Below are 57,671 nucleotides of genomic sequence, written 5' to 3' on the forward strand. Positions count from 1 at the left end.
AGGGGCGGCTCCCCGCAACGGGGAGCCGCCCCTCTCGCATCCGTGTCAGCCCTTGAGCTCGGCGGCGACGAGCTCCGCGATCTGCACGGCGTTCAGCGCCGCGCCCTTGCGCAGGTTGTCGTTGGAGAGGAAGAGCGCGAGGCCGTTCTCGACGGTCTCGTCCACGCGGATGCGGCCCACGTACGAGGCGTCCTTGCCGGCCGCCTGGAGCGGGGTCGGGATCTCGGAGAGCTCGACGCCCTCGGCGTCCTTGAGGAGCTCGTAGGCGCGCTCGACGCTGATCGGACGCTCGAAGCGGGCGTTGACCTGGAGGGAGTGGCCGGAGAAGACCGGGACGCGCACACAGGTGCCGGAGACCTTGAGCTCCGGGATCTCCAGGATCTTGCGGGACTCGTTGCGGAGCTTCTGCTCCTCGTCGGTCTCGTGCGTGCCGTCGTCGACGAGGTTCCCGGCGAGCGGGACGACGTTGAAGGCGATGTTGCGGCGGTAGACGGCGGGCTCCGGGAAGGCCACGGCCTCGCCGTCGTGGGCCAGCTCGGCGGCGCGCTCGGCGACGGCCTTGACCTGGCCGTCCAGCTCGGCGACACCGGCCACGCCCGAGCCGGAGACGGCCTGGTACGTGGTGGCGATCAGCGCGGTGAGCCCGGCCTCCTGGTGGAGCGGCTTGAGGACCGGCATCGCGGCCATCGTGGTGCAGTTCGGGTTGGCGATGATGCCCTTGGGGCGGTCCTTGATCGCGTGCGGGTTGACCTCGGAGACCACCAGCGGGACCTCGGGGTCACGGCGCCAGGCGGAGGAGTTGTCGATCACGACGGCGCCCTGCGAGGCGACCTTCTCGGCGAGGGCCTTGGAGGTGGCGCCACCGGCGGAGAACAGCACGATGTCGAGGCCGGTGTAGTCGGCGGTGGAGGCGTCCTCGACCGTGATGCCGTCCACGACGCTGCCGGCGGAGCGCGCCGAGGCGAAGAGCCGCAGCTCGTCGACCGGGAAGTTCCGCTCGGCGAGGATCTTCCGCATGACTGTGCCGACCTGACCGGTGGCTCCGACGATTCCGACCTTCACGGGGACTCCTCCGTACGCATGTGCAGGGTGCTGCCGGTCCATGATGCGTATGTCCCCGGCCGCCTTGTCCAATCCATTGTCCAAGGGGCGGGATCGAACGTTCCGGACCGCTGCCGCGTCACAGGGGGGACGCAGAGGGAGGAGGCACGGTGGCGGTAGTGAGGAAGGCCCGGCGCGCCGGGGCGGACGATCCGCTGGACGCGGCTCTCGTGGACCGGGTGAGGGCGATCCTGGCGCTGGGCGGGGTGCCGCACGCGGACCTCCAGGACGGGGTGCAGCAGGTGCGGCTCAGGCTCCTGGAGTCGCGGGCGAAGGGGCGCGGGGCGCCCAGGTCCACCGCCGCCTGGTGCGCGGTGGTGGCCTCGAACATCGCCGTGGACTGGCACCGGGAGCGGCGCCGGCGGGAGCGGCTCGACGAGCGGCTGACGGCGCTGCGCCCCTGGGACACGGGGCAGCCGGCCGGCGAGGAGGCCAGGGTCCTGTCGCTCTCGGTCGCGGAGGGACTCGAGGAACTGCCCCTCCCGCAGCGCCAGGTCCTGGTGCTGCGCTTCTACGCCGATCTGCCGGTGGCCGACATCGCGGAGGCGCTGGAGATCCCCGAGGGAACGGTCAAGAGCCGACTGCACGCCGCCGTGCGCGCCCTGCGCGCCCGGCTGCACACGGACGAGGTGGTGTGAGGGTGGACAGGAACGAGCACGAGCAGGACCCCGTGCGACGGGTGGTGTCCGGGGAGCCGCTGCCCGAGGGGGCCGAGCGGGATCCCGGGGTGCGGGCCGCGCTGGACGACGTGGCGGTCCTGCGCGAGCAGCTGGCGTTCATCGGCGAGGCGCTGGCCGGAACCGGAACCGCCCCCGGGGCGGCGGTCGTCCGGATGCCGCAGCGCCCCCGCCGGCGGCGCGTGCCGCGCCCGCTGCTCGCCGGTGTGGCGGCCGCGGCCGTCCTGGGAACCGGAGCGGCCTATCTGGTGGCCCACAACGGCGTGCCGGAGGGGGAGGAGCGGGCCAAGCCCACCGCCGAGAGCGTGGTCGCGTGTGCCACGGACGTCGCCGAGGGGACGGTGGCGCGGGTCGAGCCGCTGAGCGGCGACGAAGGGGTCCGGGTCGTCCTGACCGTCGAGCACGCGTACAAGCCGGCGGCCGCGAAGCCCCGGCTGGTCTTCACGGCCCGGGATTCCGGGGCGTCGTACTTCCGGCCGGGCACGCGCCTGCTCGTCCTCGTCCCCGGTCCCCCGGGAGAGGGGCCGATCACCTTCCGCGAGGGCGACCGTCCGCCGGGGGATTCCGGTGAGGATGTCGGCAAGGTGCGCGATGACCTGGAATACGGACGTAAATGGGTGGAGAAGGCGCTGCCCGGATCCATCGGTATCGACTGCTCGGACCCCGGCTGATTCGTTTGTCTGTTATTTACCTCCCCTTGACGCGGAGTTGGCGAGTCCCCTACGTTCCTCCCTGCTTGATCGCGAGATGAACGTTCCATTTCCGAACCATTCTTTTCGGCTTAGGTGGGGGTTTTCGTGAGGAAAAGCAGGATGTCCGTTCCGGGGCGGATCGCGATGGCCTTCTCGGTCGTCGCGGTCGTCGGGGGGATCGCGGCGTTCGGGAGCGCGGGCGGCAGTTCCGCCGCGACGGCGCACCGTGACACGCACCCCGAGCGGATCATGTCCGGCCGGGAGGTCTTCGACTTCAAGAACCTCGGTGAACTGGTCGCCACCTCGCCGGTCATCGTCCAGGCGGAGGTCGTGGGCGTCGCGCCCGGCCGGACCATCGGCAGTGTCGAGGACGGCGGTGTCGACCAGGCCCGCGACGTCACCCTCAAGGTGACCACCTCGTTCAAGACCTATCCGGCCGTTCCCCAGACGATCGTCATGGAGGAATGGGGCTGGGACGGTTCCGGAAACGGCTATCAGGTCGAGAACGTGACCTGGAGCCAGGTCGGCGACAAGGGATTCTATTTCCTTGAGCCCAGCGACGGCGCAAGCCGCTATCAGCTGGTGAACACCCAGGGACGGGCTCTGGACAAGGGCGGCTGGCTGGAACTCTCCGCCGACCCGAAGTCCGCATTCGCCACGTCCTTCTACTGGGACCCGCTGGATCTGGTGATGGAGCTGAAGCGGCTCACGAACACCAAGAACCCGCCGGCCGACCTGCCCGCGGCGCAGTCGGAGCCGACGATCGTCACGGGTGACGCGGCGGACGCGCCGGCACCGGTGGAGGGCACGGAGGAGCCGATTCCCGGTGACTCCACGGCGGACGGTTCGGAGCCCACTCCCTACCCGTCCCCGAGCTGATGTCCCCGACCGCTCACAGCAACCGAAGCGCCCTCCCCGACTCCTGGAAGAGACCGCTCATGCAGTTTTCGTTCCCCCGGATTCCGTCCGTGCTCGCCGTCGCGGCCGCCCTCGTCCTCACCATCCCCTCGTCGGCCCAGGCCAGCCACGACGACAACGGAACCGACCCCGACAACCGGAACCAGGCGGTGAAGGGCTTCAGCCTCACCTCCAACGGCTCCACCGCGATGGGCTACGGCAAGGCCGAGCTGGAGCGCAGCGTCATCACCACCTCGTGGGGCGGCGGCGATATCGAGGTGTACGACGGTGCCTACGGCGACACCAAGTGGCACGGGCGGACCGACTGCACGAACTGGAACGCCCTCTGGACCTCGTGCGACATCATCCGGGTGCGCTTCAACACCTCGTACTCCAAGTCCCTGAACCAGTGGAAGAGCCTCGGCTGCCACGAGTTCGGCCACACGGGCGACCTGGGGCACCGGTACGCGTCCACCGACACCGACAACAACTCGTGCATGCGGATCGAGATCTGGCCGATGCACTACGACCAGCACGACCTGAACGCGATCGCGGCGGGGACGTGATCGCCGTGCGGAGGAGATTCGTCGCAGCGACCGTCGCGGTGACCTCGGTGACCCTCGCCCTCACGGGGTTCCTGCTGACCAGGGACTCGGAGGAGGAGGCCTTCAAGAAGTCCGCCGCCGGCGCCGCGTTCTGCCGGGAGGCGGCACCGCTCGACCTGAGGAAGACCGAGGAACTGACCCCGCACAAGCGGCAGCACGTCATCGAGGACCTCGGCAAGCAGGCCCCCGAGGGCGTCGCCCCCGACTTCGAACGGCTCAGCGCCTGGTACGACCACGCGGAGCCGGAGCGCGAGGAGGCGGCGCGGAAGTCGAGCTACGCCGTGGGCGAGTTCATCGAGCGGGTCTGCCCCGAGATCAACATCGGCGGCATCCGCTCCTGAGGGCACGGGCACGGGCACGGACACGGAAGGGGCGGGCACCGGTCTCGGTGCCCGCCCCCTGTCGTGCTCCGGGTGTTACGGGGTGACCGCGCCGATCAGGACGCTGCCGGTGCCCGCGATGGTGCCGCGGGCGTTGAGGAGCTGGACCTCGCCGAAGAACTGGCGGCCCTCGGGGGCCGCGCCGGCGACGAGGACCTCGGCCGAGACCGGGGCGGAGGCGCCGTTGGCCAGGGTGACCGGCTTCGAGGCGTCGACCTTCACGGTGCCGAGCGAGGGCGAGTAGTACACGTCCTTGTAGTCGTACGTGGTGCCGCCCGCGGCCTGGACCGAGTAGCCGTCGATGGTGACGGTGTACGTGCCCGCGGCCGGGTTCAGCAGGGAGACGGACTCCTCCGAGTCGCCGTCCGCCGACTGGGCCACGGTCGCGCCGTCCAGCGTGACCGTGAGGTCGAGGTCGGCGGCCCGGTCGGAGGTGTTGCCGATCCCGATGTCGAGCCGCTCCACGCCCTCGCCGATGGTGATGGTCCGGGTCTGCTTCTCGTGGTTCTGGATGGTCGGCGTCTCGGTCTTCTGCGAGCCGAGGGAGCCGCCCTTGAGCGTGCCCGTGATGCCCGCGAAGCGGTTGGTGACCTGCCACTGGACGGCGGCCGGGGTGCCGACCTTCGCCTCGGCGACCGTCTGGACGGCCGGGTCGAAGTCGGCGCCGAGGGCGGTGACGTTCAGGGTGTACGGGTTGTCCAGGTCCGGCGACGTGCGGCGGGCCTCGACCTCGATCTCCCAGACGCCCGGCGTCGGGTTCGCGTAGGACCGCAGGTCCGGGCGGCAGGTGTTGGCCGGGTTGTAGTGCGGGTAGCACGTCGTCGAGCCGCTGGACTCCATGCCGACGCCGAACGGGTGGATGGAGATGAACCGGGTCTGGCTCTTCTCCTTCAGACCGCCGAGCGCGACCTCCAGCGTCTTGGCGCCCTTCGGCACGGTGACGAAGTAGGACTTGCTGCTGTTGCGCTGCACCGAGCCGGAGGCGGAGAAGCCGTAGCCCGGGGCGACCAGGTCGTCCGCGACGACCGTGGTGGCGAGGATCTGCTTGTCGACGCCCTCGGTGCGCTCGTCGTCGGCCTCCAGGATGACGCTGTGCACACCGGCGGTGGCGGGGCGGGCCTGGAGCTTGACGGTGACCGGCTTGTTCAGCGGCAGGGAGATCTCGTCGTCGCCGAGGATGCGGAAGGTGCCGTCGTTGTACTTGAGGTCCAGCTCGTGCTCGATCGGCCGGTCCGGGCCGCTCGTGCGCGTGATGGTGACGTCGTAGACCTTCTTCTGGCCGACCTCGAGGCCGCCCTCGCGGTCGTACACACCGGTGCCGGTGTGCGGGGCCGGGAAGATCACGGTGTCGACCGGGGCCTGGACCTTGTAGTCGTGGGCGGTGGCACCGTCCTTGATCGACTCCCAGGCCTCGTCGATGTCGATGAGGCCGGCGCCCTGCTCGTGCGCGGCGACACCGGGGATGCGCTTCGCGGTCGAGGTCAGCGCGGTCCGCAGGGTGAGCGGGGAGAGCGCGATGCCCTTCTGCTTCGCGGCCGAGATCAGCAGCGCGCTCGCGCCCGCCGCCTGCGGCGAGGACATCGAGGTGCCGTTGAACATGCCGTAGCCGGCGGGCAGGGTGTAGCCGGCCTCGGCGACGCCGGCGCCCGGCTGCCAGGTCGGGGTGGAGCTGATGGCCGAGCCGGGGGCGGTGATGGTCGGGGTGAAGCCGCCGTCCTCACGCGGACCGCGCGAGGAGAAGGGGAACATGGCGTACTTCTTCTCGACGGCCGAGCCGTAGTTGGCCGCCCAGGTCGACTGGGAGACGGCCGCGCCGACCGAGAGGACCTTGTCGGCCAGGCCGGGGTCGCCGATCGTGTTGATGCCGGGGCCCTCGTTGCCGGCCGAGATGACCAGCTGGACGCCGTACTGGTCGATCAGGCGGGTGTAGAGGCGCGAGCGGACGTTGTCGCCGTCGTTCTGCTGCGGCAGGCCGCCGATCGACATGTTGACGATGTCGACGCCGCGGTTGACGACGAGGTCCGTCATGCCCTCGGTCAGGGCGGTGTTGGTGCAGCCGCCGGACCAGGTGCACGCGCGCGAGGAGACGATCTTCGCGCCGGGGGCGGCGCCGTTCATCTTCCCGCCGAAGAAGCTGTTGCCGGCGGTGATGCCGGCGACGTGGGTGCCGTGCGCGGACTCGACGAGACCGATGTTGACGAAGTCGTACGTGCCGCCGACCCAGGAGCCGCCCCACGCGTCCGTCGGGACGTTCTTGCGGATCTCGACGACGAACGGGGTGCGCTCGGCGACCTCGGTGGACGGGTCGTCCGTGCCGAAGTAGCCGATCTGGTAGCCGTCCTTGTACGGCTTCATCGGCGCGTCGTCCGTGAAGTCGTTGTTCTGGTTCGTGTCCACGCGGACGGTTCCGGCGGCCGGGTCGTACAGCATGCCGAAGATGTCGGTGGTGTCGCCGTCCCGGTTGACGTCGCCCTTCGGGTCGCCGCCGGCGGTGAAGCTCTCCCGGAAGCGGCTGAACTGGTACGAGCCCTCCGGGGCCTTCCAGCTCTGCGAGGCGGCGGAGAAGACCGGGCCGGAGACCGGGGCGGCCTGGACGCGCCAGGTGTTGTCGCCCTCGGTCACCGGGTCGGTGGCGGTGACCCAGTCGACGATCTTGCGCTCGCCGGTGGTGGTCTTCTGCAGGGCGGGGTGGGCCAGGTCGACACCCGAGTCCAGGATGCCGATGGTCACGCCGCGGCCGTCGGCCTTCGGGTGCTCCTTGACGAAGTCGACCGCGCCCGTCTCGTACGAGGGGTTGTACGGGTTCTTCGCCGGGGTGTCCTTGCCCGGGCCCGGGTACGTCGTCGTGACGGTGGTGCCCTCGACGGCACCCTTCACGGCGTCCGCGCCGGGCGTCGGGTCGTCCTGCGCGACCTCCGCCTGGAGGTCGATGGACTGGACGGAGGAGAGCCGGGTGGCGGCCTTGATGGCGGCCGCGGCCTTGCCGGTCGGCAGGGTGGCGCGGACGTAGCCGAGCGCGTCCTGCTGCTTGCCGACCGAGGCGCCGGCGACGGCGTCGAGCTGGGCCGCGACCTGCTCGGTGGCGCCGGGGACGGTGGCGACGAGGACGGTGACGTTCTTCTCGCCGCTCGCCTCCGCCTCGGTGAGCCGCTGCGCGTCGATGGCACCGAGCTTGTCGGCCGGGTCCGAGGACTTGACCGGGGGAGTGGCGGCCGGGCCCTCGGCGGCGATCACGGGCGCGGCACCGGCCGCGACGAGCGCCGCGACGAGTCCCGCGGCGGCCGCGATGCGCGCCGCGCGTCTGGGCCCGTGCGTCGCGCTTCCGGGTATGGAGCTCCGAGTTTCGGGGGTGGTCATTTACATCCCTGTTTGTGAAAGGAGGGTGTCCGGATGCTGATGCCGGATGACCGCTCAGCCTTTCGCAAGGGGCAGGGTTTTGGGGAGAGTTGCCCGTCGTCGGATTACCGCCGCGGCGTAAACCCGCCAGCGCCGTGGACCCGCCAGGCGGGACGAAACCGTCTGGACGGGGCGAGTCGGCGTGCCGCGCGGCTCAACTCTCCTTCGTGCGGGCGTAATGGCGGGAGGCCTTGGCGCGGTTGCCGCAGACCGCCATCGAGCACCAGCGGCGGGTGCCGTTCCGCGAGGTGTCGAAGAAGTGCAGGATGCAGGCCTCGTGGGCGCAGGCGCGGATCCGGTCGGGGGCCGTGCGCAGCAGGTCGAGGTAGTCGCGGGCGGCGGTCCAGCCGGGGCCCCAGGCGGGATCCGCGAACTCGGCCTGCTCGCCGGGGCCTTCGGCGGTGAGGGTGGCGCGGATGCGGCCGTGGTCGAGGACGGCGTCCACGCGCGCGGTGGCGGCGGGGTCGCCGGGGCGGTCGACGAGCGCGGCGAGCGCGTCCCGGGCGGTGAGGGTGTGCCGCAGGGTGGTCGCGTCGGCGGCGAACCGCTCCTCCAGGTCGTTGGCGGCGAGCCAGACGGCGAGCCCCTCGACGTCCGTCAGCAGGTCCTGGCGGACGCCTTCCAGGTTCCAGCGGGTGTTCAGCAGGTCCAGGGAGACGGGCTCGCCGGTGAGCGGCCGGGGGTCGATGGCGGTCATGGCGGGCACCCTCCTCGATGAACTAACCCCTCAAGGGTACGTGAGCGGTTGACTCTCTCCACCTCTAACCCCTAAAGTCGAATTAAGAGGTTAGCCCGAGGGGGCCGGCCGCACCGGAGAGGGGACCGCCATGTCCGCGATCGGCACGCTCACCACCCACCACGTCGGCATCAACGTCACCGACCTGACCCGCTCGCTCGGCTTCTACGCCGACGTCCTCGGCTTCGACGTCCTCGGCGAGGGCGCGGAGAAGGACAGCCGCTACGCCTTCCTCGGCCAGGACGGCCGCCTGGTCCTCACCCTCTGGCAGCAGTCCGAGGGCACCTACGACTCCGCCCGGCCCGGCCTCCACCACCTCGCCTTCGAGGCCGAGTCCATCGAGCACGTCCGCGCCGCCGAAGCCGCGCTCACCGCCCGCGGCGCCACCTTCGCCTACGAGGGCGTCGTCGCCCACCGCGAGGGCGCGGCCTCCGGCGGCATCTTCTTCCACGACCCCGACGGCACCCGCCTGGAGATCTCGGTCCCCAAGGGCGCGGAGGAAGCCCCGGCCCCCTCGGAGGCGGCCCCGACCTGCGGCTTCTTCTAGAGCGCCCAGGTCTCCCGACCCGCACCCGCCGACCCCGCACCCATGGAGGCCCTCGTGAGCACCGCCTACAGCCCCGGCTCCCGAGCCGTACAGGACCGCGTCGGCGTCCGGCGGCTCGCCGACCACGTGGGCCGCTCCATCACCCCCGCCATCCGCCCCGTCGCCGCCGCCTTCCTGGAGGCCCAGCCGATGCTGATGATCGGCGCGGCGGACGCCGGGGGCCGCGTCTGGTCCACGCTGCTCACCGGTGCCCCGGGCTTCGTCCGGGCCACCGGCCCGCACACGGTCTCCGTCGCCGCCGCCCTCCCCGAGGGCACGCCCGACGGCGCCCCCGTCGGCACCCTCGCCCTCGACCCCCGCACCCGCCGCCGCATGCGCCTCAACGGCACCGCCCGCACCAGCGCGCGCGGCTTCACGATCGAGGCCGAGCAGGTCTTCTCCAACTGCCCGAAATACCTCCAGAAACGGGAGTGGTACGGCTCCGAGCCCGCGGGCCCCGAGGCCGGCGCCGTGCGGCACGGCGAGGAGCTCACCCCCGGCCAGATGCGCCGCATCCGGGCCGCCGACACCTTCTTCATCGCCACCGCCGCCCCCGACGGCGTCGACACGAGCCACCGCGGCGGCAACCCCGGCTTCGTCGGGGTCGACGCCCCCGGCGAGCTCAGCTGGCGCGACTACCCGGGCAACTCGATGTTCCTGACCCTCGGCAACCTGGAGTCGGACGGCCGCGCGGGACTGCTCTTCCTCGACTGGGAGACGGGACTGACCCTCCAGCTCAGCGGCCGCGCCCGCACCGAGTACGGCCCCGAGGAACGGGTGACCCGCTTCCTCGTCGACCGCACGATCGAAACCCCGTCCGGCAGCCCCCTGCGCTGGTCACCGCCGGAGTACTCCCCGGCGAACCCGCCCGTGGACTGACCCCGCACCCCTGGAGGCCCGGTTGACGACCGCCACCGCCCCGCCCCGCCCCCGCCCCGGAACCGTCCTCGCCTCCACGGCCGCCGCCGTCACCGCCCTCCTCCTCCTGGTCTCGGCGGGCACGGTCCTCCGCCAACCCCTGCTCATCCCGCCCCTCGCCGCCAGCATGGCCCTCGTGGCCGGCGCCCCCGACCTGCCGCTCTCCCAGCCCCGCTCGGTCGTCGGCGGCCAACTGCTCTCCGCCCTCACCGGCTTCGCGGTCCTGGCCGTGGCGGGCCCGGGTCCGTGGGGCGCGGCCGTCGCGGGCGGCCTGGCGCTCGGCGTGATGACGACGGCCCGCACCCCGCACTCGCCCGCCGCGGCGACGGCCGTCATCGTGGCTCTCCAGGCCCCGCCGTTCTGGTCGTTTCTCGGCCTTCTCGTCCTCGCCTCCGTGCTCCTGGTCGCGGCCGGGCCGGTGGCCGCGCGCGCCACGGGGCGGACGTATCCCGCGTACTGGCTCTAACCTCGTTTCATGCAGCAGGAGTTGAGGGTGGCGGCCTACGCCGTGTGCGTCCGGGGCGACGAGATGCTCCTCGCCCGCTGGGTCGCGAAGGACGGAGTCAAGCGGTGGACCCTGCCGGGCGGCGGCATGGAGCACGGCGAGGACCCCGTCCGTACCGTCGTCCGCGAGGTCGAGGAGGAGACCGGGTACCTGGCCGAGCCCACCGCCCTCCTCGGCATCGACTCCATCCGGCGCCCCTGGCGCCGACTCGGTGTGCCCGGCGACTGGCAGGGCCTGCGGATCATCTACGAGGCCCAGGTCACCGGGGGTGCGCTGCGCCACGAGACCGGCGGCTCCACGGACCTCGCCGCCTGGCATCCGCTCGACACCGTGCCCTCCCTCACCCGGGTCGAACTCGTCGACATCGGACTCGACCTGTGGCGGGAGAGGCCCCCGGTGGGCCGCTCCCGCCTCACGGACCCGGCAAACGGCTGAAAAAAGCTCAACCGTCAAGATCGCTCTCAACCCGCTCCCCGGATCCCGCGGTCCCCTCCCCTGACCGAGCACGACCGATCACGTCCGTACGTCAGGGGAGCTCCGCATGTCAGCCGTACGCACCGCCCGCACCGTCCTCGCCGCCACCCTCGTCGCGGGCCTCGCGGCCACCGCCCTCGCCACCCCCGCCCTCGCGGCACCGGCGAACCACGAGGACCACAAGGGCCACGCGGCCACCCGGCAGGCCCTGGACGCGGCCGTCGCCGACGGTGTCCCCGGCGCCGTCGCCCAGGCCCGTGACGGGCGCGACCGCTGGACCGGCACCGCCGGTGAGCGCGGGGGCGAGGACCGCTTCCGCGTCGGCTCCATCACCAAGACGTTCACGGCCACCGTCCTCCTCCAGCTCCAGGCGGAGGGCCGCATCGACCTCGACGACCCGGTCGAGAAGTGGCTGCCCGGCGTCGTCCGGGGCAACGGCCACGACGGCTCGAAGATCACCGTCCGCCAGCTGCTCAACCACACCAGCGGCATCTACAGCTACACCGAGGACCCCGCCTTCCAGGAGAAGGTCTTCGGCCCCGGCTTCCTGGAGCACCGCTACGACACCTGGACCCCGCAGCAGCTGGTCTCCGTCGCCATGGCCCACAAGCCCGACTTCGAGCCCGGCACCTCCTGGAACTACTCCAACACCAACTTCGTCCTCGCCGGCATGGTGATCGAGAAGGTCACCGGACGCCCGTACGGCAAGGCCGTCGAGAACCGGATCATCAAGCCGCTCAAGCTCCGCGCCACCACCGTCCCCGGGACCCGCTCGGCCATGCCGGAGCCCAGCAGCCCGGCGTACTCCAAGCTCTCCCGGGACCCGAGCGCCCCCGTCCACGAGGTCTCCGCGCTCAACCCGAGCATCGCGGGCTCGGCGGGCGAGATCATCTCCGACTCCCGCGACCTCCAGACCTTCTACCGGGCCCTGCTCAAGGGCCGGCTCCTCACGAAGGAGGGGCTGAACGAGATGACGACCACCGTCCAGATCTCCCCCGACTACCCGAACGTCGGCTACGGCCTCGGGCTCATGAGGGACAAGCTGAGCTGCGGGGTGGAGGTCTGGGGCCACGGCGGCGGCATCCACGGCTCCTCCTCGTTCGCCCAGGCGACCCGCGACGGCGAGCACTCCCTCGCCGGCAACTTCAACGCCGACTGGACGGGCGACACCCAGAAGGTCGTCGAGGCCGAGTTCTGCGGGACCGCCCCGAAGGAGTAGGCCCTCACCGGGGCAGGACGACGACGTACGCGGCGGGGTGCCGGTCCGGCGCGGCCATCAGGGCCGTACGGACCACGGTGGCCTGCTGGTCCATCGCCTCGCGCAGCTTGCGCGGGGTGAGGTGGACGACCGTGATGCCGAGCCGCTCCAGGTGCTCCCGCTTGCGGGTGTACTCGGTCCACAGCTCGTCGTCGTCCTGCCGGGGCGCCCGGGTGTCCAGCTCCACGGCCACCGCCTGCTCCGGCCAGTAGGCGTCCACCCCGCCCAGGTGCGGGCCGCCCGGCAGCCGCAGGTCCACGTTCCACAGCGGGTCCGGCAGCGCGAACTCCCGCACCATCTCGTGGAGGCGCTGCTCGGAGCGCGCGCGCCCCTCGGTGAGCAGCGCGTCCACCGCGTCCACCACGTGCGGCCGGGAGAGCAGCCGGGCCCGGCTCAACTCCCGTACCACCACGCCCGGTTCGCAGTGGCCGCCGCGCACGGCCTCGGTGAGCAGCCGGCGTACCGTCTCCGCGTCCGAGAGGCCCGACACCGCGTCGGCGACGGCGCGGGCGACCGGGGCGACGGGGAGGCCCGTGAGCTCCACCGGCTCCGGCGGCTCGGGGGCGCGCACCACCCGCACCCCGCCGGTCGAGCGCAGCCGCCGGGTGCGCGGCACCAGTACGTCGATGCGCTCCAGGGCGGTCAGCGGGGGAGCGGAGGAGAAGCGGTGGAGGGTCAGCGCCGCGAGACCGGTGATCATCGCGTCCGGGCCCTGTGGGGGCACGGCCCCGGTCCTGCGGGCGTAGAGCAGTGCGGCGCGCAGCCGGTCCTCGCTGGTGGGCGGCCCCGGGTGGAGCAGGAAGACGCCGGGCAGCAGCTGCTGCCAGCCGCCGGGCCGGCAGTGCGCGGCGACCTCGGCGGCGGGGACGCCCTGCTCCCTCAACTGGTCGGCGGACGCGAGGCGTTGCGTCCGGCCGGTGCGGGAGGAGAGGGGGAGGGGGCGGGGGGTGATGGGGGTGTTGTGGTTCATGCCGGGGGTCTTCCGCGCCCGAAGGCTCCCCTAACCCCTGTTACACGCCCGTCGACATTCCGGGACGACCTCGCCCTAAAGTACGCACGTTCGACTGCCGATGGGGGCCGCGGCCCGCGGCCCCCATCGACCCGGACTCAGGAGGCCTGGGCGTCGCACTCCTGCGCCCGCAGCGCCCGCGCCAGGTCGTCACGGGCCTCCAGGACGAGGCGGCGCAGCGCCGGCGCGGCCGACTCGTGCTCCGACAGCCAGGCGTCCGTCGCGGCCAGCGTCTCCGGACGGTCCTGGAGCCCCGGGAACAGGCCCCGGACCACGTGGATGCCGATCTGGATCGACCGCTCGTCCCACACCCGCTCGATCGCCGCGAAGTACTTCTCCGCGTACGGCGCGATCAGCTCGCGCTGCGAGGGCTGGACGAAGCCCTCGATGGTCGCCTCGACCAGCGCGTTCGACAGGGCGTCCGACTCGACGACCTGCGCCCAGGCCTGCGCCTTGACCGCCGCCGAGGGCCGCGAGGCGAGCAGACGGGTCTGGTGGCGCTTGCCGGTGGCCGTGTCGTCCCGGGCCAGCTCCTCGTCGATCCGGGCCTCGTCCGCGCGGCCGTGCGCGGCCAGCGGGGAGAGCAGCGCCCAGCGCAGCTCCTGGTCGACGTCGAGGCCGTCGATCTTCGCCGTGCCGTCGAGCAGCCCCTCCAGGAGCTGGAAGTCGGCCTCGGCGGAGGCGGTCGCCGCGAAGAACCGCGCCCAGGTCAGCTGGTGCTCGCTGCCCGGCTCGGCGACCCGCAGCTCGCGCAGCCCGCCCTCGGCGAGCAGCCGCCCGCCCTCCTCGCGCCACGCGGGCGCCGCGTACAGGGTGACGGCCGACTTCGACCAGGCGTGCACCATCTGGAGGACGCCGATGTCGGTCTCCCGGCCCGCGAAGGCGAGGGCGACGGCGACGAAGTCCCGGGCCGGCATCAGCCCGTCGCGGGTCAGGTTCCACAGCGCCGACCAGCACAGGGCGCGGGCCAGCGGGTCGGTGATGTCGCCGAGGTGCGCCCGCAGGGTCGCGAGCGAGCCCTCGTCGAAGCGGATCTTGCAGTAGGTGAGGTCCTCGTCGTTGACGAGCACCAGGTCGGGCTTGGCCTCGCCCGCGAGCTCGGTGACGACGGTCCGGGCGCCGGTGATGTCGGCCTCGGCCCGCGCGTACCGCACGAGCTCCCCGCCCGAGAGCCGGTAGAGGCCGACGGCGGCGCGGTGCGGACGCAGCTCGTCGCCCTCCTGGAGGACGGCGAGCTCGGTGATCCGGCCCTCGGCGTCGTAGGTGACGGCGGGGGTCAGGCTGTTGACGCCGGAGGTCTGGAGCCAGGACTTCGCCCAGGCCTTCATGTCCCGCCCGGAGGTCTCCTCCAGGACCGTGAGGAGGTCGGCCAGGCGCGTGTTCCCGTAGGCGTGGCGCTTGAAGTAGCGGCGCGCGCCCTCCAGGAAGGCGTCCCGCCCGGCGTACGCGACGAGCTGCTTGAGGACCGAGGCGCCCTTGGCGTACGTGATGCCGTCGAAGTTGAGCTTGGCGTCCTCCAGGTCACGGATGTCGGCCGTGACCGGGTGCGTGGACGGCAGCTGGTCGGCGCGGTACGCCCAGGCCTTGCGGTTGTTGGCGAAGGTCACCCAGCTGTTGGTGAAGCGGGTGGCCTCGGCGTTCGCGAAGGATCCCATGAAGTCCGCGAAGGACTCCTTCAGCCACAGGTCGTCCCACCACACCATGGTGACGAGGTCGCCGAACCACATGTGCGCCATCTCGTGCAGGATGACGTTGGCCCGGCTCTCGTACGCGGCCTGGGTGACCTTGCCCCGGTAGATGTACTCCTCGCGGAAGGTCACCATGCCCGGGTTCTCCATCGCGCCGAGGTTGTACTCGGGGACGAAGGCCTGGTCGTACTTCCCGAAGGGGTACGGGTAGTCGAAGTTGTCGTGGAAGAAGTCGAAGCCCTGCTTGGTGATCAGGAAGACGTCGTCCGCGTCGAAGTGCTTCGCGAGCGACTTCCGGCACATCGCGCCGAGCGGGATCTCCAGGTCGCCACGGGTGTAGGTGTCGGTGACGTAGTGGTACGGGCCGGCCACGACGCACGTGATGTACGTGGAGATCGGCGCCGTCTCCGCGAACCGCCAGGTGCCCTCGGCGTCCTGCTCCCCGGCGCCGTTCGACCAGACCGTCCAGCCCTCGGGCGCGGTCACGGAGAAGCGGTACGGGGCCTTGAGGTCGGGCTGCTCGAAGTTGGCGAACACCCGGCGGGAGTCGGCCGGCTCGTACTGCGTGTAGAGGTAGACCTCGCCGTCCTCCGGGTCGACGAAGCGGTGCATGCCCTCGCCGGTCCGGCTGTAGGCGCACTGCGCGTCCACCACGAGCGTGTTCTCGTCGGCGAGGCCGTCGAGCGCGATCCGCGCGCCGTCGAAGACGACGGCCGGGTCGAGGGTGCGGCCGTTGAGGGTGACGGCGTTCACCGAGGGGGCGATCAGGTCCACGAAGGTGGCGTCGCCCGTCCCCGTGCGACGGAAGCGGATCGTCGTCTGCGAGCGGAAGGTGCGCACCGCCTCGTCGGAGTCGCCGACCGCCGACCGAAGGTCGAGGACGACCTCGTACCCGTCGACGGACAGCAGCGCGGCCCGCTCGTGGGCCTCGTCGCGGGACAGATTCTCACCGGGCACGGTCACTCCTTCGTGGCGCGTTCGAAACAGGACCGATCCTCCCATGTGCGGCTGTCACCCGGGACACGGGAATGGGCCAGCGCGTCCGAGGGTTGCCTCCTTTCGGCGCACCACCTTCTTCCTTCTTCCCGAGGCCCCACCGAGGAGTGACATGTCCGAGAGCAGGACGACCGCCGACTTCTACTTCGACCCGCTGTGCCCGTGGGCCTGGATGACCTCCCGCTGGATGCTGGAGGTCGAGCAGGTCCGCCCGGTCGACGTGCGCTGGAAGGTCATGAGCCTGGCCGTGCTCAACGAGGACCGGCTCGACGAGGTCCCCGCCGCGTACCGCGAGGTGATGGAGACCCAGGCCTGGGGCCCGGTCCGCGTGGTGATCGCCGCCCAGCAGCTGCACGGCGACGAGGTCGTCGGCAAGCTCTACACGGCGCTCGGCACCCGCATCCACAACAACGACGAGGGCCTGGGCCGCGAGGTGATCCTCGGCGCCCTGGCGGACGCCGGCCTGCCCGAGGAGCTGGCGGACTTCGCCGACAAGGACACGTACGACGCCGAGCTGCGCGCCTCCCACAAGGAGGGCATAGACAAGGTCGGCCAGGACGTCGGCACCCCGGTCATCTCGGTGCCGGGCCCGACGGGCGACGAGATCGCCTTCTTCGGACCGGTCGTCACCCCGACCCCGCGCGGCGAGGCGGCGGCCCGGCTGTGGGACGGCACGCTGCTCGTGGCCTCGACGCCGGGCTTCTACGAGATCAAGCGCACGCGGACGGCCGGGCCGAACTTCGAGTAGTCGACACGGCAGACGGCCCCCGCGATTCACGTCATCGCGGGGGCCGTCCTCTTTACCGCCTGCCCGGTGAAGGTTGAGAAGACGATCACGAGCAGGAGTCAGGGGTTCAGAAGGAGATCAGCGGGATGCTGGCCTTGGCCGACCGGTAGCGCTTGTGCACGTCCTGCCAGTTCACGACCTGCCACATGGCCTCGATGAAGTCGACCTTCTGGTTCTTGTACTGCAGGTAGAAGGCGTGCTCCCAGGCGTCGAAGACCAGGATCGGTACCGAGCCCTGGCCGACGTTGCCCTGGTGGTCGTAGACCTGCTCGACGATGAGGCGGCCGCTGATCGGCTCGTACGCGAGGACGCCCCAGCCGGAGCCCTGGGTGGTCGCGGAGGCCTTGGTCAGCTGGGCCTTGAACTTGGCGAAGGAGCCGAAGGACTCGGTGATCGCGTCCGCGAGCTCACCGACGCCGTCGGCGGCCAGCGGCTCGCCTCCGCCCCCGTTCTTCGGGCTGTCCATGTTGTTCCAGTAGATGGAGTGGAGGATGTGGCCGGAGAGGTGGAACGCGAGGTTCTTCTCCAGGCCGTTGATCGCACCCCACTGGTCCTTGTCGCGCGCCTCTTCCAGCTGCTCCAGGGTGTCGTTCGCACCCTTCACGTACGCGGCGTGGTGCTTGTCGTGGTGCAGCTCGATGATCTGCGGATTGATCACCGGCTCCAGTGCCGCGTAGTCGTACGGCAGCTCCGGAAGTGTGTAGATCGCCATGTGCCCGAGCCCTTCGACGGCTTATTGCAACCTATATGCAAGTGCAGGCTAGCAGTAGGTGCGTGGGAAGTTGATCAGCCCTTCGTCCTGGGTCCGCCGTGCCGGGCACGACGAAGCCCCCGGACCGAGCGGTGGTCCGGGGGCTTCGTCGTGCGGAGGTCGGTCAGGAGGCCCGGCCGGCCGCCGACTTCTGGCGCACGAAGCCGATGACGGCGAGCAGCAGGGTCAGACCGCCCGTCGAGTACAGCTGGATCCGGGTGCCCTCCTCGCGCGCCATCAGGACGAAGACCGCCGCCATGCCGGCCAGCGCCACCCAGGTCAGGACCGGGAAGCCCCACATCCGCACGACCAGCTTCTCGGGCGCCTCGCGCTCGGTGCGGCGGCGCAGCTTCAGCTGGGCGGCGGCGATGAAGAACCAGACGACCAGGATGATCGCGCCGATGGTGTTGAGCAGCCAGATGAAGGCCTTGTCCGGCGACCAGTAGCTCAGCAGCACGCAGCCGAAGCCGAAGACGGAGGAGACGAGCACGGCCGGGCGGGGCACCCCGCCGTAGAGCTTGCCGAGCCCCTGCGGGCCCTGGCCGCGCGCGACCAGCGAGCCGGCCATCCGGGAGGCGCCGTAGATGTTGGCGTTCATCGCCGAGAGCAGGGCGACGAGCACGACCACGTTCATGATCTGGCCGGCCGCCGGGATGCCCAGGTGGTCCAGGGCGGCGACGTACGGGCCCTTCTCGACGACCGCCTTGTCGTCCCACGGGACGAGGGTGACGATGACCGCCATCGAGCCGATGTAGAAGAGCGCGATCCGCCACATCGCCGTGCGGACGGCCTTGGCGACGCCCTGCACCGGGTGCTCGGACTCGGCCGCCGCGATGGTGACCGTCTCCAGGCCGCCGTACGCGAAGACGGAGGCGAGCAGGCCCACGATGAGGCCCTCGGAGCCGTGCGGGAAGAAGCCGCCGGCGCCGTCGAGGTTCGCGGTGCCGGGGGCGTCCGTGCCGGGCAGGAGGCCGAGGATCGCGAGGACGCCGATGCCGAGGAAGAGGACGATCGCGCCGACCTTGAGCGCCGCGAACCAGAACTCGAACTCGCCGAAGTTCTTCACGGCCGCCAGGTTGGTGGCGCAGAAGACCACCATGAAGAGCGCGACCCAGGCCCACTCGGGGCTGCCGGGGAACCAGCCGGTCATGATCTTCGCGGCGCCGATGCCCTCCAGGCCGACGGCCACGCACAGCAGGAACCAGAAGGCCCAGCCCGAGGTGAAGCCCGCCCAGGAGCCGAAGGCGCGCTCCGCGTGCACGGAGAAGGAGCCGGAGGCCGGGTTCGCGGCCGACATCTCGCCGAGCATCCGCATCACGAGCATCACGAGGACGCCCGAGACGGCGTAGGCGATCACGATCGAGGGCCCGGCGGCGGCGATGCCGGCGCCGGAGCCGACGAAGAGCCCGGCGCCGATGACACCGCCGAGGGCGATCATCGAGAGATGGCGCTGCTTGAGGCCGTGCGCGAGGCCCTCGGCAGGTGCGGTCGCGCCGTCCTTGCGGTCGGCCGGCGCGGGCGCGGTGGTCCGAGACATGAGAGAGCTCTGTTCGCTAGCTGAGACGGGGAGGGAGCCCACAGTCTGGGTGGGCGCACCGCTCAGAGGGAACAGGAGTCCGCTATACGGGCACGAGCCTCACACAAGGTGAAGAATCAATTCCGGTTCGTGCGCAGTTCCCTCACCCACGCCACCAGGAGGACGACCCCGGTCGCCCCCGCCGACCACAGCACCTGCGGCCGCGTCCCGTCGTCGTTCAGCATCAGGACGAGCACCGCGCCCATCGCGGCGAGCGCCACCCAGGTCAGCCACGGGAAGCCCCACATCCTCAGCGTCAGCGTCTCGGGCGCCTCCCGCTCGATCCGGCGCCGCAGCCGCAGCTGCGAGACCGCGATCAGCGCCCACACGAAGAGGAGCACCGCCCCGACGGCGTTGAGCATGTAGAGGAAGACGGAATCCGGCCACTTGAGATTGAGCAGGACGGAGACGAAGCCGAAGGCCACCGAGGCGAGCACCGCCCGGCGCGGCACCCCTCCGCCCGCGATCTTCAGCAGCCCCTTCGGCGCCTCCCCGCGCTCCGCGAGCGAGAACACCATCCGGGAGGAGCCGTACAGGTTCGCGTTGAGCGCCGAGAGCAGCGCCACGAACACCACCACGTTCATGATCTGGCCCGCCGCCGGCACCCCGATCGCGTCCAGGACCGCCACGTACGGGGACTCGCCCGGCTTCATCGAGGTCCACGGCAGCAGCGTCACGATGACCAGCATCGAGCCCACGTAGAAGAGCAGGATCCGCCAGACCGCGCTGCGCACCGCCCGCGCCACGTTCCGCGCCGGGTCGTCGGACTCGGCCGCCGCGATCGTGACGACCTCCAGACCGCCGAAGGCGAAGACGACGGCGAGGACCCCGGACACGACCCCCGACCAGCCGTTGGGCAGGAACCCGCCCCTGCCCGGTCAGATTGGCCATGCCCACGGGGCCGCCGGAGGAAGTGGACGCTGTGGGGAGCCACCCCGCGATCGCGAGCACGCCGAGCACCAGGAAGAGGACGATCGCGCCGACCTTGAGCGAGGCGAACCAGAACTCGAACTCGCCGAAGTTCTTCACCGCCGCCAGGTTGGCCAGGGTGAACACGATCATGAAGACGAGCACCCAGCCCCACTGCGGGACCCCCGGCACCCAGCCGTGCGCGATCCGCGCCGCGCCCGTCGCCTCCACGGCGAGGACCACGACGAGCAGGAACCAGTACAGCCAGCCCACCGAGAACCCCGCCCAGCGGCCGAGCGCCCGCTCCGCGTGCACCGAGAACGCCCCCGAGGCGGGCATCGCCGCCGACATCTCGCCGAGCATCCGCATGATCAGCATCGCGAGCGCGCCGGCGATCAGATACGAGACCACGATGCCGGGCCCGGCGACGGCGATGCCGGCGCCCGAGCCGACGAAGAGCCCGGCGCCGATCACCCCGCCGAGCCCCAGCATCGTCAGATGACGCTGTTTCAGGCCGTGGGAGAGGGGCTCCGGTTCGGGGGCGAGGGGAGCGAGGGGGTCGGGCATGTGGGGGGCTCGTGCTCTCTGACGATTTATGGAGACTCCACAGTCTCTCCAGCGAACCTCCCTTGGCGCAAAAGGGACCTCTGCATACGAGTTCCCAGTGATGAGCGTCACGCGCAGAGAGGTGTGAGCGGCCGGCTTTGTGTGGTCTCCACGAAGCGCTCGGCGGTCGCTTTGTCGGCGGCTGACGGTGATCGCGCGCTCACTCCTGGCATACCGTCAACCTGTCCCTCCCACCCTCACCCAGCGGAGTACCGATGAGCACCGCCGCCGCCCCCGCCCGCTCCCTCCGGGCGGGCACCGTCCTCGCCGACCTCATCCCGGCGAGCCGTGCCCGCGACATCGCCCTGGTCGCCGGCGGCGCCGCCCTCACCGGCCTCGCCGCGCAGATCTCGGTCCCGGTCCCCGGCTCCCCGGTCCCGGTCTCCGGCCAGACCTTCGCCGCCCTGCTCGTCGGCACCGCGCTCGGCGCCCGCCGCGGCTTCCTCGCCCTCGCCCTGTACGCGGTCGCGGGCATGGCCGGCGTCCCGTGGTTCGCGCAGGCCTCCTCCGGCTACGCCATGCCGTCCTTCGGCTACATCCTCGGCATGCTCCTCGCCTCGACCGTCGTCGGCGCCCTCGCCCGCCGCGGCGCCGACCGCTCCGTCCTGCGCACCGCCGGCGCGATGGTGCTCGGCTCCGCGATCATCTACGCGGTCGGCGTGCCCTACCTGGCCCTCGCCACCGGCATGACCCTCGGCCAGGCCGTCGCCGCCGGCCTCGTCCCGTTCCTCATCGGCGACGCCCTCAAGGCCGCGCTCGCCATGGGCGCCCTGCCGACCGCCTGGAAGCTCGTCGGCCGCAAGGGCTGATCCCGGCACCCGTACGCGAAGGGCCCTGCCGCTCGGAGGAGCGGCAGGGCCCTTTCGTACGCCCGGGAGGACCTGGCGGGGCTACACGCGCTCCAGCTCCTCGACGGCGGCCTTCTTGCCGACCCGCTCCCGGACCAGCGCGATCGCGATCACCAGCGCGGCCACGAGCAGCGAGAGGACGACCTGCTCGCGGTTGCTGCCCCCGTCGACGACCATGTAGCCGAGGACGCCGACGATCATGGCGATGGTCGCCCAGGTCAGGTACGGGAAGAGCCACATCCTCACGACCAGCTTCTCCGGCGACTCGCGCAGGATGATCCCGCGCATCCGCAGCTGGGTCACGCAGATGACCAGCCAGACGAAGAGCGCGACCGCGCCGGAGGAGTTCAGCAGGAAGGCGAAGACGGTGTCCGGCCACTTGTAGTTGAAGAAGACCGCGAGGAAGCCGAAGACGACCGAGCCGAGGATCGCGGCCGTCGGCACGCCCCGCTTGTTGGTCCTCGCGAAGGCCTTCGGCGCGTCACCGCGCTGCCCGAGCGAGAAGGCCATGCGGGAGGCGGTGTAGAGCCCCGAGTTCAGGCAGGACAGGACGGCCGTCAGGACGATCACGTTCATGATCTGGCCGGCGTGCGGGATGCCGATGGAGTCGAGGGCGGCGACGTACGAGCCCTTCTCGACGATCGACTTGTCGTTCCACGGCAGCAGCGTCAGGACGACGAAGATCGAGCCCAGGTAGAAGACGCCGATCCGCCAGATCACGCTGTTGGTGGCCTTGGTGACGGCCTTCTGCGGGTTCTCGGACTCACCGGCGGCGAGCGTGACGATCTCGCTGCCCATGAACGAGAAGACGACCATCAGCACACCGGTGAGGACCGCGCCCGCGCCCATCGGGAAGAAGCCCCCGCTGTCGGTGAGGTGCGCGAATCCGGCGCCCGGGTTGTCCGAGCCGGGGAGCACGCCGAAGACCGCGAGCAGGCCGATGACGACGAAGGCGCCGATGGCGACGACCTTGATGCCGGCGAACCAGAACTCGAACTCTCCGTACGAGGCGACGGAGCCCAGGTTGGTCGCGGTCAGCACCACCATCACGATGAGCGCCCAGCCCCACTGCGGCACGGCCGGGACCCAGCTCTCCAGGATCTTGGCGCCCGCGGTCGCCTCGACGGCGAGGACGACGACCCAGAAGAACCAGTACAGCCAGCCGATGCTGAAACCGGCCCAGCGGCCCAGGGCCTGGTCCGCGTAGGCGGAGAAGGAGCCGGAGGACGGCCGGGCGGCGGCCATCTCGCCCAGCATCCGCATCACGAAGACGACCATGGCGCCGACGAGTGCGTACGAGAGGAGGATCGCCGGGCCGGCCGCGGCGATGCCGGAGCCGGAGCCGACGAAGAGACCGGCGCCGATCACGCCGCCGATCGCGATCATCGACAGGTGGCGGTTCTTGAGCCCGGCCTTGAGGCCGTCGGAGGACTGCGGGCCGCCGGCGGTGCCGGTCTCCTGGGCGTCCTTCGTCAGGGTCGGTTGCGTGTTCATCGACGCTTCCTCGTGTGTGGGGGGTGCCCGGATCGCGAGCCCAAGCATTGAACCCCGGGAACAGGGATGATCGGAAGACCTCATTCCGGATCGGCGTACGGCGACCTCGCGAGAGTCGAAGGTCCGTACCAGGCCGGGTGAAGCTCCCGACCCCGCTGCCTGCTACCCGGGCCCTGACGTGCCACACTCGGCATCATGCGCGTCTATATCGGTTCCGACCACGCCGGCTTTGAACTAAAGAACCACCTCGTCGAGTGGCTCAAGGCCCACGGCCACGAGCCCGTCGACTGCGGTCCCCACATCTACGACGCCCTGGACGACTACCCGCCGTTCTGCCTGCGCGCCGCCGAGAAGACGGCCGCGGACCCGGACAGCCTGGGCATCGTCATCGGCGGCTCCGGCAACGGCGAGCAGATCGCCGCGAACAAGGTGAAGGGGGTCCGCGCCGCCCTCGCCTGGAGCGAGCAGACCGCCGCCCTCGGCCGCGAGCACAACAACGCCAACGTGATCTCCGTCGGCGGCCGGATGCACACCCAGGAAGAGGCGACCAAGTTCGTCGAGATCTTCCTGAACACCCCGTACTCCGGTGACGAGCGTCACACCCGCCGCATCGACATGCTCTCGAAGTACGAGACCACCGGCGAGCTCCCGCCGATCCCCGCGCACCACCCGCAGGAGCCGACCGCCTGATGCCCGAAGGGCACACCATCCACCGGCTGGCCGCCGACCACCGCGAGCGGTTCGGCGGCCGGCCCGTGCGCGTCTCCAGCCCCCAGGGCAAGTTCGCCGACTCGGCGGCCCTGCTCGACGGCGCGACCCTGGAGACGACGGAGGCACACGGCAAACACCTCTTCCTGGGCTTCCCCGGCGAGGAATGGATCCACATCCACCTGGGCCTCTTCGGCAAGGTGAACTTCGGCGACGCCCCCGCCCCGCCGCCCACGGACACGGTCCGCCTCCGCCTCGCGAACCCCGAGGGGTACGTCGACCTGCGCGGCCCCACCACCTGCGCCCTGATCACGGACGCCGAGAAGCGGGCGATACACGACCGCCTCGGCCCCGACCCGCTCCGCGAGGACGACGACCCCGCCCGCGCCTGGCGCCGGATCTCGAAGTCCCGCACGACGATCGCCGCCCTCCTCATGGACCAGAAGGTCATCGCGGGCGTCGGCAACGTCTACCGCGCCGAGGTCCTCTTCCGGCACGGCATCGACCCGTACCGCGCGGGCAGGGACCTCACGGCGGGGGAGTGGGACGCGATCTGGACGGACCTGGCGGAGCTGATGCGCGAAGGCGTACGGAACAACCGCATCGACACGGTCCGCCCCGAACACACCCCCGAGGCCATGGGACGCCCGCCCCGCGTGGACGACCACGGCGGCGAGGTCTACGTCTACCGCCGCGCGAACCAGCCGTGCCACATCTGCGCGACGGAGATCCGCACGGCGGACCTGGCAGCCCGCAACCTCTTCTGGTGTCCGAGCTGCCAGCAGCGCTGACCCCGTCAGAACCCGTGCGGCAGCCAGGGCGCGACAGGTGACCCGAAGGCGACCGACGCCTCCACCAGCGCCCCTTCCCGCAGCTCCCGCACCCACCCGGCCGAGGCCAACGACACCAACGAGGTCCCGCCCAGGTACGCGGCCCCCAACTCCCGCGCGGACAGCGCGAGATCCGCGGGGTCGGAGGTCCGCACGCACACCGCCCCCTTCGCGTCCCCGGTCAACCGCCACCGCCCCTCGTTCCAGGGACAGAACGCGTCCGAGACCTCGAACACCACGTCCACCGGCGCCTGGTACGTCCGCGCCTCCAGCGCCGCGCCCACCTCCACGAGGCGCACGTGCAGCCCGTCCCGCACCGTCGGCTCGCACCGCCGCACGTCGCTCACCAGGTGCTGCCAGCCGTCGTCCACGGGCCGGCTGCGGATCCGTACCGACGAGGTCAGGTCCACCGAGCAGAGGAACCGCCACAGCGCCGCCTCGGCCAGCGGGTCGAGCCCCATCAACTGGTGCACGTCCACGGAACCTTCAGCCCCCGCGAAGGACCAGCCCGGCTTGATCGCGTAGTGCGCGAAGCCCACGACCTCCCCGTCCCGCTCCGCGAGCACGCACTGCCGAGGCGACGCGCCCTCCCGGTCGCCCGGCGGGTCGAGCAGCGGCAGCCGCTCCCACCCGGGCCGGCGCGTGAGCATCCCGGGCCGCCCCGGCACGAGCTTCTCGTACAGCGCCTCGCACACCGCCGAGGACTCCGCCGGACCGGCCAGGCGCAGGGAGACCCCGTCCGTGCCCTCCGGGACCGCGAGCCGCACGCGGTTCGTGTCGATCTTCGCGTGCACCGAGTACGCGCCGACGCCGTAGCCGAACCGCCCGTAGATCCCCGGCTCCGAGGCCGTGAGTACGGCCAGGCACTCGCCCGCGGCCCGCAGGTCGTCCAGCTGCCGCCGCATCATCGAGGTCAGGATCCCGCGCCGCCGATGCGTCCCGGCCACGCTCACCATCGTCACCCCGCCCGCCGGGACCGACGCCCCGCCCGGCACCGTCAGCCCGAACGAGAACGACCCCGCCGTACCGACGCACAGGTCGCCCTCCCAGGCACCCAGGGAACGGTCGCACTCGGTCAGGTCGTGCCACAGCCGCCGCTCCTCCGGCGACTCCTGCACACCCCCGAACGCGAGTTCCAGCACCCCGAACCAGCGATCCCACTCCGACGGGTCGAGAACCCGCAGTTCAGTCGTCATATGCCATCGATATCAGCGGCGCGCGCCCGGGGCGACCCGATTTCAGGCACATTGTCACCGGGGTACCCCCTGCACGATGTCCGACGGGATGGATAGGGTCCAGGCCAATGGGACAGCGCGCCGGAGTGAACACGTACGCGGCCCGGACACGCAGGCGCGTGCGCCGGGCCCGCATCGCGCTGCGCAGATCCGCCGTCGACTACTTCCGCGGCGACGGCGCGGACTGGCTCGCCTTCGCCGGACTCCTCCTGATGATCCCGGCCATCGCGTGCGGAACCCTCTTCAACCCCCTCTGGTGCGCACCCGTCGCGATCGTCCTGCCCATCGTGGCCGGCGGGCTGCTGCTGCGCCCCGCCAGCCTGCTCGCCCTGTACGCGGCGGCCGCGGGCGCCCTCATCGTCGAGTCCGTCGTCCTCGGCCCGTACACCCAGGGACCGGCCAGGGTCACCCCCGGCACCGTCCTGGTCGTCGCCGCCTGCGGACTCTTCGGGCTGCTCATCGCCCAGTTCCGGGCCCGGGTCGGCGTGCCCTGGCGGCGCGGCGGCACCATGCTCTTCGACCTGCGCGAACGCATCCGCGTCCAGAGCGCCCTGCCCCGGCTCCCCCGGGGCTGGCACCGCGAGATGGCGCTGCGCCCGGCCGGCGGCCAGTCCTTCTCGGGCGACTTCGTCGTCGCCGCCCGCACCCACGGCGGACGCACCCTGGAGGTCGTCCTCACCGACGTCTCCGGCAAGGGCATGGACGCGGCCTCCCGCTCCCTGCTGCTCTCCGGCGCCTTCGGCGGACTCCTCGGCTCGCTCCCGCCGCACGGCTTCCTCCCCGCGGCCAACGGCTACCTCCTCCGCCAGAACTGGGACGAGGGCTTCGCCACCTCCATCCACCTCGTCCTCGACCTGGAGTCCGGCGACTACGAGCTGTTCTCGGCCGGCCACCTGCCCGCCCTCCAGCTCCACGCGGGCAGCGGGCGCTGGGAGGAGAAGGCCGCCGACGGCCCCCTCCTCGGCGTCTACGACGGGGCCGAGTTCCACCCGGTCAAGGGCTCGCTGCGCCCCGGCGACGTCCTCATGCTCTTCACCGACGGCCTGGTCGAGGCCGCCGACCGGGACATCGCCGAGGGCATCGACCGCCTCACCGGCGAGGCCGACCGCTGCGTCGCCGAAGGCTTCGAGGGCGTCGCCTGGCACCTGATCGAAGCCGTCGCCAAGGACGTCAACGACGACCGGGCCCTGCTGCTGCTCTCCCGCCCCGCCTGACCCCCCTGCCGCCCCCGTACGACGTGATCTTCTCCACGACGATTCGTCACCCGGCAGCGAGGGCAGGGGGGTTGGTGGCACGATGGAGACAGCGGGGGGCGTTCCGAGACGGGAACTCCCTGGTGGGCAAGGCGGACCGACCAAGGGTGTGATCAGTTGTGGCCATTTCACTGTCTGTGGTGTTGCTGTTGGCAATCATCCTGGTAGTGCTGATCCGAGGGGGAAACCTCAAGGGCGGCCCGGCCGTGGTCGCGGTCCTCTTCGGCTTCTTCCTCGCCTCCACCGGCATGGCCGACGACATCCAGCGCTTCCTGGACTCGATAACGCAGACGATCGCCTCCATCAAGTTCTGACGGGGCCGGGCGGGGCCGGGGCCGGGGGACGGGCCGGGGCCGGGGCCATGTCGGGGCGGGACGCGGCTCAGCCGCGCTCCCCCTCTAGGCCTTCTTCTTGGCGCTCTTCTTGCCGCCACCACCGGCCGACGAGGCCGACTTCTTGGCGACCGGCTTCGTGGCGGGTGACTTCGGGGCCGGCTTCTTGGCGGCCGGCTTCTTCGCCACCGGCTTCTTGGCGGGCGACTTCTCGGCCGCCGGCTTCTTCGCGACGGGCTTCTTCGCGACAGGCTTCTCGGCCGCCGGCTTCTTCTCGGTCGACTTCTTCTCGGCCGGCTTCTTCGCGGACGGCGGGGCGGCGGCAGCCGGTTTCCCGGGCGCGGGCTTCTTGGCCGCCGGCTTCGCGGGCGCGGCCTCGGCCGGCGCGCCCTTCCGGCCGCCGACGGGCCAGGTGAACTCGATCTCGAGCTCGATCTCCCCGTCCTCCAGCTCCAGTTCCACCTCGCAGCGCAGCTCCTCCGGGATGCGCAGGTCCACCGTCCCCGACCCGAACGCGAGCTCCGCCTCCCCGCCCTTCCTCAGCGCGGCGGCGAGGGCCGTCAACTGATCGGCCGCTTCGGTGCGGGACATGGAGCGCTTCCGCTCGAACTTGAAATCCTTCATGACTGCCTCCGGGGTGACGGGGGAGACCGGGACGGGGAGATCAAGTCTGCCCGCGCCCCCGGCACCCGGCATCTCGTGCCGCCCGGAAACGGCGTCAGGGCCGGTCCGGAGAATCTCCGGACCGGCCCTGAGCCGTATGGAGCGGGTGACGGGAATCGAACCCGCGTAGCTAGTTTGGAAGACTAGTGCTCTACCATTGAGCTACACCCGCACAGCATCGCGCCGCAGGTCACGAGGACCGCGGCACGAGGAGCATGGTAGCCGGTCAGTGGCCCTTCGCGCACACCCTGAAAATCGGGGGGCGCCGCACAGTCTCCGTCCATGTACCCTACGTGTCGCACCGACGGGGTGTGGCGCAGCTTGGTAGCGCGTCCGCTTTGGGAGCGGAAGGCCGTGGGTTCAAATCCCGCCACCCCGACCATGACGATCACGCGCGGAGCGCGCGCTCATTGATCACGTTGTGGGCGTCATCCCGCTTGCGGTTACTATGCAAGCTGCGTGCCCGTGTGTCTTTCTGACCGGGCCGACCCGCCGGAACCGCCACACGCGGCCCCGGCGGATTCCAGGAATCAGCCACAAGGAGACCGAACCGTGAAGAGCGCCGTGGAGACCCTGAACCCGACCCGGGTTCGGCTCACTGTCGAGGTGCCCTTCGAGGAGCTCAAGGACAGCCTCGACGCGGCGTACAAGAAGATCAACCAGCAGGTCACGGTCAAGGGCTTCCGTAAGGGCAAGATCCCGGCTCGCGTGATCGACCAGCGGTTCGGCCGCGGCGCCGTGCTGGAGGAGGCCGTCAACGACGCGCTCCCGAAGTTCTACACCGAGGCCGTCAACGAGGCCGAGGTCAACCCGCTCGGCCAGCCCGAGGTCGACATCACCGAGCTGAAGGACGGCGAGCTGCTGGCCTTCACCGCCGAGGTCGACGTCCGCCCGACGATCGAGATCCCGGACTACTCCGGCATCGAGGTCACCGTCGACGCGGTCGAGGTCACCGACGAGGACGTCGAGAAGTCCGTGGAGCAGCTCCGCGAGCGCTTCGCCTCGACGAAGGCCGTCGAGCGCGCCGCCGCCGAGGGCGACGTCGTCACCATCGACCTCGAGGCCAAGGTCGACGGCGAGGTGCTGGCCGACGGCGTCGCCAGCGACGTCTCGTACACCATCGGCTCCGGCGAGCTGCTCGACGGCATCGACGAGGCCGTCAAGGGCCTGGAGGCCGGTGGCGAGGCCACCTTCACCTCGCAGCTGAAGGGCGGCTCCGCCGAGGGCAAGGACGCGGAGATCACCGTCAAGGTGACCGCCGTCGCCGCCCGTGAGCTCCCCGAGCTGGACGACGAGTTCGCGCAGCTGGCGTCCGAGTTCGACACCCTCGACGAGCTCAAGGCCGACAGCCGCAAGCGCCTCGAGAACATGAAGCAGTTCGACCAGGCCACCCAGGCCCAGGAGCGCGTCCTCGACGAGCTCCTCAAGCTGGTCGAGGTCCCGATGCCCGAGAAGCTTCTCGAGGACGAGATCAACACCCGCAAGCACAACCTGGAGCACCACCAGCTCGGCCAGATGGGCCTCGACCTCGCGAAGTACCTGGAGATCCAGGGCAAGACCGAGGAGGAGTTCCTGGCCGAGACCAAGGAGCAGGCCGAGAAGGGCATCAAGACGCAGTTCATCCTCGATGAGCTCGTCAACAAGGAGAAGCTCGACGTCTCCCGCGAGGAGCTCACCGAGCACCTGTTCCGCCGTGCCGCCTCCTCCGGCATGAGCCCCGACCAGTTCGCCCAGGCCGTGGCCCAGCAGGGCCAGGTCCCGATGCTCGTCGGCGAGGTCGCCCGCGGCAAGGCCCTCGCGGTCGTCGTCGAGGCCGCCACGGTCAAGGACACCAACGGTGAGATCGTCGACCTCTCGGACGACGAGGACGAGGTCGAGACCGCCGCCGAGGCCGTCGAGGCCGTCACCGGCGAGGCCGAGGTCTCCGAGGACAAGTAAGGGCCCCCGCCCCCGGCGGACCCTGCTCCACGGGCCCGTACGCACTGCTGTGCGTACGGGCCCGTGGACGTACGCGGACCCTCTTACACGCCCCCAACTACCTTGCGCTCCCAGCGAACAGTTCGGGAACCGGGATGGCGTTGTCCGACCTGCGCGTTAGGGTCCATGAATACGAGGGCACTGCCCTCAGAACAAGACGCTGAGACGGCCCGGGGCCGTCGGAGACGAGCAGGTGGATACGTGACGAATCTGAAGCCTTACGCCGCGGGTGAGCCGTCCATCGGTGGCGGCCTCGGCGACCATGTCTACAACCGGCTGCTCGGCGAGCGGATCATCTTCCTCGGCCAGCAGGTCGACGACGAGATCGCCAACAAGATCACCGCGCAGATGCTCCTCCTGGCCGCCGAGCCGGAGAAGGACATCTTCCTGTACATCAACAGCCCCGGCGGCTCGGTGACGGCCGGCATGGCGGTCTACGACACCATGCAGTTCATCCCGAACGACGTCGTCACCATCGGTATGGGCATGGCGGCCTCCATGGGTCAGTTCCTGCTCACCGCCGGCACCCCCGGCAAGCGCTTCGCGCTGCCGAACACCGACATCCTGATGCACCAGGGCTCCGCCGGCATCGGCGGCACCGCCTCCGACATCAAGATCCAGGCCGAGTACCTCCTGCGCACCAAGAAGCGCATGGCCGAGATCACCGCGCACCACTCCGGCCAGACCGTCGAGGCGATCATCCGCGACGGCGACCGCGACCGCTGGTTCACCGCGGACGAGGCCAAGGAGTACGGCCTCATCGACGACATCATCACGCACGCCGCGGGTGTTCCGGGCGGCGGCGGCACGGGCGCCTGAGCGCCGGCAGCCCGCCGAAGAGCCCCCAGCCCCCTCTGAACGCCACCAGGACGGTGAACACCCAGATGCAGAACCACCTCTCCCCGAGCGGCCTCTACACCGGCGCGCCGATGGACAACCGCTACGTCGTGCCGCGCTTCGTCGAGCGCACCTCGCAGGGCGTGCGCGAGTACGACCCGTACGCGAAGCTCTTCGAGGAGCGCGTGATCTTCCTCGGCGTGCAGATCGACGACGCCTCCGCCAACGACGTCATGGCGCAGCTGCTGTGCCTGGAGTCGATGGACCCGGACCGCGACATCTCGATCTACATCAACAGCCCGGGCGGCTCCTTCACCGCCCTCACGGCGATCTACGACACGATGCAGTTCGTGAAGCCGGACATCCAGACGGTCTGCATGGGTCAGGCGGCCTCCGCCGCGGCCGTGCTGCTCGCCGCCGGCACCCCCGGCAAGCGGATGGCCCTGCCGAACGCCCGCGTGCTGATCCACCAGCCCTCCGGCGGCACCGGCCGTGAGCAGCTCTCCGACCTGGAGATCGCGGCCAACGAGATCCTGCGCATGCGCAGCCAGCTGGAGGAGATGCTGGCCAAGCACTCCTCGACGCCGATCGAGAAGATCCGCGACGACATCGAGCGCGACAAGATCCTGACGGCCGAGGACGCCCTGGCGTACGGCCTGATCGACCAGATCGTCTCGACCCGCAAGAGCACGGCCTCCGCCGAGCGCTGACGCCCGACCTTCCCTCGCCGTGGTTGGCGTGGCCGAATTGCGACCATGCCAACCACGCCAAGGGGGGCCCGAACGAGGGGCCCGGCAAGGTACCGTCGAATATGAGGCACCAGGAGTCGCTGAACCAAGCGCTCCCAGGCGAAGGGGAAGCACCTCGTGGCACGCATCGGTGATGGCGGCGATCTGCTCAAGTGCTCGTTCTGCGGAAAGAGCCAGAAGCAGGTGAAGAAGCTCATCGCGGGACCCGGTGTGTACATCTGCGACGAGTGCATCGACCTCTGCAACGAGATCATCGAGGAAGAACTCGCGGAGACGAGCGAGGTGCGCTGGGAGGAACTCCCCAAGCCCCGCGAGATCTACGAGTTCCTCGAGGGCTATGTCGTCGGCCAGGAGCCGGCGAAGAAGGCCCTCTCGGTCGCGGTGTACAACCACTACAAGCGCGTCCAGGCCGGCGAGAACGGCGGCGCGCAGGGCCGTGACGACGCCATCGAACTGGCGAAGTCCAACATTCTGCTGCTCGGCCCCACGGGCTCGGGCAAGACGCTGCTCGCGCAGACCCTGGCCCGCATGCTCAACGTCCCGTTCGCCATCGCCGACGCGACGGCGCTGACGGAGGCCGGCTATGTCGGCGAGGACGTCGAGAACATCCTGCTCAAGCTGATCCAGGCGGCCGACTACGACGTCAAGAAGGCCGAGACCGGGATCATCTACATCGACGAGATCGACAAGGTCGCCCGCAAGAGCGAAAACCCGTCGATCACGCGTGACGTGAGCGGTGAGGGCGTGCAGCAGGCCCTCCTGAAGATCCTGGAGGGCACGACGGCCTCCGTCCCGCCGCAGGGCGGCCGGAAGCACCCGCACCAGGAGTTCATCCAGATCGACACGACGAACGTGCTCTTCATCGTGGGCGGCGCCTTCGCCGGCCTGGAGAAGATCATCGAGTCGCGGGCGGGCGCCAAGGGCATCGGCTTCGGGGCGACCATCCGCTCCAAGCGCGAGATCGAGGCGAGCGACCAGTTCCAGGAGGTCATGCCGGAGGACCTGGTGAAGTTCGGGATGATCCCCGAGTTCATCGGCCGTCTCCCCGTCCTCACCTCCGTCCACAACCTGGACCGCGAGGCGCTCCTCCAGATCCTGGTCGAGCCGCGCAACGCGCTGGTGAAGCAGTACCAGCGCCTCTTCGAACTCGACGGTGTGGAGCTGGACTTCGACCGCCCGGCCCTGGAGGCCATCGCCGACCAGGCGATCCTCCGCGGCACCGGCGCGCGCGGCCTGCGCGCCATCATGGAGGAGGTCCTCCAGTCGGTCATGTACGAGGTCCCGTCCCGCAAGGACGTGGCCCGCGTGGTCATCACGGCCGACGTCGTCCGCGACAACGTCAACCCGACGCTGGTCCCGCGGATCGTGAAGAACGACGGCAGGCACGAGAAGTCCGCCTGAACCGCCCGGACATGAAAGGGGCGCCCCGCCGACCGGCGGGGCGCCCCTTTCATGTCCGGGCCGCTGATCAGGCCTTGCTGCGGGAGGCCTTGTACTGCTGGGCCGCCAGGTCGGCGACCTGGTCCAGGGAGAGGGGCTGGCCGGCGCCGGTCATCGCGGCCAGGTCCATGGCGTTGACGACGCCGAGGGTGCTGTAGTCGGCCCAGATGCACGTCGGCACCGTGAACGACTTCGGGCCCGGGGTCGTCTCCGTCTTGGTGCTTTCGAGGCTGATGTTCTGGCACTTCATCAGCGCGCCCTCGAAGCCGGCCGGGGTCTTGCTCTCCGGGCTGCCGACCGGGGTCACCTTGATGTCCTCGGACTGGCCGGTCTGGTCCTTCTGGTAGTTCGCGAACGCGGTGTCGAGCGCCTTCTCCGGGTCGGCGATCTCGCCCCACATGCCGTTCAGGCCCATGTTCTTGCCCTTGAGCGGGTCGGTGCCGCCGGCCTTGTAGGAGGCCTGGACCGCCTTGGCGTTCTTGATCCCCATGGCGGCGGCGCTGGCCTGCTGCTTGGGGGTCAGGGTGCCGCTGCTCTTGTCGGCGCCCTCCTTCTTGTACTCGCCGACCGTGGCGGCAGGGGTGATCTTGTACCCCTTGGTGTCGTCGGCGACGGCGCCGTTCCCGCCACCGCCCCCGATCACGAAGTACGCCGCCACGCCGATCGCCGCGACGACCGCGATGCCGCCGATGACCCAGCCCGCCTTGGACTTCTTCGGGGCGGGCGGGTGGGGCATGTAGCCGCCGGGGCCCTGGGGGGCGCCGTACGGGGGCTGCTGGCCGTAGGGGGCGGGCTGCTGCGGGTAGCCGTAGGGGGGCTGCTGCGGGGGGACGCCCTGCGGGGCCTGCTGGGGGTATCCGTAACCCGGCTGCGGAGCCTGCGGCTGGCCGTAGGGGCCGGGCTGCTGACCGTACGGGCCCGGCTGCTGCGGCTGCTGGCCGTAGGGTCCCGGCTGGCCGTAAGGGCCAGGCTGCTGGCCGCCGTACGGGCCCGGCTGGTTGTAGCTCATCGACAGGTTCCCCTCACAGGATGTTTATGCCTGGTGAACATCCTGTCGGAACCGAGGAGCCGCAGGTGCGGCGGGGGCCACACCGTTACCGAACCAAAGCGTTTCGGGACAGTGGTGGGACACCCCTAAACTGGCCCCGTGACCGAGAACACTCAGCAGCAGACAGCGCCCACCACCGAACTGCCGACCACCTACGCGCCGGCCGAGGTAGAGGGGCCGCTGTACGAGCGCTGGGTAGACCGGGGGTACTTCACCGCCGACGCGAAGTCCGAGAAGCCGCCGTACACCATCGTCATCCCGCCGCCGAACGTCACGGGCGCCCTCCACCTGGGCCACGCCTTCCAGGTGACGCTCATGGACGCGCTGACCCGCCGCAAGCGCATGCAGGGCTTCGAGACGCTCTGGCTGCCGGGCATGGATCACGCCGGCATCGCGACCCAGAACAAGGTCGAGCAGCAGCTCGCCGAGGAGGGCAAGTCCCGCCACGACCTGGGCCGTGACCAGTTCGTCGAGCGCGTCTGGCAGTGGAAGGACGAGTACGGCGGCCGGATCCTCGGCCAGCTGCGCCGCCTCGGCGCCGGTCTCGACTGGTCGCGCGAGCGCTTCACCATGGACGAGGGCCTCTCCAAGGCCGTCCAGAAGATCTTCAAGGACCTCTACGAGGACGGTCTGATCTACCGCGCCGAGCGCATCATCAACTGGTGCCCGCGCTGTCTGACGGCCATCTCCGACATCGAGGTCGAGTACCAGGACGACGCCGGCGAGCTCGTCTCCATCCGGTACGGCGAGGGCGAGGACAGCCTCGTCGTCGCCACCACCCGCGCCGAGACGATGCTCGGTGACACGGCCGTCGCCGTCCACCCGGACGACGAGCGGTACAAGCACCTGGTCGGCAAGCAGATCAAGCTGCCGCTGACGGACCGTACGATCCCCGTCGTCGCCGACACGCACGTCGACCCGGAGTTCGGCACCGGCGCCGTCAAGGTGACCCCGGCGCACGACCCGAACGACTTCGAGATCGGCCGCCGCCACGACCTGCCCTCGCTCACCGTCATGGACGAGCACGGCATCATCACCGTCCACGGCCCCTTCCTCGGCCTGGACCGCTTCGAGGCCCGCTCGGCGATCGTCGGCGCGCTCAAGGAGCAGGGCCGGATCGTCGCCGAGAAGCGTCCGTACATGCACTCGGTGGGTCACTGCTCGCGCTGCAAGACGACCGTCGAGCCGCGCCTGTCGATGCAGTGGTGGGTCAAGGTCGGCCCGCTGGCGCAGGCCGCCGGCGACGCCGTCCGCGACGGCTCCGTCGAGATCCACCCGAAGGAGCTCTCCAAGCGCTACTTCGACTGGGTCGACAACATGCACGACTGGTGCATCTCGCGCCAGCTGTGGTGGGGCCACCGCATCCCGATCTGGTACGGCCCCGAGGGCCAGGTCGTCTGCGTCGGACCCGACGAGGAGGCGCCCGGCACCGAGGCCGAGGGCTGGACCCAGGACCCCGACGTCCTGGACACCTGGTTCTCGTCCGGCCTGTGGCCGTTCTCCACGCTCGGCTGGCCGGAGAAGACCCCGGACCTGGCGAAGTTCTACTCGACCGACGTCCTGCTCACCGGCCACGACATCATCTTCTTCTGGGTCGCCCGGATGATGATGTTCGGCCTGTACGCGATGGACGGCGAGGTCCCCTTCAAGACCGTCGCCCTGACCGGTCTCGTCCGCGACGAGTTCGGCAAGAAGATGTCGAAGTCCAACCCGAACGCGGTCGACCCGCTGGACTGGATGAACGCCTACGGCTCCGACGCCGTCCGCTTCACCCTGGCCAAGGGCGCCACCCCGGGCGCCGACGTGCCGATCGGCGAGGACTGGGTCCAGGCGTCCCGGAACTTCGCCAACAAGATCTGGAACGCGACCCGTTTCGCGATGATGAACGGCGCGAACATCGACGGCCCGCTGCCGGACGCCTCCGAGATGTCGGCGACCGACCGCTGGATCCTGTCCCGTCTGAACGAGACGGTCGCCCAGGTCGACGCGTACTACGAGGACTTCCAGTTCGCCAAGCTGAGCGAGTCGCTCTACCACTTCGCGTGGGACGAGGTCTTCGCCTGGTACGTCGAGCTGTCGAAGACCACGTTCTTCGCGGGCGGCGAGGGCGCCAAGGTCTCCGGCCGCGTCCTCGGCGAGGTCCTGGACGTCATGCTGCGGCTGCTGCACCCGATCGTCCCGTTCGTCACCGAGACCCTGTGGACCACCCTCACGGGCGGCGAGTCCCTGGTGATCGCGGACTGGCCGAAGGACTCGGGCTTCCGCGACGAGGCCGCCGAGAAGGAGATCGAGCTGGTCCAGCGGGTCGTCACCGAGGTCCGCCGCTTCCGCAAGGAGCAGGGCCTCCAGGACGCCCAGAAGGTGCCCGCCCGCCTCACGCTCGACGGCACCGCGCTCGTCGCGCACGAGGCCGCCATCCGCCAGATCCTGCGCCTCCAGCCGGAGGGCGAGGGCTTCTCCGCCACCGCCTCCCTGCCGGTCGCCGGCGCCACCGTCGCGCTCGACCTCTCGGGCACGATCGACGTCGCCGCCGAGCGCAAGCGCCTCGCGAAGGACCTCGCGGCGGCCGAGAAGGAGAAGGCGCAGGCCGAGGGCAAGCTCGGCAACGAGGCCTTCCTCGCCAAGGCCCCGGACAACGTGGTCGACAAGATCCGCACCCGCCTCGCCAAGGCGGACGAGGACATCGCCCGCATCCAGAACCAGCTGGCGACCCTGCCGCAGGCCTAGGACGCGACGCCTCATACGCGCCGAAGGGGCCCGGAACCGTTTCGCACGGTTCCGGGCCCCTTCGGCTTTGTCCGTTTGTGGGTGAGATCACGCGACTTGTGACCGAAGTCCAGAGGCACGGGACGAAAGACCCTGGATGATGGGAGGCATGTCCCGCCTCCCCACCGTCCCCGCGCTCCGCCGTTGCGTGGACCGGTGGGCCGTCTCGCCCCGCGCCCTCGACGTCGTCGCCGCACTCAGCGCCTTCGGCCTGATGGTCCTGGACGTGCCGGGGCTCGCCCGCGCCGACAACTCCCTCACCGGGGTCACCGCGACCCTGGTCCTGGCGGCCGGCGCGGCCACGCTCGTGCTGCGGCGCCGGCTGCCCTGGCTGCCGTACGCCGTGGCGCTCGGCCTGATGGGCTGGCTGCACGAGTTCACCATGATCCAGTTCGCGCTGTATTCGATCGGCCGGTTCCGGGGGCGCCGCGCCGCCATCACCGCGACCCTGCTGTACGTCGGTGTCGCGTACGCCTACTTCCTCACGCCCGGCTGGCCCGCCAAACACGGCGAGACCCTCAGCGAGTTCCTCGGCCTCGTCGTCCCGATCGGCGTCCTCGCGGCGGGCGTCGGCATCGCCGCGTACCGGCAGGACCTCGTCCGGGCCCTGGAGGTCCAGCGCCGCGAGGCCGCCGCCCGGCAGGCCGTGCAGGAGGAGCGGATCTCCGTCGGCCGGGACGTCCACGACCTGGTCGGCCGCGAGCTCACCGTCCTCGCGGTACGGGCCGAGGTCCTCGCCGTACGGGCCAGGGGAGAGGCCCACCAGAAGGACTTCGAGGAGCTCGCGGACACCGCCCGGCGGGCCCACCTCATGCTCAACGAGACGATCGTGCGCCGCGCCGACCGGGACGCCGACACCCCCGGCCTCGAAGGGCTCGCCGCGCTCGCGGAGGAGGGCGAGCGGATGGGCAGCCCCGTCGACCTGACGGTCGCCGAGGAGGCCAAGGCGCTGTCCCCGCTCCGGCAGGCCGCCGTCCACCGGGTCGTCCGGGAGTGCCTCACGAACGCCGCCAAGCACGCGCCCGGCCTCCCGGTGACCGTCGCGATCACGGTCGAGGGCCCCGACCTGCGGATCGAGGTCCGCAACCCGCTGCCGAAGACCCCGCCGGACCCGGCCCCCGTCTCCACCGGCACCGGCCTCCTCTCCATGGAGGAGCGCGTCACGAGCATGGGCGGCACCCTGAAGGCCCGCCGGAAGGACGGCGCCTACCGGGTGACGGCCCTGCTCCCCACGGGCCTGGGGCGCTGACCAGCGGGTCCTACCGGACCGTCTCCGCCTTCCCCAGGACCCGCTGGAGCCCGTCGAAGTCCTCCACGCACCGGCCCGAGCCCAGCGCGACACAGTCCAGGGGCTCGTCGGCGACGAAGACGGGGATGCCGGTCGCCGAGGCCATGCGCAGGTCCAGGCCCGGGAGCAGCGCGCCGCCGCCGGTCAGGACGATGCCGTGCTCCATCACGTCGCCGGACAGCTCCGGCGGGCACTCCTCCAGCGTCGCCCGTACGGCCGCGATGATCGCCTCCACCGGCTCGTCGAGCGCCGCCCGGACCTCCGGGACCGCCAGCTCCACCGTCCTCGGCAGCCCGCTGACCTTCTCCCGTCCCCGGACGGTGAACGTCCGCCGCTCGAACTCCTCGCCGCCCGGCACCGGCCAGGCCGAGCCGATCGCGACCTTCACGTCCTCGGCCGTCCGCTCGCCGACGAGCAGCGAGTGCTCCTTGCGGACGTAGTCGGTGAGGGCCGTGTCGAGCCGGTCGCCGCCCACCCGCAGCGACTGGGCCGTGACGATCCCGCCGAGGGAGATCACGGCGACCTCGGTCGTGCCGCCGCCGATGTCGACGACCATCGAACCGCGCGGCGAGGAGACGGGGAGCCCGGCGCCGATCGCCGCCGCCATCGGCTCCTCGATCAGATGGACCGCCCGCGCCCCCGCCGAGAGGGAGGCGTGCACGATCGCCCGCCGCTCGACCTGGGTCACCCCGCTCGGCACGCACACCACCATCCGGGTGCGGGGCCGCCGCCGGCCCGGGACGGCCTTGCGGACGAAGTGCCGGATCATCTCCTCGGCCGCCTCGTAGTCGCTGATCACCCCGTCCCGCAGGGGCCGGATCGCGGTGATCGAACCGGGCGTGCGGCCGATCGTCTCCTTCGCCTCCGTGCCGACCGCGAGCGCCTGCCGGGAGCCCTCCTGGACCGCCACCACGGACGGTTCGTTGAGCACGATGCCCCGGCCCCGGGCGTAGAGGAGCGTGTTGGCCGTGCCGAGGTCGATCCCTATGTCCATGATCGCCAAGTTTGCCGGGGTGATCGCGCGGACGGGGGACCGAAAGTCCCGAAAGGGGTGGGTCCATGGTCCTGTCGGCACCCCTCCGTAGACTGGGTGCGTGAGTGAGCCGAGCGACCAGCGCGACGACCAGTTCGACGAGATCGTCGACGCCGAGACCGACCGAGACCCCGACCTGGCGGTGATCGAGGCCGGCAGCCGCACCCTGCGCGCCCAGGCGGGCCCGCCGCAGGGCGACCCCGTGCCCAGCCGCCCCGAGGACCCCGAGCTCGACAAGGCGCTGCGCGAGGTCGAGACCGAGCTGTCCACCCGCTGGGGCGAGACCAAGCTGGAGCCCTCCGTCACCCGGATCGCGGCCCTGATGGACGTCCTCGGCGAGCCGCAGCGCGCGTACCCCTCCGTCCACATCACCGGCACCAACGGCAAGACGTCGACGGCCCGCATGATCGAGGCCCTGCTCGGCGCCTTCGAGCTGCGCACCGGGCGGTACACCTCGCCGCACGTGCAGACCATCACCGAGCGGATCAGCCTGGACGGCGCCCCGATCTCCGCCGAGCGGTTCATCGAGACGTACCAGGACGTCAAGCCGTACGTGGAGCTGGTCGACGCCCGCGAGGAGTACCGGCTCTCCTTCTTCGAGGTCCTCACCGGCATGGCGTACGCGGCCTTCGCGGACGCCCCGGTCGACGCGGCCGTCGTCGAGGTCGGCATGGGCGGCACCTGGGACGCGACGAACGTCATCGACGCCTCCGTCGCCGTCGTCACCCCCATCGACCTCGACCACACCGACCGGCTCGGCGGGACGACCGCCGAGATCGCGGCGGAGAAGTCCGGGATCATCAAGCAGGGCGCGACCGTGATCCTGGCCCAGCAGCCGGTCGACGCGGCCCAGGTCCTGCTGAAGAAGGCCGTCGAGGTGGACGCGACCGTGGCCCGCGAGGGCATGGAGTTCGGCGTCGTCTCCCGCGAGATCGCGGTCGGCGGCCAGCTCCTCACCCTGCGCGGCCTCGGCGGCGAGTACGAGGACGTCTTCCTGCCGCTGCACGGCGCCTACCAGGCGCACAACGCCGTGGTGGCGCTCGCGGCGGTCGAGGCCTTCTTCGGGATCGGCGCCGAGCACGCCAGGACCCTGGACGTCGACACCGTCCGCCGGGCCTTCGCCCAGGTGGCCTCGCCGGGCCGCCTGGAGATCGTCCGTTCCTCGCCGACGGTCGTCCTGGACGCCGCGCACAACCCGCACGGCGCGCGGGCGACGGCGGAGGGCATCAGCGAGGCCTTCGGCTTCTCCCGGCTCATCGGCGTGGTCTCCACGAGCGGGGACAAGGACGCCAAGGGGCTCCTGGAGGCCTTCGAGCCGATCCTCGCGGAGGTCGTGATCACCGCGAACTCCAACCCGCGGGCCACCGACGTGGACGCGCTCGCCGCGATCGCGGTCGAGGTCTTCGGCGAGGACCGGGTCGTCGTCGAGCCCCGGCTGCCCGACGCCATCGAGGCGGCGATCACCCTCGCGGAGGAAGAGGCCGAGTACGGCGGCGCGGGCGTCCTCGTGACCGGGTCGATCTTCACGGTCGGCGACGCCCGGCTGCTGCTGCGGAGGGGCTGAACCGATGCGTGTCCTCTGTTCCTCCACGCTCATCGGCGAGTTCTTCGTGATCGGCTTCGCCGGGCTCGTCGCCATGAAGGACGACAGCCTCGCGATGTCCACCGTGTGGTGGGTCTGCGGCGTGGCCATGGTCTTCTCGGTGCTGCTGTGCGGGATGATCACCCGGCCCGGCGGGGTCCAGCTCGGCTGGGCCCTCCAGATCGGGCTGATCCTCAGCGGCTTCTTCGTCCCCACCATGTTCTTCCTGGGCGCGGTCTTCGCCGGCCTGTGGTGGGCCTCGGTGCACTACGGGCGGCGGATCGACGAGACCAAGGCCCGCTGGGCCGCCGCGCAGGCCTCGGCAGGGCCTGACGCTGCGTAATCGAGGGACGTGCGGGCCCTGTAGCCTCGGAGGTCCCGCACACCGTTTTTCCGAAGGAGTCCTCCCGTGAGCCAGCGATCGCTCGTCCTGCTCAAGCCCGACGCCGTCCGCCGTGGTCTGATCGGCGAGGTCATCGGCCGCATCGAGCGCAAGGCCGGCTGGACCATCACGGCCCTGGAGCTGCGCACGCTGGACCAGGACACACTGGAGCAGCACTACGGCGAGCACAAGGGCAAGCCCTTCTACGAGCCGCTGATGGGCTTCATGCAGTCCGGTCCGGTCGTCGCGCTCGTCGTCGAGGGCGAGCGGGTCATCGAGGGCCTGCGCACGCTCGCCGGCCCGACCGACCCGATCGCCGCCGCGCCGGGCTCCATCCGCGGCGACTTCGGCACCATCGTCCGCGAGAACCTGATCCACGCCTCGGACTCCGAGGAGTCGGCGGCCCGCGAGCTGAAGATCTTCTTCCCGGGTCTCGTCTGACGCGAAGTCAGCCGAACGAAGCACCCTGTGGGGCGACCGAAGGAATTTCGGTCGCCCCCAGGCATATGAACGCCAATCCCGGGAACGGATCGCCGCGTCCTGCCGTCACCAGTACTGAGGTGGACCAACGCGCGCCATTCGCGCGGGCGGCACTACGATGGAAAACTCCACGCCGCACCACTCTCAGCCATGGGAAATCAAGGGGAACTTCATGTCGTTCATCGGCCGTGACATGGCTGTCGACCTCGGGACCGCCAACACGCTGGTGTACGTCAGGGGTCGAGGCATCGTTCTGAACGAGCCGTCCGTCGTCGCCATCAACACCAACACCGGCGGCATCCTCGCGGTCGGCGCCGAGGCGAAGAAGATGATCGGCCGGACCCCCGGCAACATCGTCGCAGTGCGCCCGCTCAAGGACGGCGTGATCGCCGACTTCGAGATCACGGAGCGGATGCTCCGCTACTTCATCCTCAAGATCCACAAGCGCCGCTGGATGGCCCGCCCCCGCGTCGTCGTCTGCGTGCCCTCCGGCATCACCGGAGTGGAGCGCCGCGCCGTGATCGAGGCCTCGACCCAGGCCGGCGCCCGGCAGGTGCACATCATCGAGGAGCCCATGGCGGCGGCCATCGGCTCGGGCCTCCCCGTCCACGAGGCCACCGGCAACATGGTCGTCGACATCGGCGGCGGCACCACCGAGGTCGCCGTCATCTCCCTCGGCGGAATCGTCACGGCACAGTCCATCCGGGTCGCCGGCGACGAGCTGGACAGCGCGATCATCCAGCACATCAAGAAGGAGTACTCGCTCCTCCTCGGTGAGCGCACCGCCGAGCAGATCAAGATCACCATCGGCTCCGCGTACGACCTCGACAAGGACGAGCACACCGAGATCCGCGGCCGCGACCTCGTCTCCGGTCTGCCCAAGACCGTGGTCATCTCCGCCGCCGAGGTCCGCAAGGCCATCGAGGAGCCGGTCAACGCGATCGTCGACGCCGTGAAGACCACCCTCGACAAGTGCCCGCCGGAGCTCTCCGGTGACGTCATGGACCGCGGCATCGTTCTCACGGGTGGCGGCGCCCTGCTCCGCGGCCTCGACGAGCGCCTCCGGCGCGAGACCGGCATGCCGATCCACATCGCCGAGGACCCGCTGGACTCGGTGGCGCTCGGCTCCGGCAAGTGCGTGGAGGAGTTCGAGGCCCTCCAGCAGGTCCTGGACGCCCAGCCGCGCCGCTAGCGACACCGTTTCACCCGCACAGCCGAACAACCGAACCACGAGGAAAGGCACGGCCGCCGCACGTGAGGGACACACGAGAGAGCCGGCTGCTCCTGGTGCTGCTGATCGCCATCGCGTTCGCACTGATCACGGTGGACATCCGCGGCGGTCAGGAGTCACCCGTCGACGGTGCCCGGCAGGCCGCAGCGGCGGTCTTCGGGCCCGTCGAGAACGGTGTGGCGGCCGCCGTCGACCCCGTCGGCAACGCCATAGGCGCGGTACGGGACTCCGGGGAGCGGCACACCCGGATCGCCGCCCTGGAGAAGGAGAACGCCGAACTCAAGGCGAAGCTCGGCAGCGACGACCGCAACCGCAACCGGCTGCGCGAGCTCGACGCCATGCTCAAGACCGCCGGCGCCGGGCAGTACGGCATCAAGGGCGCCCAGGTCATCGCCATAGGAGCGGCCCAGGGCTTCTCCTGGACCGTCACCATCGACGTCGGCGCCCGCGACGGCATCACGCGCGACATGACCGTGCTCAACGGCTCCGGACTCGTCGGCCGCGTCACCACCGTCGGCCCCTCCACCTCCACGGTCCTCCTCGCCAACGACCCCGACTTCACCGTCGGCACCCGCATGGAGAAGAGCGACGAACTCGGCTTCGCCACCGGCCAGGGCGACCAGCCCCTCCTCGTCCAGCTCCTCAACGGCAAGGCCAAGGTCAAGCCGGGCGACCGGCTCGTCACCTTCGGCTCGCGCGCCGACAAGCCCTTCGTGCCCGGCGTCCCGGTCGGCCAGGTCGTCCGTGTCGACCCGTCGGGCGGCGGCCTGACCCGCAACATCTACGTCCGCCCGTACGTCGGCTTCACCAAGCTCGACATCGTCGGCGTCGTCGTCCAGGCCCCGAGCTCCGACCCCCGCGACATGGTCCTCCCGCAGAAGCCCAAGCCCGCGCCGACCGTCACCGTCACGGCCACCCCGCCGCCACCCGACGGCCAGCAGGCCGCCGACGGGCAGCAGCAGGGCCAGAAGCCGAACCAGAACCAGAACCAGCAGGACCAGGGGGGCGTGACACCGTGAAGTTCAACCGCATCCTCCTCTCCGCCACCCTGATCGTGGTGGCCCTGGTCGTCCAGGTCTCCGTCCTCGCCCGCCTCCAGCTCCCCGGCGCCGTCCCCGACCTCGTCCTCCTCACCGTCGTCGGACTCGCCCTCGTCTACGGGCCCGTCAGCGGCTCCCTCGTCGGCTTCACCGCCGGCCTCCTCGCCGACCTCGCCCCGCCCGCCGACCACGCCGCCGGCCGCTACGCCCTCGTGCTCTGCGTCATCGGCTACCTCGTCGGCCTCGCGAAGCCGGACAACGGCCGGCTGACCTCCGCGACCGGCCCCATGGCCGTCGTCGTCGCCGCGGCCGTCGGTTCCACGCTGCTCTACGCGGGCGTGGGCGCCCTCGTCGGCGACACCGCCGCCCGCCATGTCGGCCTCGGCTTCCTGCTGTTCACCGCCGCCGTGTACGACCTGCTCCTCGCGCCCTTCACCGTGCCGCTCATCATGGCCCTGGCCCGCCGCGCCGAGAACGACCCGCTCGCCGACGCCGGCGGCGGCAACGGCGCCGACGTCGCCTCCGGTTGGCTCGCCTCCGGCACCGGCCTCAGGATCGGCACCCAGCGCGGCGGCCTGCGCGTGAAGGCCGCCCGCGGCCGCGCCTCACGCGCCGGACGCATCAAGGGAGTCAAGCGACTGTGAACGAGGGGGCACCGGCAGCATGACCAACATCCCCGAGACCGGGCGGACCCCCCGGGTCCAGATCCGGCTCGTCATCATCCAGATCCTCGTCTTCTCCCTGCTCCTCACCCTGGGGGGCCGGCTCTGGTACCTCCAGATCCGCAACGGCAAGGAGTACACGGACGAGGCGAAGAACAACCACGTCCAGCAGGTCGTCCAGCCCGCCGTCCGCGGCTCGCTCCTCGACGCCCGCGGCGTCCCGCTCGCCGACAACGAGACCCGGCTCGTGGTCTCCGCGTCCCGCACCGAGCTCATGAAGATGGAGGACCGGGGCAGGGCCGTCCTCACCCGGCTCGCCGACGTCCTCGACATGAAGCCCGACGAGGTCATCAACAAGATCCGGCTCTGCGACTCCAAGACGCCCAAGCCCTGCTGGAACGGTTCGCCCTACCAGCCGATCCCCGTCACCGACGAGGCCACCACCCAGCAGGCACTCCAGATCCGCGAGCGCGCCGAGGACTTCCCCGGCATCACCGCCGAACCCACCGCCGTCCGCCGCTACCCGGCCCCCGGCAAGTCCCGCACCTCGCAGGTCCTCGGCTACCTCTCGCCCGTCACCGACGCCGAGATCGAGAAGGCCAAGGACACCGACTCGCCGTTCCTCCGCTCCGACCAGGTCGGCCGCTCCGGCCTGGAGCGCACGTACGACAAGGAGCTGCGCGGCAAGGCCGGCGTCACCCGCTACGAGGTCGACAACCTCGGCCGCGTCATCGGCCAGGCCAAGAGCGACCCCGCCGTCCCCGGCTCCAACGTCGTCACCTCCATCGACGCCCGCGTCCAGGCGGTCGCCGAATGGGAGCTGCACAACGCGATGGTGGAGGCCCGCAAGACCTTCGACAAGAACACCAACGAGAACTACAAGGCCGACGCCGGCGCCGTCGTCGTCATGGAGGCCAAGACCGGCCGCATCGTCGCCATGGCCTCGCAGCCCGACTACGACCCCAACGCCTGGGTCGGCGGCATCTCCGCCAAGGACTACGCCGCCCTCACCGGCAAGGACTCCAACTTCCCGCTGCTCAACCGGGCCATCCAGGGCCAGGCCGCACCGGGCTCCATCTTCAAGGTCATCTCGACCACCGCCGCCGTCAACGCGGGCTACGCCTTCGACGGGCACTACCCCTGCACCAGCTCGTACTCCATCGGCAACCAGGTCTTCAAGAACTTCGAGTCGCAGAACCACGGCCCGATCACCCTCGGCCGCGCCCTCGAAGTCTCCTGCGACACCGTCTTCTACGCCCTCGCCCACCAGCAGTGGATCAAGGACGGCGGGATGAAGCCGAAGAAGAACCCGGGCGACTGGTTCTACAAGACCGCCCACCAGTTCGGCCTCGGCGCCGAGACCGGCATCGACCTCCCCAACGAGGTCTCCGGCCGCGTCCCCGACCGCCAGTGGAAGCAGAAGTTCTGGGAGGACAACAAGGACTGGTGGTGCAAGTACGGCAAGAAGGGCGGCACCTACGTCCAGCAGCTCTCGTACGAGAACTGCCTCGAAGGCAACCTGATGCGCGCCGGTGACTCCGTCAACTACTCCATCGGACAGGGCGACACCCTCGTCACCCCCATCCAGATGGCCACCATCTACTCCGCCATCTCCAACGGCGGCACCCTGTGGAACCCCACCGTCGGCAAGGCGATCATCAGCCCCGACGGCAAGAAGGTGCACGAGATCGCGCCCAAGTCGCACGGCAGGCTCCCCTTCGACACCGCCACCCGCGACTTGATAGACGAAGCCCTCGCGGGAGTCGCCACCCGCGGTACCGCCGCCTGGCGATTCGGCGGCTGGCCGCAGGACAAGATCCCGATGCACGCCAAGACGGGCACCGCCGAGGTCTACGGCAAGCAGACGACCTCCTGGTTCGCCACGTACACCAAGGACTACGCGATCGTCATGACGATCTCCCAGGGTGGTACCGGCTCCGGCGCCTCCGGCCCCGCCGTGCGCAACATCTACGACGCGCTCTACGGACTCGACGACGCCGGAAGCCAGGACCTCAAGCGGGCCCTGCTGCCGCAGCCGCAGAAGGCCCTGCCGAGGATCGAGGCCGACGGCTCCATCGACGCGCCGAAGATCCAGCCGTACGACCCCGAGTCGCAGAAGGTCGACGAGACGAAGCCGAAGACCGACGGCACCCAGCCGCCGGCCCCGCCGACCGCCCCCGCGAACCCGACCAAGAAGCCGGACGACAACCAGCTCGCGGGCCCGCCCGCCACCCGCGGGAGGCTCTGAACAGATGACCGCGCCCCACGGCTTCTCCGTCTCCCGGTACGCACCCGAGCGCGGCACCCTCGCCAAGCTGGCCGCCCGCGACTCGGTGCTCCGCCGGCTCGACTGGCCCATCCTGCTGTCGGCGCTCGCCCTCTCCGGGATCGGCTCCCTGCTCGTCTGGTCCGCCACCCGCGGCCGCACCGAGCTCAACAACGGCGACCCGTACTACTTCCTCTTCCGGCACGTGCTCAACACCGGCATCGGCCTCGCCCTGATGATCGGCACGATCTGGCTCGGCCACCGCACCCTGCGCGGCGCGGTGCCGATCCTCTACGGCCTCTCGATCGTGCTGATCCTCGCCGTCCTCACCCCGCTCGGCGCCACCATCAACGGCGCCCACGCGTGGATCGTCGTCGGCGGCGGCTTCTCCCTCCAGCCCAGCGAGTTCGTGAAGATCACGATCATCCTGGTCATGGCGATGCTCCTCGCCGCCAAGGTCGACGCCGGCGACCAGCTCCACCCCGACCACCGCACCGTCGCCAAGGCCCTCGCCCTGGCCGCCCTCCCCATGGGCATCGTCATGCTGATGCCCGACCTCGGCTCGGTCATGGTCATGATCGTCATCGTGCTCGGCGTGCTCCTCGCCTCCGGCGCCTCCAACCGCTGGGTCCTCGGCCTCATCGGCGCCGGCGTCCTCGGCGCGGTCCTCGTCACCGCGCTCGGCATGCTCGACGAGTACCAGATCAACCGCTTCGCGGCCTTCGCCAACCCCGACCTCGACCCCGCCGGCGTCGGCTACAACACCAACCAGGCCCGCATCGCCATCGGCTCCGGCGGCCTCCTCGGCGCCGGCCTCTTCAAGGGCTCGCAGACCACCGGCCAGTTCGTCCCCGAACAGCAGACCGACTTCGTCTTCACCGTGGCCGGCGAGGAACTCGGCTTCGTCGGCGCCGGCCTGATCCTCGTCCTCCTCGGCGTCATCCTCTGGCGCGCCTGCCGGATCGCCCGCGAGACCACCGAGCTCTACGGCACGATCGTCGCCGCCGGGATCATCGCCTGGTTCGCCTTCCAGTCCTTCGAGAACATCGGCATGACCCTCGGCATCATGCCCGTCGCCGGCCTGCCCCTGCCGTTCGTCTCCTACGGCGGCTCGTCGATGTTCGCCGTATGGGTGGCGATCGGACTGCTCCAGTCGATCAGGGTGCAGCGGCCCATGACGGCGTGACGACGGCTAGATTCGAGGTATGGCGGAGACGAAACGCGAGATCGAGCGGAAGTACGAAGCCACCGGGGACACGGGGCTTCCGGACCTCACCCGGGTCCCCGGGGTCTCGTCCGTCGTGGACCGCGGCGTCATGGAGCTCGACGCCGTCTACTACGACACCCCCGACCTCCGGCTGGCGGCCGCCGGGCTCACCCTCCGCCGCCGCACCGGCGGGAGCGACGCCGGCTGGCACGTGAAGTTCCCCGTCGCCGTGGGCATCCGCGACGAGATCAGAGCCCCGCTGAGCGACACCCTGCCGGATGCGCTGGCGGGGCTCCTGCGCTCCCGGGTCCGGGACGCGGAGGTCGTCCCGGCCGTCCGCCTCCGCTCCTCCCGCGACGTCCGCCACCTCCTCACCGCGGACGGCACCCTCCTCGCGGAACTCTCCGTGGACACGGTCCACGCGGAACGCCTCCCGGACGGGGGAGAGGCCTCCTGGACCGAGATCGAGGTCGAACTCGCGGACGGCATCGACGACGAGACGATCCTCGACGCGATCGGGAAACGCCTCAAGAAGGCGGGCATCCTCCCCTCGGAGGCCCCGTCGAAACTGGCCAGGGCCCTGGCGGAGACGGGCGCGGAGCCCCGCCCGCCGGCCACCCCCGGAAAACCCGGCACCGCCGGAGCCGCCGTGCTCGCCTACGTACGCGAACAGGCCGAGGCGATCGTCGCGCTCGACCCCGCCGTGCGCCGCGACCTGCCCGACGCCGTGCACCAGATGCGGGTGGCGTGCCGGAGGCTGCGCAGTGCCTTCAAGACGTACCGCGCCGTCCTCGACCGGGACGCCACCGACCCCCTCGGCGAGGAGCTGAAGTGGCTCGCCGGCGAGCTCGGCGCCGCCCGTGACCACGAGGTCCTCAGCGCGCGGCTGCGCGCCGCGCTCGACGAGGTCCCCAAGACCCTCCGCCTCGGCCCGGTCAGGGCCCGGCTGCGGATCTGGACCGCCGCCCGTGGCCGCGACGCCCGCCGCAGGGTCCTCGACGCCCTGGACTCCGCCCGCCACCTGGCCCTGCTCGAAGCGCTCGACGCGCTGCTCACCGACCCGCCCCTGCGCAAGGCCGCCGGGCGCGACGCCCGCGAGGTCCTCGCCCGCGCCGTCCTCAAGGACCACGACCGCCTCGCCGGGCGCGTCGACCACGCCCTCGCCCTCGACCCCGGTCAGGAGCGGGACCTCGCCCTCCACGCGGCCCGCAAGGCCGCCAAGCGCGCCCGGTACGCCGCCGACGCGGCCCGCCCCGCCCTCGGGAAGCCCGCGAAGAAGCTCGCCAAGCGCGTGAAGGCCGTCCAGAGCCTCCTCGGCGAACACCAGGACGCGGTGGTCGCCCGCGCGACCCTGAGGGAGCTGGCGATCCAGGCCGACGCGGCCGGCGAGTCCGCCTTCACCTGGGGACTTCTCCACGGCCGCGAGGAGGCGGGCGCCGCGGACGGGGAGCGGGAACTGCCCGGGGTGTGGGCGCGGGCCTCGGCCCCGGGAATCCGGGCGGCACTGAGGCACTGAGCACCGGGGTACGCTTGAGAGTCGCCCCCCTGCCAGCTCACGAAGGTTCGAGATGTCTGCTGCCGAGTCTGTCTTCCCGCAGCTCGAAGCTCTGCTCCCGCACGTGCAGAAGCCGATTCAGTACGTCGGTGGAGAGCTGAACTCCACGGTCAAGCCGTGGGAGTCCGCCGACGTCCGCTGGGCGCTGATGTACCCGGACGCGTACGAGGTCGGTCTGCCCAACCAGGGCGTCATGATCCTCTACGAGGTGCTGAACGAGCGCGAGGGCGTCCTCGCCGAGCGCACCTACAGCGTGTGGCCGGACCTCGAAGAGCTGATGCGCGAGCACAACGTGCCGCAGTTCACGGTCGACAGCCACCGCCCCGTCGGCGCGTTCGACGTCTTCGGCCTGAGCTTCTCCACGGAGCTCGGCTACACGAACATGCTCACGGCCCTGGACCTGGCGGGCATCCCGCTGGAGTCGAAGGACCGGACGGTCGACCACCCGATCGTGCTCGCCGGCGGCCACGCGGCCTTCAACCCCGAGCCGATCGCGGACTTCATCGACGCGGCGATCATCGGCGACGGCGAGCAGGCCGTCCTCGACATGACCGAGATCATCCGCGCCTGGAAGGCCGAGGGCCGGCCGGGCGGCCGCGAGGAGGTCCTCCTCCGCCTCGCGAAGACGGGCGCCGTCTACATCCCGGCGTTCTACGACGTCGAGTACCTGCCGGACGGCCGCATCGGCCGCGTCGTCCCCAACCGCTCGGGCGTGCCGTGGCGCGTGTCGAAGCACACCGTCATGGACCTCGACGAGTGGCCGTACCCCAAGCAGCCCCTCGTCCCGCTCGCGGAGACCGTCCACGAGCGCATGTCCGTCGAGATCTTCCGCGGCTGCACCCGCGGCTGCCGCTTCTGCCAGGCCGGCATGATCACGCGCCCCGTGCGGGAGCGAAGCATCACCGGCATCGGCGAGATGGTCGAGAAGGGTCTCAAGGCGACGGGCTTCGAGGAGGTCGGCCTCCTCTCGCTGTCCTCGGCGGACCACACGGAGATCGCCGACATCGCGAAGGGCCTGGCCGACCGGTACGAGGAGGACAAGGTCGGTCTGTCCCTCCCGTCCACCCGCGTCGACGCGTTCAACGTCGACCTGGCGAACGAGCTCACGAGGAACGGCCGCCGTTCGGGCCTCACCTTCGCCCCCGAGGGCGGCTCCGAGCGCATGCGCAAGGTCATCAACAAGATGGTCTCGGAAGAGGACCTCATCCGGACCGTCGCCACCGCGTACGGCAACGGCTGGCGCCAGGTGAAGCTGTACTTCATGTGCGGCCTGCCGACGGAGACCGACGAGGACGTCCTCCAGATCGCCGACATGGCGATCAACGTCATCGCCAAGGGCCGCGAGGTCTCCGGCCAGAACGACATCCGCTGCACCGTCTCCATCGGCGGCTTCGTCCCCAAGCCGCACACCCCCTTCCAGTGGGCCCCGCAGCTGTCGGCCGAGGAGACGGACGAGCGCCTGCGCAAGCTCCGCGACAAGATCCGCGGCGACAAGAAGTACGGCCGCTCGATCGGCTTCCGCTACCACGACGGCAAGCCCGGCATCGTCGAGGGCCTCCTCTCCCGCGGCGACCGCCGCCTCGGCGCGGTCATCCGCGCCGTGTACGAGGACGGCGGCCGCTTCGACGGCTGGCGCGAGCACTTCTCGTACGACCGCTGGATGGCCTGCGCGGAGAAGACCCTCCCCGAGGTCGGCGTGGACGTCGCCTGGTACACCACCCGCGAGCGCACCTACGAGGAGGTCCTGCCCTGGGACCACCTGGACTCGGGCCTCGACAAGGACTGGCTCTGGGAGGACTGGCAGGACGCCCTCGACGAGACCGAGGTCGACGACTGCCGCTGGACCCCGTGCTTCGACTGCGGCGTCTGCCCGCAGATGGACACGCACATCCAGATCGGCCCCACCGGCAAGAAGCTGCTGCCGCTGACGGTGGTCAAGTAGGCGTAACGCTTGCGTGACGGCTCGGTGGAGGGGAAACCCTCCGCCGGGCCGTCACGTCGTTCTGAGCATGAACACGGAAAACCCGGGCTGTCTCACGGGGGTGGCGCGCGCCGTCGCCCTCGTGGTCGTCCTGCCCCTCCGGCTGCTCTGGGACGCCCTCGCCTTCTGCCTGAAACAGCTGTGGCGCTGGATCCTCGCCCCGGTCGGCCGGGCCCTCGGATGGCTGATCCACCACCTGATCGTGATCCCGCTGCGGTTCCTGTGGGAGTGGGTGCTCGCCCCGGTGGGCAAGGCCCTCTGGTGGCTGATCGACCTGCTGGTCGTCACCCCGCTGACCTGGCTCTGGCGCTGGGTCCTGCTTCCCGTCCTCAAGGGCCTGTGGTGGGTCGTCGACCTGCTGGTCGTCACTCCGCTGACCTGGCTCTGGCGGTACGTGCTCGCGCCCGTCGCCCGGGCGATCGGCACCGCGCTCGCCTGGGCCTGGGACATCGCCGGACGGATCTCGCGGGCCGTCGGCCGGGTGATCGGCTGGGTGCTGTGGAACGCGATCGGACGCCCTCTCGCCTGGGCGTACCGGGCGATCCTCACGCCCGTCGGCCACTGGCTGCGCACCTGGGTGTGGGCGCCCGTCGCCTCCGCCGCGCGGGCCGTCCGCGCCGCGGTCCGGGAGGCGCGTCTCGCCCTCTTCGGCGGACCCCGCTGACCGAGCCCGGGGAACGGGGGCCTGCCCGGGCGCGTACTCTGGGTAGTACAACCGAACGTCCCCGGAGCGCCGCCCGCCCCCGAGATCTCCCCGCAGGACGCGGGGGTGATCCGGGCGGGCCGCCCAGGGGACGTCCCCTGAACTTCCGGGCGGAGCGCCACCCGCGCCCGCCCCGCACCGAGGAGAAGAACCACTGGGCAAGCGACAGCCCGAAGGCCCGCCGCCCGCACCGGCGGTGCAGCGCATCCGACTGCGCTACACCAAGCGCGGCCGCCTCCGGTTCACCAGCCACCGTGACTTCCAGCGCGCCTTCGAGCGTGCGCTGCGCCGTGCCGAGGTGCCCATGGCGTACTCGGCGGGCTTCACCCCGCACCCCAAGGTGTCGTACGCCAACGCCGCCCCGACGGGCACGGGCTCCGAGGCCGAGTACCTGGAGATCGCGCTCACCGAGGCGCGCGACCCGGAGACCCTGCGGGTCCTGCTCGACGACTCCCTCCCCGCCGGCCTCGACATCACCGACGCCGTCGAGGCCCGTACCTCGGGTCTCGCCGACCGGCTCACCGCCTCCGTGTGGGAGCTGCGCCTGGAGGGCGTCGCCGTCGAGGAGGCCGAGAAGGCCGTCGAGACGTTTCTCGCCGCCGAGACGGTGGAAGTACAGCGCAAGACCAAGAACGGAGTCCGCACCTTCGACGCCCGTTCCGCCGTCACCGAGCTGACGGCGGCCCGTCCCCAGGGCGATCCCCAGGGTGATAGGCCGCTGGACAGCGCCTGTGCGATACTGCGGCTGGTTGTTCGGCACGTGACGCCTGCCGTACGACCCGACGACGTCCTGTCCGGTCTCCGAGCTGTGGCCGACCTGGCGCCGCCGGTCCCCGCTGCGGTGACCAGGCTGGCGCAGGGGCTCTTCGACGAGGAGTCCGGCACGGTGACCGACCCGCTCGCGCCCGACCGCGAGGCAGCTGCAGCCGCCTCAGCGACGGCGCCGGGTACCGGTACCGCGTAGGGAGCGGTCGTCGTAGCGCCGCCCTGGTACTCGGGAGCCACCTGGGTCGGGCAGCGCACTGACCAGGAGACTTTCGCCAGGCCGTCCGCACAGGGCGTACGGAACCGGCGAGCCAGACATACAGCTCCCGTGCGGCGCCCGCGCCCCGGACGGCGGCACCGCGCCACAGGCGCGACCGTGCCGCCGGACCGGAACCAGACGCGGCGCCCGGGAGCGTGACGGGAGAACCGCCCGCATGCTCGAGTCCAACGAAGACACCAACGCCCCCGGTGACAAGCTGCCGCCGCGCCGCAGGCGCCGCGCCGCTTCCCGCCCCGCCGGTCCGCCGGTGACGGGCGCCACCGCGGAGACCCCGGCCGCCGCCGAGACCCCGGCCGTGGAGGCCGCCCCGGTCGAGGCCGAGGCCGCCCCCGCGCCGCGGACCCGCCGCCGCGCCACCCGCAAGGCCACCGCGCCCGCCGTGGAGACCGCGGCCGAGCCGGTCGTGGAGCCGGTCGTCGAGGCCCCCGCGGCCGAGGCCGTCGAGGAGGCCCCCGAGGCCGCCCCCGCCCGCCCGCGCCGCCGTGCCACCCGCAAGGCCACCTCGCCGGTGACCTCCCCGGCCGCCGCCGAGGAGGCCGCGGAGCCCGTGGCCGCCGAGCCGGTCGCCGAGGCCCCGGCCGTGGAGGAGGCCGCGCCCGCGCCGCGCACCCGCCGCCGTGCCACCCGCAAGGCCACCTCGCCGGTGACCTCCCCGGCCGCCGCCGAGGAGACCACGGAGCCCGTGGCCGCCGAGCCGGTCGCCGAGGCCCCGGTCGCCGAGGCCCCGGCCGTGGAGGAGGCCGCGCCCGCGCCGCGCACCCGCCGTCGCGCCACCCGCAAGGCCACCTCGCCCGAGGTGACCACCGAGGCCGCCCCCGCCGGCGAGTCGCTGCCGACGTCCACCGTCGAGCAGATCGCCGCCGACGAGGCCGAGGTCGCCGCCGCCGAGACCGCCGCCACCCGTGGCCGCGGCCGCCGCCGCGTCACCTCGCCGCAGTTCACCTCCGAGCCGGCCCCGACCCGCGAGCCGCGCCGCGCCGCGCGCCCCGCCGTCGCCGTCTTCCAGGCCCCGGTCTTCGCCGAGCCGATGTTCCAGACCCCGGAGACGGCCGCCTTCGCCGCGGCCGCCGCCGTGGCCGAGGAGGCGGAGGAGGAAGAGACGGTCGAGGCCGTCGAGGCCGTCGAGGCCGTCGAGACGGTCGAGGCCGTGGAGGAGACCGCCGAGCGCGAGACCGGCTCCCGCCGTCGCCGCCGTCGCCGCGGCGAGCCCGTCGCCGTCGAGCCCGTCCCGGCCACCGTCGCCGACGAGCCCGAGGTCGAGGCCGCCGCCGACGAGGTCGAGGAGGCCGAGGAGGCGGACGAGTACGAGGACCGCCCGTCCCGCCGTCGCCGCCGTGGCGGCCGTCGCCGTCGTCGCGGCGAGCTCGCCGAGGTCGAGGAGACCGAGGAGGGCGAGGAGCCGCACGCCGAGGACGAGACCGAGGAGGCCGAGGAGGCCGAGGAGGAGTCGGAGGAGGCCGAGGCCTACGTCGGCGGCTCCAGCAGCTCCCGTCGCCGCCGCCGTCGCCGCCGTCGCAGCGGGGACGCCTCCGCCGAGGTCGAGGCGGGCGACGAGGACGGCGTCCGCACGGTCGTCAAGGTCCGCGAGCCCCGCCCGGCCCGCGAGAAGGCCGAGCCGTCCGACGAGGTCCAGTCCATCAAGGGCTCGACCCGCCTGGAGGCCAAGAAGCAGCGCCGCCGCGAAGGCCGCGAGCAGGGCCGCCGTCGCGTCCCGATCATCACCGAGGCCGAGTTCCTCGCCCGCCGCGAGGCCGTCGAGCGCGTCATGGTCGTCCGCCAGAACGGCGAGCGCACCCAGATCGGCGTCCTGGAAGACAACGTGCTCGTCGAGCACTACGTCAACAAGGAGCAGGCCACCTCGTACGTCGGCAACGTCTACCTGGGCAAGGTCCAGAACGTGCTGCCGTCCATGGAGGCCGCCTTCGTCGACATCGGCAAGGGCCGCAACGCCGTCCTGTACGCCGGCGAGGTCAACTTCGAGGCGCTCGGCATGGCCAACGGGCCGCGCCGCATCGAGTCCGCCCTCAAGTCCGGCCAGTCGGTCCTCGTGCAGGTCACGAAGGACCCGATCGGCCACAAGGGCGCGCGTCTGACCAGCCAGGTCTCCCTCCCGGGCCGCTACCTCGTGTACGTCCCCGAGGGCTCGATGACCGGCATCAGCCGCAAGCTCCCGGACACCGAGCGCGCCCGCCTGAAGACCATCCTCAAGAAGATCGTCCCCGAGGACGCGGGCGTCATCGTGCGCACCGCCGCCGAGGGCGCGAGCGAGGACGAGCTGCGCCGCGACGTCGAGCGCCTCCAGGCGCAGTGGGCCGACATCCAGAAGAAGGCCGCGCAGATCTCGACGTCCGCGCCGAGCCTGCTCTACGGCGAGCCGGACATGACCGTCCGGGTCGTCCGCGACATCTTCAACGAGGACTTCTCGAAGGTCATCGTCAGCGGCGACGACGCGTGGGAGACCATCCACGGGTACGTCTCGCACGTCGCGCCCGACCTGGCCGACCGCCTGTCCAAGTGGACCAGCGAGGTCGACGTCTTCGCGACGTACCGGATCGACGAGCAGCTCATGAAGGCGCTCGACCGCAAGGTCTGGCTGCCGTCCGGCGGCTCGCTGGTGATCGACAAGACCGAGGCGATGGTCGTCGTCGACGTCAACACCGGCAAGTTCACCGGCCAGGGCGGCAACCTCGAAGAGACCGTGACGAGGAACAACCTCGAAGCGGCCGAGGAGATCGTCCGCCAGCTGCGCCTGCGCGACCTCGGCGGCATCGTCGTCATCGACTTCATCGACATGGTCCTGGAGTCCAACCGCGACCTGGTGCTGCGCCGCCTCCTGGAGTGCCTGGGCCGTGACCGGACCAAGCACCAGGTGGCCGAGGTCACCTCGCTCGGCCTGGTCCAGATGACCCGCAAGCGGGTCGGCCAGGGCCTCCTGGAGTCCTTCTCCGAGACCTGCGTCCACTGCAACGGCCGTGGTGTCATCGTGCACATGGAGCAGCCGGCCACCGCCGGTGGCGGTGGCGGCGGCAAGCGCTCCAAGAAGCGCGGCCGCGGCGGCGAGCACGTCCACGAGCACGAGCACGCCGAGGCCGTGGAGACGGCGGAGACCGAGGTCGAGACCGAGGCCGAGGTCGCCGCGGAGCTGGCCGCCCCGGTGGCCGTGCCGGTGCCGATCGCCCCGGACGAGGAGCTGTACGGCTCCGTCGCCGAGGCGGAGGCCGCCGCCACGCGCGGTCGTGGCCGTCGCCGCGCCACCCGTCGGGTGTCCGCCCCGGTCGTCTCGACGCCGGTCGCCCCGGCGGTCGTGGAGACCGAGGCCGTCGACTTCGAGCCGGCGCCCGTCGCCGAGCCCGAGCCGGTCGTGGAGCCGGTGGCCGAGCCCGTCGCCGAGCCGGTGGCCGAGGCCGTCGTCGAGCCCGTCGTCGAGGAGGCCCCCGCGCCGGCCCCGCGCGGCCGTCGTCGTGCCACCCGCCGGGTGACCTCCCCGGTCGTCTCCACCACGGAGACGGTCGCCGAGGTCGTCGCCGAGCCGGTCGCCGTCGCCGAGACCGCCCCGGAGCCGGAGCCCGTCGTGGCGCCGGAGCCGGTGGTCGAGGCCGTCGTCGAGCCCGTCGTCGAGGAGGCTCCCGCCGCCGCGCCGCGCGCCCGTCGTCGGGTGGTCCGCAAGGCCACCGCTCCCGCCGGTTCGCCCGCGGGCGCCGAGGAGGCGGCCGTCGTCGTGGTGACCACGGCCCCCGCCGAGGCCCCCGCCGAGACCGAGGCCGAGCCCGCCCCCGTCAAGAAGACGGCGGCGCGCAAGACCGCGGCGAAGAAGACCACGGCCAAGAAGGCCGCCACCAAGAAGACGGCGGCGACCAAGAAGACCGCGGCGAAGAAGACCACCGCCAAGAAGGCCACGGCCAAGAAGGCGGCGGAGAAGACCGCGGCTCCGGCCCAGGACTGATCCACCGGGTGCGGGCCGTCCCTCCACGGGGCGGCCCGCACCCGCTCGGGCGAATTTGACCCTCTGTGGCAGCCGCCCGTAACCTAGACCGTCGGCGTGTCTGATCGACATGCCGCGCCTCTGAGCACCTCCCTCCCGCTCGCCGGGAGAGGCCGCTCGTCCGATTCCGGATCGCCGCGGGCCCCCGGGCCCGTGTGGGCGGCTGGCTTCAGAGGTTTCGATCCCGAGTGAGAGAGAGATCCGCGTGTACGCCATCGTGCGCAGCGGTGGTCGCCAGCACAAGGTTGCTGTCGGCGACATCGTTGAGGTTGACAAGATTTCCACTGCCAAGGTTGGCGACACGGTCGAGCTCTCGACCCTGCTCGTTGTCGACGGCGACGCCGTGACCAGCGACCCGTGGGTCCTGGCCGGCATCAAGGTCACGGCCGAGGTCGTGGACCACCACAAGGGCGCCAAGATCGACATCCTGCGCTACAAGAACAAGACCGGCTACCGCCGTCGCCAGGGTCACCGTCAGCAGTACACGGCGATCAAGGTCACCGGTAT

Annotated in this window: 48 protein-coding genes, 2 tRNA genes and 1 pseudogene (1 of these 51 running past the window's edge); 37 read left to right on the forward strand and 14 right to left on the reverse strand. The window is 71.2% G+C overall.

Translation table 11 applies throughout. The features are described from left to right. Positions 1–45: 45 nt before the first annotated feature. Positions 46–1,062 carry an aspartate-semialdehyde dehydrogenase gene (locus tag ACFYUS_RS11180; protein ID WP_388848568.1) on the reverse strand — a complete coding sequence of 339 codons (1,017 nt, stop codon included), beginning with the start codon at positions 1,060–1,062 and terminating at the stop codon, positions 46–48. Positions 1,063–1,211: 149 nt separating this feature from the next. Between ACFYUS_RS11180 and ACFYUS_RS11185 the strand changes: the two genes are divergently transcribed. From ACFYUS_RS11185 to ACFYUS_RS11205, 5 genes are all read left to right on the forward strand, one after another. Then, positions 1,212–1,739 carry an RNA polymerase sigma factor gene (locus ACFYUS_RS11185; protein WP_388848571.1) on the forward strand — a complete coding sequence of 176 codons (528 nt, stop codon included), beginning with the start codon at positions 1,212–1,214 and terminating at the stop codon, positions 1,737–1,739. Between the two features lie 2 nt (positions 1,740–1,741). Continuing rightward, positions 1,742–2,449, forward strand: a complete 708-nt coding sequence (locus tag ACFYUS_RS11190; protein WP_388848574.1) for a hypothetical protein — start codon at positions 1,742–1,744, stop codon at positions 2,447–2,449. 141 nt (positions 2,450–2,590) lie between these two features. Then, positions 2,591–3,349 (forward strand): hypothetical protein, encoded by a 759-nt coding sequence (locus tag ACFYUS_RS11195; protein ID WP_388848577.1) that lies wholly within the window; start codon positions 2,591–2,593, stop codon positions 3,347–3,349. A gap of 59 nt (positions 3,350–3,408) precedes the next feature. Beyond that, positions 3,409–3,933 carry a hypothetical protein gene (locus ACFYUS_RS11200; protein WP_388848580.1) on the forward strand — a complete coding sequence of 175 codons (525 nt, stop codon included), beginning with the start codon at positions 3,409–3,411 and terminating at the stop codon, positions 3,931–3,933. Positions 3,934–3,938: 5 nt separating this feature from the next. Then, positions 3,939–4,313, forward strand: coding sequence for a hypothetical protein (locus ACFYUS_RS11205; protein WP_388848583.1), 375 nt, complete (start codon positions 3,939–3,941; stop codon positions 4,311–4,313). Between the two features lie 75 nt (positions 4,314–4,388). Here ACFYUS_RS11205 and ACFYUS_RS11210 read toward each other — a convergent pair whose 3' ends face one another. Both ACFYUS_RS11210 and ACFYUS_RS11215 read right to left on the reverse strand, forming a co-directional pair. Further along, entirely contained in the window at positions 4,389–7,709 is a 3,321-nt protein-coding gene (locus ACFYUS_RS11210; protein ID WP_388848586.1) for a S8 family serine peptidase, read from the reverse strand. Between the two features lie 193 nt (positions 7,710–7,902). Next, a complete protein-coding gene (locus tag ACFYUS_RS11215; protein WP_388848589.1) occupies positions 7,903–8,445 on the reverse strand; it encodes a CGNR zinc finger domain-containing protein in 543 nt (180 codons plus the stop codon). 130 nt (positions 8,446–8,575) lie between these two features. Between ACFYUS_RS11215 and ACFYUS_RS11220 the strand changes: the two genes are divergently transcribed. From ACFYUS_RS11220 to ACFYUS_RS11240, 5 genes are all read left to right on the forward strand, one after another. Next, on the forward strand, positions 8,576–9,031 hold the full coding sequence (locus ACFYUS_RS11220; protein WP_388848592.1) for a VOC family protein: 456 nt from the start codon (positions 8,576–8,578) through the stop codon (positions 9,029–9,031). Between the two features lie 54 nt (positions 9,032–9,085). Beyond that, complete coding sequence (locus ACFYUS_RS11225) at positions 9,086–9,949, forward strand: pyridoxamine 5'-phosphate oxidase family protein (RefSeq protein WP_388848595.1); 864 nt, start codon at positions 9,086–9,088, stop codon at positions 9,947–9,949. A 22-nt stretch (positions 9,950–9,971) separates the two neighbouring features. Then, positions 9,972–10,454 carry an HPP family protein gene (locus ACFYUS_RS11230; RefSeq protein ID WP_388848598.1) on the forward strand — a complete coding sequence of 161 codons (483 nt, stop codon included), beginning with the start codon at positions 9,972–9,974 and terminating at the stop codon, positions 10,452–10,454. Between the two features lie 9 nt (positions 10,455–10,463). After that, positions 10,464–10,928, forward strand: a complete 465-nt coding sequence (locus tag ACFYUS_RS11235) for an NUDIX hydrolase (protein ID WP_388848601.1) — start codon at positions 10,464–10,466, stop codon at positions 10,926–10,928. 106 nt (positions 10,929–11,034) lie between these two features. Next, entirely contained in the window at positions 11,035–12,186 is a 1,152-nt protein-coding gene (locus ACFYUS_RS11240; protein WP_388848604.1) for a serine hydrolase domain-containing protein, read from the forward strand. Between the two features lie 4 nt (positions 12,187–12,190). Here ACFYUS_RS11240 and ACFYUS_RS11245 read toward each other — a convergent pair whose 3' ends face one another. Together ACFYUS_RS11245 and pepN are read right to left on the reverse strand one after the other, a co-directional pair. Next, positions 12,191–13,195 (reverse strand): hypothetical protein, encoded by a 1,005-nt coding sequence (locus ACFYUS_RS11245; RefSeq protein ID WP_388848607.1) that lies wholly within the window; start codon positions 13,193–13,195, stop codon positions 12,191–12,193. 137 nt (positions 13,196–13,332) lie between these two features. Beyond that, positions 13,333–15,879 (reverse strand): aminopeptidase N, encoded by a 2,547-nt coding sequence (gene pepN, locus ACFYUS_RS11250; protein WP_388848610.1) that lies wholly within the window; start codon positions 15,877–15,879, stop codon positions 13,333–13,335. Between the two features lie 151 nt (positions 15,880–16,030). On the opposite strand from pepN, the gene ACFYUS_RS11255 reads away from it, so the two are divergent. After that, a complete protein-coding gene (locus tag ACFYUS_RS11255) occupies positions 16,031–16,666 on the forward strand; it encodes a DsbA family protein (RefSeq protein ID WP_388848613.1) in 636 nt (211 codons plus the stop codon). 106 nt (positions 16,667–16,772) lie between these two features. Here ACFYUS_RS11255 and ACFYUS_RS11260 read toward each other — a convergent pair whose 3' ends face one another. The 3 genes and pseudogenes from ACFYUS_RS11260 to ACFYUS_RS11270 all read right to left on the reverse strand — a co-directional run bounded on the left by ACFYUS_RS11260 (position 16,773) and on the right by ACFYUS_RS11270 (position 20,508). Continuing rightward, complete coding sequence (locus ACFYUS_RS11260; RefSeq protein ID WP_388848616.1) at positions 16,773–17,417, reverse strand: superoxide dismutase; 645 nt, start codon at positions 17,415–17,417, stop codon at positions 16,773–16,775. 163 nt (positions 17,418–17,580) lie between these two features. Beyond that, positions 17,581–18,993, reverse strand: coding sequence for an amino acid permease (locus tag ACFYUS_RS11265; RefSeq protein WP_388848619.1), 1,413 nt, complete (start codon positions 18,991–18,993; stop codon positions 17,581–17,583). A 116-nt stretch (positions 18,994–19,109) separates the two neighbouring features. Next, positions 19,110–20,508 (reverse strand): annotated as a pseudogene (locus ACFYUS_RS11270) (amino acid permease). 254 nt (positions 20,509–20,762) lie between these two features. Here ACFYUS_RS11270 and ACFYUS_RS11275 point away from each other — a divergent pair. After that, positions 20,763–21,356 (forward strand): biotin transporter BioY, encoded by a 594-nt coding sequence (locus ACFYUS_RS11275; protein WP_388848622.1) that lies wholly within the window; start codon positions 20,763–20,765, stop codon positions 21,354–21,356. 81 nt (positions 21,357–21,437) lie between these two features. Here the strand turns inward: ACFYUS_RS11275 and ACFYUS_RS11280 are convergent, their stop codons facing one another. Further along, on the reverse strand, positions 21,438–22,889 hold the full coding sequence (locus ACFYUS_RS11280) for an amino acid permease (RefSeq protein WP_388848625.1): 1,452 nt from the start codon (positions 22,887–22,889) through the stop codon (positions 21,438–21,440). A 195-nt stretch (positions 22,890–23,084) separates the two neighbouring features. On the opposite strand from ACFYUS_RS11280, the gene ACFYUS_RS11285 reads away from it, so the two are divergent. After that, entirely contained in the window at positions 23,085–23,579 is a 495-nt protein-coding gene (locus ACFYUS_RS11285; protein WP_041129238.1) for a ribose-5-phosphate isomerase, read from the forward strand. Further along, positions 23,579–24,388, forward strand: coding sequence for an Fpg/Nei family DNA glycosylase (locus ACFYUS_RS11290; RefSeq protein ID WP_388848628.1), 810 nt, complete (start codon positions 23,579–23,581; stop codon positions 24,386–24,388). The genes ACFYUS_RS11285 and ACFYUS_RS11290 overlap by 1 nt, the downstream gene beginning before the upstream one ends. Before the next feature lie 5 nt (positions 24,389–24,393). On the opposite strand, the gene ACFYUS_RS11295 is transcribed toward ACFYUS_RS11290, so the two are convergent. Next, entirely contained in the window at positions 24,394–25,623 is a 1,230-nt protein-coding gene (locus tag ACFYUS_RS11295; RefSeq protein WP_388848631.1) for a GNAT family N-acetyltransferase, read from the reverse strand. A gap of 107 nt (positions 25,624–25,730) precedes the next feature. On the opposite strand from ACFYUS_RS11295, the gene ACFYUS_RS11300 reads away from it, so the two are divergent. Beyond that, positions 25,731–26,876, forward strand: coding sequence for a PP2C family protein-serine/threonine phosphatase (locus ACFYUS_RS11300; protein ID WP_388848634.1), 1,146 nt, complete (start codon positions 25,731–25,733; stop codon positions 26,874–26,876). A gap of 158 nt (positions 26,877–27,034) precedes the next feature. Beyond that, positions 27,035–27,229 carry a hypothetical protein gene (locus ACFYUS_RS11305; protein WP_116165539.1) on the forward strand — a complete coding sequence of 65 codons (195 nt, stop codon included), beginning with the start codon at positions 27,035–27,037 and terminating at the stop codon, positions 27,227–27,229. A gap of 84 nt (positions 27,230–27,313) precedes the next feature. Here the strand turns inward: ACFYUS_RS11305 and ACFYUS_RS11310 are convergent, their stop codons facing one another. Then, the gene (locus tag ACFYUS_RS11310) at positions 27,314–27,871 is read right to left on the reverse strand and encodes an amphi-Trp domain-containing protein (protein WP_388848637.1); all 558 of its coding nucleotides are present in this window, start codon (positions 27,869–27,871) and stop codon (positions 27,314–27,316) included. A gap of 137 nt (positions 27,872–28,008) precedes the next feature. After that, positions 28,009–28,082, reverse strand: a tRNA-Gly gene (locus tag ACFYUS_RS11315). Positions 28,083–28,215: 133 nt separating this feature from the next. Between ACFYUS_RS11315 and ACFYUS_RS11320 the strand changes: the two genes are divergently transcribed. The 5 genes from ACFYUS_RS11320 to clpX all read left to right on the forward strand — a co-directional run bounded on the left by ACFYUS_RS11320 (position 28,216) and on the right by clpX (position 32,874). Continuing rightward, positions 28,216–28,292, forward strand: a tRNA-Pro gene (locus tag ACFYUS_RS11320). Positions 28,293–28,462: 170 nt separating this feature from the next. Further along, the gene (tig, locus tag ACFYUS_RS11325) at positions 28,463–29,848 is read left to right on the forward strand and encodes a trigger factor (protein WP_388848640.1); all 1,386 of its coding nucleotides are present in this window, start codon (positions 28,463–28,465) and stop codon (positions 29,846–29,848) included. Positions 29,849–30,088: 240 nt separating this feature from the next. Then, positions 30,089–30,706 (forward strand): ATP-dependent Clp protease proteolytic subunit, encoded by a 618-nt coding sequence (locus ACFYUS_RS11330; protein ID WP_086823894.1) that lies wholly within the window; start codon positions 30,089–30,091, stop codon positions 30,704–30,706. A 65-nt stretch (positions 30,707–30,771) separates the two neighbouring features. After that, positions 30,772–31,434, forward strand: coding sequence for an ATP-dependent Clp protease proteolytic subunit (locus ACFYUS_RS11335; RefSeq protein WP_376594046.1), 663 nt, complete (start codon positions 30,772–30,774; stop codon positions 31,432–31,434). A 156-nt stretch (positions 31,435–31,590) separates the two neighbouring features. Beyond that, positions 31,591–32,874: an ATP-dependent Clp protease ATP-binding subunit ClpX gene (gene clpX / locus ACFYUS_RS11340; protein WP_030210686.1), complete on the forward strand. Its 1,284-nt coding sequence runs from the start codon at positions 31,591–31,593 to the stop codon at positions 32,872–32,874. A 67-nt stretch (positions 32,875–32,941) separates the two neighbouring features. On the opposite strand, the gene ACFYUS_RS11345 is transcribed toward clpX, so the two are convergent. After that, entirely contained in the window at positions 32,942–33,922 is a 981-nt protein-coding gene (locus tag ACFYUS_RS11345; RefSeq protein ID WP_388848644.1) for a hypothetical protein, read from the reverse strand. Between the two features lie 138 nt (positions 33,923–34,060). Here ACFYUS_RS11345 and ACFYUS_RS11350 point away from each other — a divergent pair, with 138 nt between their 5' ends. Next, positions 34,061–36,688: a valine--tRNA ligase gene (locus tag ACFYUS_RS11350; RefSeq protein WP_388848647.1), complete on the forward strand. Its 2,628-nt coding sequence runs from the start codon at positions 34,061–34,063 to the stop codon at positions 36,686–36,688. 148 nt (positions 36,689–36,836) lie between these two features. Beyond that, on the forward strand, positions 36,837–37,976 hold the full coding sequence (locus tag ACFYUS_RS11355) for a sensor histidine kinase (RefSeq protein WP_388848650.1): 1,140 nt from the start codon (positions 36,837–36,839) through the stop codon (positions 37,974–37,976). Between the two features lie 10 nt (positions 37,977–37,986). On the opposite strand, the gene ACFYUS_RS11360 is transcribed toward ACFYUS_RS11355, so the two are convergent. Next, entirely contained in the window at positions 37,987–39,009 is a 1,023-nt protein-coding gene (locus ACFYUS_RS11360) for a rod shape-determining protein (RefSeq protein ID WP_388848653.1), read from the reverse strand. A 100-nt stretch (positions 39,010–39,109) separates the two neighbouring features. Here ACFYUS_RS11360 and ACFYUS_RS11365 point away from each other — a divergent pair, with 100 nt between their 5' ends. The 14 genes from ACFYUS_RS11365 to rplU all read left to right on the forward strand — a co-directional run. Then, entirely contained in the window at positions 39,110–40,612 is a 1,503-nt protein-coding gene (locus ACFYUS_RS11365; RefSeq protein WP_388848656.1) for a bifunctional folylpolyglutamate synthase/dihydrofolate synthase, read from the forward strand. Positions 40,613–40,616: 4 nt separating this feature from the next. Beyond that, positions 40,617–40,973, forward strand: coding sequence for a DUF4233 domain-containing protein (locus ACFYUS_RS11370; RefSeq protein WP_388848659.1), 357 nt, complete (start codon positions 40,617–40,619; stop codon positions 40,971–40,973). 66 nt (positions 40,974–41,039) lie between these two features. Beyond that, complete coding sequence (ndk, locus tag ACFYUS_RS11375) at positions 41,040–41,453, forward strand: nucleoside-diphosphate kinase (RefSeq protein ID WP_388848661.1); 414 nt, start codon at positions 41,040–41,042, stop codon at positions 41,451–41,453. Positions 41,454–41,664: 211 nt separating this feature from the next. Then, positions 41,665–42,684 carry a rod shape-determining protein gene (locus ACFYUS_RS11380; protein ID WP_116161013.1) on the forward strand — a complete coding sequence of 340 codons (1,020 nt, stop codon included), beginning with the start codon at positions 41,665–41,667 and terminating at the stop codon, positions 42,682–42,684. 62 nt (positions 42,685–42,746) lie between these two features. Next, positions 42,747–43,742 (forward strand): rod shape-determining protein MreC, encoded by a 996-nt coding sequence (gene mreC / locus ACFYUS_RS11385; protein ID WP_388848665.1) that lies wholly within the window; start codon positions 42,747–42,749, stop codon positions 43,740–43,742. Further along, on the forward strand, positions 43,739–44,407 hold the full coding sequence (gene mreD, locus ACFYUS_RS11390) for a rod shape-determining protein MreD (protein ID WP_388848668.1): 669 nt from the start codon (positions 43,739–43,741) through the stop codon (positions 44,405–44,407). Before mreC ends, mreD begins: the two co-directional genes overlap by 4 nt. A 19-nt stretch (positions 44,408–44,426) precedes the next feature. After that, the gene (gene mrdA, locus ACFYUS_RS11395; RefSeq protein ID WP_388848671.1) at positions 44,427–46,673 is read left to right on the forward strand and encodes a penicillin-binding protein 2; all 2,247 of its coding nucleotides are present in this window, start codon (positions 44,427–44,429) and stop codon (positions 46,671–46,673) included. A 4-nt stretch (positions 46,674–46,677) separates the two neighbouring features. Beyond that, complete coding sequence (rodA, locus tag ACFYUS_RS11400; protein ID WP_388848674.1) at positions 46,678–47,877, forward strand: rod shape-determining protein RodA; 1,200 nt, start codon at positions 46,678–46,680, stop codon at positions 47,875–47,877. 19 nt (positions 47,878–47,896) lie between these two features. Further along, positions 47,897–49,414 (forward strand): CHAD domain-containing protein, encoded by a 1,518-nt coding sequence (locus ACFYUS_RS11405; RefSeq protein ID WP_388848677.1) that lies wholly within the window; start codon positions 47,897–47,899, stop codon positions 49,412–49,414. Between the two features lie 52 nt (positions 49,415–49,466). After that, positions 49,467–51,395: a TIGR03960 family B12-binding radical SAM protein gene (locus ACFYUS_RS11410; protein WP_388848680.1), complete on the forward strand. Its 1,929-nt coding sequence runs from the start codon at positions 49,467–49,469 to the stop codon at positions 51,393–51,395. Between the two features lie 67 nt (positions 51,396–51,462). Next, positions 51,463–52,098, forward strand: coding sequence for a hypothetical protein (locus ACFYUS_RS11415; RefSeq protein WP_388848683.1), 636 nt, complete (start codon positions 51,463–51,465; stop codon positions 52,096–52,098). Between the two features lie 235 nt (positions 52,099–52,333). Continuing rightward, the gene (locus ACFYUS_RS11420; protein ID WP_388848686.1) at positions 52,334–53,101 is read left to right on the forward strand and encodes a TIGR03936 family radical SAM-associated protein; all 768 of its coding nucleotides are present in this window, start codon (positions 52,334–52,336) and stop codon (positions 53,099–53,101) included. 235 nt (positions 53,102–53,336) lie between these two features. Beyond that, positions 53,337–57,125, forward strand: a complete 3,789-nt coding sequence (locus tag ACFYUS_RS11425; protein ID WP_388848689.1) for a ribonuclease E/G — start codon at positions 53,337–53,339, stop codon at positions 57,123–57,125. A gap of 244 nt (positions 57,126–57,369) precedes the next feature. Beyond that, positions 57,370–57,671, forward strand: partial view of a 50S ribosomal protein L21 gene (rplU, locus tag ACFYUS_RS11430; protein ID WP_015033583.1) — the 5' portion only. The gene runs 19 nt beyond the window's last position; only the first 302 of its 321 coding nucleotides appear in the window; the start codon lies at positions 57,370–57,372; its stop codon lies off the right edge, out of view.

Origin of the sequence: Streptomyces sp. NPDC004284, from assembly GCF_042874035.1 — a bacterium.
GTDB lineage: Bacteria > Actinomycetota > Actinomycetes > Streptomycetales > Streptomycetaceae > Streptomyces.

Coding starts and splice junctions, on each gene's coding strand:
- ACFYUS_RS11195 (WP_388848577.1), top strand. CDS start 2,591: ATGTCCGTTCCGGGGCGGATCGCGATGGCCTTCTCGGTCGTCGCGGTC.
- ACFYUS_RS11200 (WP_388848580.1), top strand. CDS start 3,409: ATGCAGTTTTCGTTCCCCCGGATTCCGTCCGTGCTCGCCGTCGCGGCC.
- ACFYUS_RS11210 (WP_388848586.1), bottom strand. CDS start 7,709: ATGACCACCCCCGAAACTCGGAGCTCCATACCCGGAAGCGCGACGCAC.
- ACFYUS_RS11215 (WP_388848589.1), bottom strand. CDS start 8,445: ATGACCGCCATCGACCCCCGGCCGCTCACCGGCGAGCCCGTCTCCCTG.
- ACFYUS_RS11220 (WP_388848592.1), top strand. CDS start 8,576: ATGTCCGCGATCGGCACGCTCACCACCCACCACGTCGGCATCAACGTC.
- ACFYUS_RS11235 (WP_388848601.1), top strand. CDS start 10,464: ATGCAGCAGGAGTTGAGGGTGGCGGCCTACGCCGTGTGCGTCCGGGGC.
- ACFYUS_RS11240 (WP_388848604.1), top strand. CDS start 11,035: ATGTCAGCCGTACGCACCGCCCGCACCGTCCTCGCCGCCACCCTCGTC.
- ACFYUS_RS11245 (WP_388848607.1), bottom strand. CDS start 13,195: ATGAACCACAACACCCCCATCACCCCCCGCCCCCTCCCCCTCTCCTCC.
- ACFYUS_RS11255 (WP_388848613.1), top strand. CDS start 16,031: ATGTCCGAGAGCAGGACGACCGCCGACTTCTACTTCGACCCGCTGTGC.
- ACFYUS_RS11260 (WP_388848616.1), bottom strand. CDS start 17,417: ATGGCGATCTACACACTTCCGGAGCTGCCGTACGACTACGCGGCACTG.
- ACFYUS_RS11265 (WP_388848619.1), bottom strand. CDS start 18,993: ATGTCTCGGACCACCGCGCCCGCGCCGGCCGACCGCAAGGACGGCGCG.
- ACFYUS_RS11275 (WP_388848622.1), top strand. CDS start 20,763: ATGAGCACCGCCGCCGCCCCCGCCCGCTCCCTCCGGGCGGGCACCGTC.
- ACFYUS_RS11280 (WP_388848625.1), bottom strand. CDS start 22,889: ATGAACACGCAACCGACCCTGACGAAGGACGCCCAGGAGACCGGCACC.
- ACFYUS_RS11285 (WP_041129238.1), top strand. CDS start 23,085: ATGCGCGTCTATATCGGTTCCGACCACGCCGGCTTTGAACTAAAGAAC.
- ACFYUS_RS11290 (WP_388848628.1), top strand. CDS start 23,579: ATGCCCGAAGGGCACACCATCCACCGGCTGGCCGCCGACCACCGCGAG.
- ACFYUS_RS11295 (WP_388848631.1), bottom strand. CDS start 25,623: ATGACGACTGAACTGCGGGTTCTCGACCCGTCGGAGTGGGATCGCTGG.
- ACFYUS_RS11300 (WP_388848634.1), top strand. CDS start 25,731: ATGGGACAGCGCGCCGGAGTGAACACGTACGCGGCCCGGACACGCAGG.
- ACFYUS_RS11310 (WP_388848637.1), bottom strand. CDS start 27,871: ATGAAGGATTTCAAGTTCGAGCGGAAGCGCTCCATGTCCCGCACCGAA.
- ACFYUS_RS11335 (WP_376594046.1), top strand. CDS start 30,772: ATGCAGAACCACCTCTCCCCGAGCGGCCTCTACACCGGCGCGCCGATG.
- ACFYUS_RS11345 (WP_388848644.1), bottom strand. CDS start 33,922: ATGAGCTACAACCAGCCGGGCCCGTACGGCGGCCAGCAGCCTGGCCCT.
- ACFYUS_RS11355 (WP_388848650.1), top strand. CDS start 36,837: ATGTCCCGCCTCCCCACCGTCCCCGCGCTCCGCCGTTGCGTGGACCGG.
- ACFYUS_RS11360 (WP_388848653.1), bottom strand. CDS start 39,009: ATGGACATAGGGATCGACCTCGGCACGGCCAACACGCTCCTCTACGCC.
- ACFYUS_RS11370 (WP_388848659.1), top strand. CDS start 40,617: ATGCGTGTCCTCTGTTCCTCCACGCTCATCGGCGAGTTCTTCGTGATC.
- ACFYUS_RS11380 (WP_116161013.1), top strand. CDS start 41,665: ATGTCGTTCATCGGCCGTGACATGGCTGTCGACCTCGGGACCGCCAAC.
- mrdA (WP_388848671.1), top strand. CDS start 44,427: ATGACCAACATCCCCGAGACCGGGCGGACCCCCCGGGTCCAGATCCGG.
- rodA (WP_388848674.1), top strand. CDS start 46,678: ATGACCGCGCCCCACGGCTTCTCCGTCTCCCGGTACGCACCCGAGCGC.
- ACFYUS_RS11405 (WP_388848677.1), top strand. CDS start 47,897: ATGGCGGAGACGAAACGCGAGATCGAGCGGAAGTACGAAGCCACCGGG.
- ACFYUS_RS11410 (WP_388848680.1), top strand. CDS start 49,467: ATGTCTGCTGCCGAGTCTGTCTTCCCGCAGCTCGAAGCTCTGCTCCCG.
- ACFYUS_RS11415 (WP_388848683.1), top strand. CDS start 51,463: ATGAACACGGAAAACCCGGGCTGTCTCACGGGGGTGGCGCGCGCCGTC.
- ACFYUS_RS11425 (WP_388848689.1), top strand. CDS start 53,337: ATGCTCGAGTCCAACGAAGACACCAACGCCCCCGGTGACAAGCTGCCG.